Source organism: Terriglobales bacterium (assembly GCA_035651655.1).
Taxonomy (GTDB): domain Bacteria; phylum Acidobacteriota; class Terriglobia; order Terriglobales; family Acidobacteriaceae; genus DASRFG01.
In genome coordinates, this window is sequence record DASRFG010000011.1 from 1 (window position 1) to 57,671 (window position 57,671).

Sequence of the window (57,671 nt, forward strand, 5' to 3'; positions counted from 1 at the left end):
ATTCTGCTGTGAAGTCAACCAATAGACTCTTGGGTCTCACGAATGGAACGCCCCATCATCAAGTGCAAGTCCATTCCACGTCGGTTACAACGTTGTGAAGTGTGCGGATTTACACTCTCGCCGTGAGTTCTACCAGCAATCCGAGAGTATGATCGATACAGGTGATATTTATGCTTTCTGCAATGCAGCTAGGCCTTGCCCTCGTTGTCATGGAACCCGCACGGACGGGAAAGGACATCTTTGCAAGGTGTGTCACGGAGCAGGCGAACTCGCCATAAGCATCCAGATTCGAGATGAAACAGCCATGCGATGAAGCAGTGATCCGGGCCGGAGCTTTAGCCGCGCCTTGTGTGGAGAAATCGCGCCCGTGGGTGCTTGCGGCCACGATTCTTGGTTCGAGCATGGCGTTCATCGATGGCACGGTCGTCAATGTAGCTTTGCCTGCATTGCAATCGAACCTTCACGCTACTGTGGTGGATGTTCAATGGGTCATTGAATCTTATGGACTATTTCTTTCTGCACTGATCCTGGTCGGCGGCGCGCTGGGCGATTCTTTGGGCCGTCGATCCATGTTTTTGGTGGGTGTTGCTTCTTTCGCAGTTGCTTCCGCCGGCTGTGGTTTCTCCTCAAGCATCAAAAGCCTGTTGGTGTGGCGCTCCGTCCAGGGGATCGCTGCCGCATTCCTCGTACCCAGCAGTCTCGCGATCATCAGCGCATCCTTTGACGAAAAATCTCGCGGTAAAGCGATCGGGACGTGGGCCGGATTCACAACCATGACGACTGCCCTGGGCCCGGTTCTCGGGGGATGGCTGATCGAACAGGCTTCATGGCACTGGATATTCTTCATCAATGTTCCTCTGGCTGCTCTTGTTCTTGTTATCTCGATCTGGCATGTGCCGGAATCCCGCAGTTCCGATACAAGAAGTGTCGATTGGTGGGGTGCCGCGATCGCGACTCTTGGCTTGGCTGCCCTGGTGTATGGATTCCTGGAATTGTCAATCCTTGGGTGGACGCATCCTCGGGTAATCGGCAGTTTGATTGCTGGCTTTGGATCACTTGTTCTTTTTCTATTCGTCGAGAAGACCGTCAGGGCACCAATGGTCCCACTGCAGCTGTTTAGATCTGCAAGCTTCAGCGGCGCAAATCTACTAACGCTATTTCTTTACGCCGCCTTGGGCATTTTCTTTTTCCTGTTTCCCTTGAATTTGATTCAGATACAGAAGTACTCGGCCACTGCGACTGGGGCCGCCGTATTACCAACTATTTTGCTTATATTCTCTCTATCGCGCTGGTCCGGAGGGCTCATAACCCGCTACGGTCCGAGGATCCCGCTCATTGTGGGTCCGTTGATTGCTGCGGCGGGTTTTCTTCTTTTCGCTGTACCTAATGTGCAGGCGAATTACTGGACCACATTTTTCCCCGCCTTTATCGTTCTAGGGCTGGGCATGGCCATCAGCGTCGCGCCTTTAACCACCGTGGTCATGAACTCGGTCGAGCCGGAACGTGCAGGCACAGCATCGGGAATCAATAATGCTGTGGCTCGAGTCGCGGGTGTATTGGCAGTCGCGGTCCTGGGCGCTGTCATGGCGTCAGCCTTTGGACACTCACTGCGAGATTCGCTCGCCGGTCTGAACATCAATGCCGACATCGTTCACGAGCTTGAATCGAATGTAGCCAGACTCGGCAGCCTCGATGCACCCTCTAGTGTGGCTCCACAGACCGCCGCGATTATTCGTTCCGCCGTGGCCGAGGCGTTCATCTTTAGTTTTCGACTGATCATGCTGCTTTGCGCTTGCCTCGCGATAGCGAGCGCCGGAGTTGCGTGGCGGAGAATACCTTCTCAAAGTGCTGAGAGAGCACGGATTTCGGCCGAGCTGCAGTCGCCCGCTAACCGCGATGATAGACGTCTGCCATGCCCTCAAACAGAAAAAGACTGCTTATACTATGTTCTGCTGTAATGCCTCCCGTCGCATCCGATTCAGTTCGAAAGGATATCCTCATGAGCGCATCCACAAGCACGACCTCCTCCGCCAGCGTCTTAGCCGACCTCTCCATTCACCCCCTCTCACAATTCTCGACCGTGTGCGTAATGACTCCCAAGGTGCGAAACGAAGCCGCTTGGTACGGGCACAAGGGTAAATGCCTCATGGAGTTAGGGGATCCTAAATGCCAACTGACCTCGGCACCGGGTTAGTAGCTGTAGTGGGCGCACTGCACAGGAAGTAGGTGACGTAGGTCGTTCAGCGCGTTGATGTCGTCTTGCGATACGGTGATGCCCCCTCGTGGCTGGACTCGATAAGTTTCCTTTTCGCCAACATTTCGTACCCGTTTACGCGAACAGTCTTTCGACGGTGGTGTTGTGAAAGCGGGCCAGCTTTATAGCCGCGTCCACTTTCGGGACATGGTTGCCCTGCTCGATGTTCCACAGACGCGTCAGCGAGATGCCAGTCTTCTTTGAGATGTCGCGCAGTGACAGCTTACGGCTAGTACGAAGTGCTGCCAGCTTGCCGTTCTGTTTTCTTCTCATGTCAATGTCCCCTTTTGAGAATGGTTAATTCTACGCTTTTGCCCAGTGTTGGTGGTATGCCCTCCCCTCGTTATCGAGAGCCGATTGGTAAATCGGTCGGCAAAGCCTTCACTCATCGGGTACCCCCACAACGTTCCATTCCTTGACCGCCGACCACCGATTGTAGAGATTGCGACCGTATTCCTCCGCTTCTTCTTTGGAGTTAAACCGCAGTGCGTTGCCGCACCAGTTCCCACCCGGCGGGGTTGAGTATGAGAGCCGCAGTGATGTCAAATCATCCATTCCAGCCAAAACTGCAATCAAGCGTTTACGATGACAGCGGCTTCTCCACTGCACGGTCATCGGAACTAAAAAAAGGATTGAAGCTGTCTTTGGAGGAAGTCGCATTGCTAGGCTCGTAAACACCTTGAATCAGAACACCTTGTTTTGGCACAAGCCAAATCTGAATCGACGTGGCTGACGTTTAGTTTGGGTATGAAACCCAGAATTCTACGCATCTCCTGCGATCCGCATCTGCTGCGAACCGACAAATGATGCTAACGCAAGTGGGCATGGATGATAACGTCGACGGCTTTGCCGTACGGAAAATGAGTGGTAATGTAACCGTCTCTGACAGCCTGCAAGCGAGTCAAAACGTCAATGCCGCAGAGAACATGAACGTCGGACAGAACATAAACGTTCTCGGATGCTTATTGCATCAGGGAACGTCATTGGGGGCACCTGCTCATCGGATGCGCGCCTGAAAAAGACATCCAACCATTCGCGCCTGTGCTCGACAAACTGACACAGTTGCAACCGCCGAAGCAGTTAGCTCTGCGTTCGGCGATTGGCAGCGTCGCGTGGACACCGCCGCAGCCGGTGGGCCGCCGGTGTCCTACGCAGAGCTGATCGACGACTATCTGAGCGACGCACACCGTAAGAGTCCAGGAACAGGCTGTGCCTTCAGCGCGCTGGCACCGGAAATCGCGCGCAGCGATAAGCGGACCCGCGCCCTCACCTCTGAACAGGTCCAGAAAGACCTTGGGTCGATTACCGGGTTGCTGCCAGGCAAGGACAAACGTGCGGCAAGATCGAGGGCGATCTTGACTTTCAGTGCGCTTATCGGAGCCATGTCGCTAGCCCGCGCCGTATCGGATGAGTCGCTTTCGCGCGAGATATTGAAGACCGTGGCAGAGCTACTCAAGAATTCTGCCTCAAAGCACCAGGATTGAGGTGGTCAAACCGTCAATACTTCGATTGCTTAGATTGCTTAGTTTGAGCAGGTCGTCCTAAGAAACTTAGCTGGGCCGAAAAAAGAAGGGCTGAGTGACGTTCTGCTCGTCTTTACTTCGGGAATGAGCGGCCGAACATCGGATTCCCGCTCTTGGACTGTTGCTCGGTAGCTTCGTCCTGAATGACATCCCAATGTTCGACGAGGATCCCATCTCTCAAGCGAACCACGTCCGCCGCGATCCAGTTCACTGGTAGGCCGAGGTTGGAGAACCGTCCATGAACGATGACGTAGTCGCCTTCTGCAAGAATTAGGCCGGGCTCATACTTGAGCGACTGTGGAGCGGCCTTGATGAGGTTGAAGAGCCCATCGCGTCCCGGCTCGATATGAGCGCTGTGCTGAATGTAATTAAGAGACCAGAACCGCTCCGCCGCCGAGTAGTCGCGTTTATTGAACAGGGTATCGAATGCTTCCAGTACGATCGCCTTATTCTTCTTTGCATTTGAATCGCTCATTCGTTTCCTCGCTTGCAAATCGACGTTCGATGTTCTTGTTTTTTCCAGTGCGATCCTCACAGTGCTCATTAAAGCTTCGAACCACCATCAACCGGAATACTGGCACCTGTAATCCAGCGCGCACCATCTGATGCCAAAAAAGCGACCACGTCAGCGATGTCTTTGGGTGTGCCGATTCGCTTCAATGCCTGCATGCCCAGCGTGACCTCGCGACCCTCTTCGGTCTTCGCAAAATTGGACATATCCGTGTCGATTACCCCTGGTGCAACAGCATTTACTCGTATGCCGCGTGGTCCGAGAATAGCGGCCCAGTTCTTGACAAGAGTCTCTAGCGCCCCCTTGGTTGAGGTGTAGGCCAACAACGAAGGGTGCTCCAAGCCGGGCTTCCCAACTACGGCGCGGGCCCCGATCGAAGAGATCACGATGATGTTCGAACCTTCACCAAAAATAGGCAGGAGTTGCTGCACCAGGAAGAAGGGGCTTCGGACGTTTGTCGCAAAGAGGTTGTCAAAATCCTCTATCGTGTAATCTGCGATGCGTGCCGCCTTGCTGATTCCGGCGTTGAGCACAAGCACATCCAATCGATCGCCGGCGATTGAGCGCACCCGTTTCGCCAGCAGCGGAGCGCCATTCGGAATTCCTAGATTCACCGAGATTGCATTTGCACGTCCGCCCTTCGTTTGGATCTCGGATACGAGAGATTCTGCTTCCTGTGTGGAGCGGCCATAGTGAACCAGGACGTGAGCCCCTTCGCCAGCAAGCGCCGACGCAATGGCGCGCCCGATTCCCCGCGACGCGCCGGTGACAAGTGCTGTTTTGTTCTGAAGTGCAGGCATTCGTATACCGTCACAATTCTGAAACGATCATTGTCGCTCGACTCGTTCCCTGACTCTTAAGCCACCGCATCCGATACGAGCGCTAGCGCAGCTCTCGCGCAATCGACGTCGTTCTGCACCATGGGCGCGCCGCTCACCCCAATCGCCCCGATAATTTCTCCGTCCACCTTGATGGGAAAGCCCCCACCCCACGCCGCCACACGCGCGAGCGTAGGAAGGCCGGCCAAGAGCGATGGGTCGCCCTGGATAAAGTTGAAAAAGTCCTGCGTCGAGACGCCGAACAGGGCTGTGTATGCCTTATTCTGCGCAATCTCAATGGTTGGGATCGAGGCCCCATCCATCCGGCTGAATGCCTTGAGATTGCCGCCATCATCAAGAATCGCTACGTTCTCGCTGACCCCAAGTTCTCCGGCTTTCGCTACCGCTCGATCCACCATTTTCTGCGCTAGCTGAGAAGAGATGCTGTGTTTCTTCATCACGTTAGCCATTGGATACCTTCTTCCGTTGGATATGTATTTGCATGCTGATCCTGTCCGCACTTCGCGCATTCGAGAGGCCCTTAGCCCGCAATCATTCCTCCGTCCACCGCCAGGGAGGCGCCAACAATGTAGGAGGCCTTGTCAGACCCAATGAACACGATCGCGTTTGCGATCTCTTCGGGCAAGCCCATGCGCTTGGTAGGAATTTTTGCCGCGAGGAAATTCGATTTGTTCTCCTGCGTTTCCGCAAAGTGGTTGAACATCCTCGTCTCCGTCGGACCGGGACCAACGATGTTGACGCGAATTCCGGTGCCCGCCAGTTCAATAGCCGCGGACTTCGTGATCCCTTCCACGGCGTGTTTGCTGCCGACATATACTGCGGCGGTCGGGCCGCCGACTTTGCCGTAGGAAGACGAGATATTAACGATGCTGCCTTTGCCTTGCGAAAGCATCGCCCGAATTTCGTACTTCATGCACAGAAGCACCCCGAGCACATTCGTGTCGAAAATGGCTTGATAGCTCTCGGGGGTTACGTCGGCAGCCGAACCGGGATTGCCCACTGTGCCGGCGTTATTGACGGCAATGTCGAGGCGACCAAAACGGGCGATGGTTCTCTCGACAAGACTTTTGACTTCCTCTTCATGCCGTACATCGGTGAGCACAAATTCGGCCTCCGTGCCGAGACTGCGCAGTTCTGTGGCAAGCTTCTGGCCCTCATCTTCGTGTCGGCCGGAAATAACGACACGCGCTCCATCTTTTGCGAAGGCCTGCGCCGTCGCACGACCAATGCCTGTCAGTGCGCCCGTAATCAAAACAACTGGTGAACTCATAGCTGCTCCTCCCTGACCTGGAACCCATGCAGGTTGAGCATGGGCTGATTGCCAAGCCGCCTTCGGGTTAGCTCAAATCCACCTGCTTAGATTCTTAAGTTAGGCGGTTGAACCATACTTTGTTAAGCTGGGAGCGATGCCTAGCAAGCATGGGATAAGGGATGGAATTACGACATCTTCGTTATTTTGTCGCGGTTGCTGACGCTGGAAGTCTGACGGTGGCCGCGCGAAAACTGCACACCTCGCAACCTTCGCTGAGCCGGCAGATTCGAGCTCTGGAGGACGAAGTGGGTACTCAATTGTTTGGGCGCAGTGCTCGCGGCATTGAACTGACACCGGGTGGTCGAGCCTTTTTCGATCACGCCCGCACAGTGCTCTCGCAGGTTGAGGCGGCAATAGAAGCTGCACGCCGGGTTGCTCATCCCATCAAGCCGCGCTTCACGATAGGTTTTCTGACTGGACACGAATTGACGTGGATGCCCGAAGTCTTGCATATCTTGCACCACGAACTGCCTAACGTCGACGTGGTAATTTCGAGCCAGTACTCGCCGCTGCTTGCCGACGGCCTTTCGAAAGGGAAAATCGATGCAGCCTTTCTTCGACGGGAACAAGGGGCGCCAGGTCTGGCATTTCACGTTCTCGCCAAGGAACCCTTGGTTGTGGTCCTGCCTCGCAACCACCGTCTCGCTGCGCTTAACGCGATCAGTCCGGGAGATCTAGCGGGTGAGACATTCGTGACCGTCTCGGACACGGCTCCAGTGCTGCGTCGAGTGATCGACAATTACCTGAAGCGATCCGGAACCGAAATAACGCCAGCTCACGAGGCCGATCACCTCGCCATGGGAATGTCCTTAATAGCTTCGACGGGCGGCGTAGGGCTGTTACCTGCTTACGCACAGAATTTTCTCCCTTCGTCGGTGACGAGTCGCCCTGTGAAGGGAGCAACGCCAACTGTTGATCTAGTCCTTGGCTACAAAACGTCAAATCAGTCTCCCGTTCTCAAGCTTCTGCTTTCGAGATTAGACGAGTTGGTCGCTCGTGTCTTGAAGACGAATCGGTAAAGACTTCGATGATACTGTTTCTAATATTCGGAGTGGCTCGATGTGTCCCTGCGAATATCAATCTAGCGCCCCAGCCGTCTTTTCCAGCATCCGCCAGAGTCGTCTTGAGCGCTCCCGCGAACCATATCAGATTGAGGACAGCCAAGCAGTAAAACACGGCCGCAGTGATCGGCTGTTTGATCTCATGCGCCAAAGAGGCGGTGAGTTCTCCCATCGTAGTCACTCGATTGATGTGTGCGAGGTCCGCCTGGGCTTGATGTATAGGAAAAACAAAAATCAATTTCAGGGTGTTACGAGCGGTTCGAGTGAGAACTTAGGTTTTGTTTGGTGACAGATCAGGCACAAGCCTTATTAGGTGGCGAGAAGTGACGGTCGTTAGAGTTGCGATACTGGCCGGGCGAGTGACGTGCGTGAGCTGCCAGAATTGAAGTGCCCCTTTCGTTATAGGTCTTGCTCGAATGCTACGGTGTGACTGGACTGAGCCGCCGGATCCAACGCATCGGTTTACCGGTGCTATCGATCAGGGGATCTACAGCGAAATACTTCCGAAGCGAGTTCCTCCAACTCAGTCGCCGCGGACGGGGACGTTTCTGCTGGCCTAGGAAAGTAAACAGAGCGGCAGATGTCCGGCGTTTGGCGCCGGGTGCGAGCAGCCCGAAATAGCGAATGGAGTGCTGGTAACGGTTCGGCACTTGCTCAGCCAAAGCTGCAACGAAGCCCTCAATAGAATAACGAGTTATCACCCTTCGCTTCAACCTTCGGTCCTTGGTCCAAAACTCGACTTCTCCACCGGTAATTTTCAAAAACCGGCGCTGGGCAATTGGCAGGCGACGAACGTATCTCCCGGCATACTGCAAAAAATGCAACTTTGAGTGGAACCTGTCGATCTTGATGCTCCACCAACGTTCGTATTGGGTCTGTAGAATCTTGCTGAGATCTTCCACCGGCAAATTCGTCCTGAGGACCCCGGCTTTTTGTGCCCCCCTGAGATAGGTGATTACCGCGAAACGCCACATCTGCATCAGAGCATTTCTGTCAAAGTGGAGTCCGGCAAGCCAGCGGCCCTCCGCCTCCTTTAGGCCGCCGGCAGAGACCAGGATGTGAAGATGTGAATTGAAGTTCAAATGGCTGCCGAAAGTGTGCGGCACCACCATGAGAAGAACGCGGACGCCATTTGTCGCTTTGACCCACTGCTGTATCACCGCCGCCCCAAGCGCGGGTAGATCGTGAAGAAGATGACGGTTTTGCTGGAAAATGGGCCAGAGAACGTTGGGCATCGTTAAGACGACGCCGGCGTACGGAATATCTGGGAGCGCGGCCCACTGATCCCGCTGCCAAAATTTCGTGGCACGGTGCCCGCAACTCGGACAAGCTTTCGACTTGCAAGTATGCGGAACGATCTTCTCATTGTCTTCTAAAGCGTAGACTTCCGCGCCCAAGATAAGGGTCCCGCACTCGATGATTTTGCGAAAATTCTCGCGGACCGCGGGACGGGTCTCATCGCGGTCCCAGTATCCTCTTGTGGCTACTAAGATTTGTTTGATGGGTTTGTCGTACATGACGGCATCAACTCCTGGTAGGGCGGGAGGGACTGAAGCAATTCTTCAGTGAGATAGATCGCCTTGCCATTTCCCTTTATGATTTCCACACTGAAGGATCGGGGTTCGGTGGATTCAAGTGCAGAAAGGCGCTCAAGAACACTGGCAGAATCAAGTAGGGTGGGCGTACCTTTCGCCTGATGCCGGGAAAGAAGATGTCGTACCGTTTTTTTAATCCCTCTGCCCCTTTCATATAGCCTCAAGCTTTTTAGCTGTTGTTCTCGTGATAGCTTGCTCCACACCCACGCCCGATGGATCCGAATCTCTCCATTGCGAAGTGCTTGCATGAGTTCCGGATGCGCGGCTAGCATAAGTTGCTTGACCTTAGTCACGTTTCCTGCACAAACACCTGCAGCAGAGGCAATCTCTGACCGGACATCCAGTTTTTCAGCTTCTGTCAAATTTGACCTACCATCTCCCTTACTTGCAATTCGCTGGTTCTCCCGTGCTTTCTCTTTCAAAGAAGGTTCAAGGTCGAGGGCCAGGAGTATTCGACCAAAGTCGTTTATACCGCTCGACCGGCGATGACGCTGCAGTATCCAGTGAAGAGCTTCAACGTCCGTCAGCTCATACTTCATACATTGTAGGGTTGGCCGACACAGCAGCTTTGCCAGTTCCCACCGGGCATAGCCGTCAACAATTAGGTGGTCTTGTGTGATCACGATTGGTTCTTTGAACGCAACATCAGGTTGCTCAGCGAGGGCGGAGAGTTTGGAAGCTGGAACCGCGAGATGATGTCGAAGATAGCTTGGATGCGGCTGAAGCTCGTTTATACGGCAGATTACAACCTGGCTATCAAGCTCACCGGTAATTGTCAATGTTTGCGACATGGTTCTGCTAACGTCTATATGTTTTACTTCCACCGCTGGTTCTAACTGCCCGTTTCGCCAGCAGGTTTTTTCTAAGAATTAGCTTCTCAGACGTGGGCTTACGTCGCTGTTTTGCATCTTGCGCACTTTGCGCGATTCCAGGAATGCCAGCAGGTCGGCTACGTCATACATGATCTTGTGCCCCACCTTGATGTAGGGCAGGTCATACCGCTTAGTGCAGCGCCACACCGCCAGCGTCCCGGCGGAATCAAGGCCGAGAAACTCTGCGGCTGCGAGAGGATCCAATAGTTGAGGCTTAAGTGAGGTGTCCATCGTTTGCTCCGGTGAAGCTGTGTTTGTCTGGAGCAAAGATAAGACGCTTGGGCGGGGTAGGTAAGTGGTAACGCGGCGGTATTTTGGTGGTATTCGGGTGTGAATTAGCCCTCTAGGTCAGCAATGAACACCACGCGCTGAAGGTTATTATTCCGAAAGCAATGCCTCCATCTTCAACTTTGTTCTGGGATACGCACGAGAGAAATCCTGAGTTGCTTCGAGGCACGACCAGCAGAAAGCGCAAAGCTCGTGCACCCAGCTAACATTTTCCCGAAAAAATGACATTCCCAAAACGCTGTGCTCTATCTACACTTTTTTACCTTCAGTAACGAGTCCGACCACGTCACCGCCGGCGAGAAGCATCGCATCGGTCGCACGTCCAATTGATGCGCGCACTGGATCGAGATTTAATCGAGCGTAAATCTGGGTTGCTGCTAGGGATTTGTGGCCAAGGCTCTTGCCGATGATCGGGAGACTCGACCCCATAGTGGCCTGCCAGCTGCCGAGGGTACGCCGCAGATCGTGAAGCCGGAGATCGGTGATAGCCGCGCGCTTGAGAATCCGCTTCCATGCTCCCTTCGGCGATACCAAGTGACCGGTGCGGCCGGTGCCGGGGAAAACCCACTGGCTATTGTTCGCTTTGCGAGCATCGAGGATACGCATGGCTGCGGGCATGAGCGGCACCACGAGCGGCTCATTGTTTTTTGTTTCCGCAATTTTCCACAATGCTCGCTGCCAGTCGATCTCTGCCCAGCGCATCTGCTGCACGTTCGACCGGCGAGCGCCGGTAAGCAGTGAGAGAAAGATGTAATCTCGAATCGTTTCATTCGGCTCATCGGCCACTGCCCGGAAAAATGCAGGTAGCTCGTCGCCGTCGAGAAATCGCGCACGGCTGCGCTCAGGATTCCGCTCGACAGCTTCCGCTGGATTCTCACCCTTCCAGCCCCATTGCAGGCCTTTGTTGAACACCCTTCGCAGCATCTCAACCGCTCGGTTGGCTGCGATCGGGCCACTCGCCCGACTGATGTGCGTGTGAAGCCGCACAACCTCGAGTTGTTTGATCGAAGAGATTTTGCGGAGGCGCCAGCTGTGAAAATGCAGGTTGAAGCGCCGTACATCTTCGCGCCAAGTCTTCCTAGCTAGTCGCCTAGCGTGATCTTGAAGGTAAGTTTCAAACAATTCGCCCAGCGTCATCTCTTCGCGGACATTCCGCCGCTCGTGGCCAGGATTCTTCCCCAAAGCGATTTGAGCATTGAGCTCCTCGGCGCGGTGACGCGCTTGCTCAATGCTCAGATCGGCATAAGGGCCGATTTGAATGCGCTCCGGTCGTCTCGCGATCTTGCGATAGAGAACGAAGCTCTTTTTGCCTGCCGGGGTAATGGCGATAGCCAAGCCGCGGACTTTGGTGTCATAGAAGTAGCTGCGCTGTCCGTTGGTCGGGAGGGGAAGGGTATTGATGCGGTCACGGGTAAAGTTAAACTTGCGTGCTACCGATGTGCTACCGACCGCGTCAAATCTCAGCAATTTCGATGCATCTAGATTAACCATGCCGAGGTAGAGAATAGCGGGGAAAACGTTGAGGGTAAAGAATTATTTATCGCGGTTAACAACCGTACAAGCCGCGCATGTCTGCCTTACAAGCACGAGGTCGCAGGTTCGAGTCCTGCACTGCCCACCATTCAAATCTTATCCTCGCACGAGTTTCCAGCCAATCGCCGCTCATGACTTGCAATCTCACTTTCTCCACACTGTGCCCAGAATTGTGCCCACTCAGCATTGCCATAGCCTCCAACACTCTGTCTGAGGAGGGATGGACGTAACGTGAAGATATTTGTTCCAGCACGATTCAGACCGCTCCTACGGATTCGACTGCCGCCTGGACAATCCCAATCACTGGGTGATGGAGATTACCGAAGCTTCCTACCGTAAGCTGAGTTACAGTGTTCCTCCCAGTCGCGAGATGATTTCGAGGCAGGCTCGCGTCACGTGATAAGGAGCCTTCCACGGATCGACTTTGGTGTCATCAATTCTTCCGTCATGGTACAAGGCGGTGTAGACCTCTCCATACTGGTGGTCGACCCAGCGGTCCATGAAAAAACGCACCTGCAGGTCGAAGGCCTGCCAGTATTTAGGATCGCCGGTAAGCTGATAAGCATTGAGGAAAGCAACCATGGCCTCGCACTGTTGCCACCATTCCATGTCTCGGTTTGTGGCAGGTTCAGTAGCAGGACCGGTGCGGTAAACACCTCCATGCTCTTTGTCGAAACCGTAGCGGAGGGCATGGTCGACGAGAGCGAGGCTGGCACGGCGAATCTTGGCATCCTCCTGCCGACCAACACGCCGCGCTGCCTCTGTTATCAGCCAACTGGCTTCCAGATCGAGACCATATTCGCATTGCTTGGAATCACCGTCGTGATCGGCGACATTCCAATCGTCATGAAAGTAGTAGCGGCCGTAGCCGACTTCTGAGTCGATGATTCTGTTGACGAAGATGTCCAGCAGTTCGTTGAGCCGCATCTTCACCTTTTGATCGCCGGTAACGTCATAAAGCGTGGCCAACGCTTCTACCAGACCCAAATGCCAGTCGTAGGATTTTCGTCCGAAAGAACCGGCGCCGTTCGGGCCATCTTTGTAGTCTTTGATGAACTGCCAATCTGCGGTGAAAGCAATGCGGTACCCGCCATGGTCGTTGTCATGCGCGTACAGATCAATGACTCGAAAAAGGTCGAGCGCTTCGGTCGCCACCTGATTGTCGTGAAAAGCCAGTGCATACTCGGCTAGTCCCTCCATTACATACGACATGGGATTGAGCTCTTTATTCGAATTAACAATCTTGCCTTCACGAGTGACCATGAAATAGTAGCCGCCGTGCTCTCGATCCCACATTTTGTCGCGAAGGAATTTCAGACACTCCGCCGCCATCTTCTGATAGTCGGGATCGGGATACCGACGGTATGCCTCCGAGAACGACCACAGCGAGCGCGAAATCAACACAACAGATTTGTTGCCGTAATCAGTGGGTTTACCCTGACGATTCAGGCGCCCGTAGATGCCCCCATATTCTTTGTCGAGGGCCTGATCAATCCAGAACTGGAGCACCGTATGCTGCAGCGTATCGCGGATCACGACCGGCCAGTTGCGGGCGGCCTCGCCATTCATCTGCGCGGCCAGACAGATGTGAGTCGAGCAGAACAGCAGGAGTACGAAGCGGGGGATGAGCTTCCTGATGTTGAGGTTCATGATCGCTCCAATTCCTTGGGGACTGCTGTTCCCAACGAGAGTGCCGTTACGCCCACCATTCGTTTTGCCCATATCGCACGCGCGGAGTTGGTGGCGGTCCCTTTGGCACTGCCGAGCGTAGGTCCTCTCCGGAATCAACTCGCCTTGAATAGAATGAGTATGCTGATTGCTTCGCCTAACAAACTTTGAGCCTTCTCTGGGTCGTCGGTCTCAAGTGCGTGGTACGCTGCACTCACCAGCATCGAAAGTTCACGAATAGCCTTCTTTTGATCTTCGCGGAGATTTGAGTTGTCCACTTTATCAAGTGTAAAACATTCCCGGATCTCGACATTTGATTTTGATCCCGCTTTTGCTTCGCCCAGATGTGTCTGCGGCAAACACGCTGCTTCCGCAACCCCAGTTACGACCCGATCTTCAGCTCGTTTACCGCCCGGTAGGCTTGGTCAATGGCGCAGTTGGTGTAGGCAAAGGCGTCGGCATCTGCGTTGGCAATCGCAACCCGGCCAAAGGGCTGCCGGGCTTGCACGCACGGCAATGGTCCGCCTTCCAGCCAGAAGGGATCCCACAGCGAGTTGTACTGGTAAGCGTAGCCGTGCGGCCAGCGGTTCACGGTGATGGCCGCAATGTCGCGCGCCGCGTCAAATCCGCCCGCCCCTAGAGTCCGCAGCAATTGTTCCCGGATATTACGTTCAAAAACCTCGAAGCTCGTAACGTATAGCTCCGCCCGGCCTCTGCGGTGTTGCGTACGTCCCGGCAGGCCGGGACGGCAGGGCGTGCGCATCATGTGCACAACGATAGGCTCCTGCGGCTTTGTAGTGCACTTGTACTCGCCGATGCTGACTCGCTGGTCTAGATTGAAGTCGCTGAAATACCCTCCCGGAGCGTGCACCGCGCTCACTCCAAGCTTCACGAACGGCTGCCAATTCCTGAGCGCCACATTCGTATAGACGATGGGAACCTTCTCTGCCTGGGAAAGCGCCTGTACTTGCTGGTCGGGCAATTCCTCGCAGAGAAACGGAATCATCGTATGCCAGCAGGCCAGGACACAATGTGCCGCGCGCACTGTGTATATCTTGTCTTTCTGCACGTAGGCGATCTCCACTTCTTTCGCTGACGCCACGTTTCCCACATGCCTGACCCGCGCCACGGTGCTGTTCAAGCGAATTCGGACCGGAGACTTTGCTTCATCTAATCTGCCGTAGTTAACTTGCGCCGTGACCACGTCGTCGGCTGTGCTGCCCGGGACCGCCTCCGGAATCAGTCCCCGCACCAGTAATCGCGCTATCGAGGCATTGCCGTCCGGGAAATGGAAGAAGTACTTTTCCGCAGCATCATCTCGAATCGCGTCCCGTCCCATGCCGGGCCCTGGTTCTGGAGGCAGCTTGAGGCCATCGAACCCAGGGAGTCCGAGTCCCCAGGCATCTTGTGCTGAGACTGCATCAATTCCCAAGCCATACAAACCATGGGGCACGTTCTGCAGGAACGCTACTACCTGCGGATCAACTTTCACCAGCTTGCTGAGGAACTCGGCATAACTGATCTTGGCCAGACGAAGTTTTTTGTCGGCCGAGCTCAGGCCCGGCAACAAGTCTTCGTTCAGCGAAAACAGGCGTTTCAAATCGGCCTTTGTCGCAGCGTTGAGTGGGGCTGTCTCAAAGAATTGCTGCATTGACTTCTGCACGTCATCCGGAGCGGCCTCCGACTCTCCCCATCGCGCAAAAGGGCTTCGTACCAAGCGGTCGGTGCCGAACATTTCCTTGTGGAAGAAAATCGCGCGATGCAGGCCCAGGGAAGAAAACAGGTTCGCGTTATTTAATTGCGGGAAGCGGCTTACAACAATTCCCAAATCCTCAATCAGCTTCTGTGAGACCGCGCTGTACGGAGAGGGGGTCTCAATGGAAAACGTTCCGCCAAAGCCCAGCAACTTCCTGCCGCCTACTTCGAATTCATTCCGCTTGGCGTGACCGCCGAAGTCGTCGTGGTTCTCAATGATCAGCACGCGTGCGTGTTTCCCAGCGGCCTCCCGAAAATATCGCGCTGCAGCCAGTCCGCTGATTCCTCCGCCCACAACCACCAGGTCATAGCGCTCGCCGGTGTCCGTGGGAGTGCCGGCATTGCTCCAGAAGGTTCCATCCCGCAAGCTGTGGGCGACGTCGAATGCGCCCGCGTGGCTCCCACGCATCCCGCTTGCCGCTGGCGGATAATAGCCTGCCTTGTTCTGCGCTTCCGTGCTGCTCGCGTCCCCGAACGAAATCCCCGGAAGCATTGCCGCCCCAATCACCACGGCTGCACCGTTCATAAAATCGCGGCGCGTGATGCTTCGGTCCATCCCCAATTCTTTGTCGCTGAACATGCCCATGTTTGTTCTCGAATTCAAAAAACGCCCGAAAATTCCCGATCGCGTGCTCTTGCCCAATAAACATTGTTTCAGGTTCTCCCAAGCTACTAGAACTCCCAAGCCCCCCGCAAGCTAGCGGGCATTCTTACGCACAACCCACGCCCCTGTGATGTCACAGGGTATAAACTCTTGAGTTCATTTCCGCGGAGGGTAAATGGTGCGGCTTGCTCTGCTGCTGGTATTCACGCTGGCGATTTCCTACGGCGTTTTCGCACAGGACCGGTCGTATGGTCGCTCGATGGTCATTACCGACCGCGGCATTACCGCCACCAGTCATTTCCTTGCATCACAGGCGGGAGCGCAGATTCTCGCCCGGGGAGGATCTGCCATTGACGCTGCCATTGCCGCCAATGCAGTCCTCGGTGTCACCGAGCCTATGATGAATGGCATCGGTGGCGATCTCTTCCTTATTTATTGGGAGTCCAAGAGCGGCAAGCTCTACGGGTTGAATTCCAGCGGCTGGGCGCCCCGTGGTTTGACCATCGATTTTCTCAAGAAGCAGGGCATCACCTCCGTCCCCGAGGAAGGCATCCATAGCGTGACCGTCCCCGGCGCTGTAGACGGGTGGAGCGCAGCGCACCTGCGTTTCGGCCGCGTTCCATGGAAGGACCTGTTCTCTCCCGCGATTTTCTACGCGCAGCACGGCTATCCAGTTCCCGAGTTGATCCATGGCTTCTGGGCAGAGGACGAACAGAAACTCGTGAAGAGCGAAGAGGCCCGCCGGATATTCCTTCCCGGCGGTAAGCCACCGGATATCGGCCAGACGTTCTCCAATCCCGACCTTGCGAAGGCCTTGCAATTGATCGCCGAACAAGGCCGTGACGCCTTCTATAAAGGAGAGATCGCGCAAGCTATTCTGCAGACTTCCGCCGCGCTTGGCGGGACCATGCAGGCCGACGATTTAGCGCAATTTTCCGCAGAGTGGGTGGATCCCATTTCCATCGATTACCGCGGTTGGAAGGTCTACGAGCTGCCTCCCAACGGGCAGGGGATGGCGGCTTTGGAAATGCTGAACATCATGGCCGCGTTTCAGCCGGACAAAGATGGCCCACAAGGAACCGCCGAGCTTCACAAAAAGATTGAAGCCATGAAGCTCGCGTACGCCGACCTTTATCGTTACAACGCCGACCCGCGCTTGGCCAAAGTGCCTGTCCACGGCCTGCTTTCGAAAGAGTACGCCCAACAGCGCGCGGCGCTTATTAACCCAGCCCACGCCAACTGTAGCCCGCCCAGCGGCACTCCTCCGCTTAGCGATACCACCTATCTCGCAGCAGTGGACAAAGAAGGAAACATCGCTTCTCTCATCCAAAGCAACTACGCTTCTTTTGGCTCGGGCGTGGTAGTCAAGGGCATGGGATTTTTTCTACAAAATCGTGGCGCGCTCTTTTCGCTTGACGCCACCCATCCCAATGCGCTCGCGCCTCGTAAGCGCCCCTTTCATACCATCATTCCCGCGTTCATGGAACGCGGAGACATGCACATCGGCTTTGGAATTATGGGTGGTCCCAATCAGCCATTGGCCCACGCACAATTTGTTTCCAATCTCGTGGATTACGGTATGAACATTCAAGCAGCACTTGAAGCTCCCAGATTTACCGTTGCCGGTGGCCACGTCAGCTGCGACATCTTGATCGAATCGAGAGTGAAGCCGCAGGTGATACAACAACTCAGTTCCAAGGGACACAAGTTGCAAGTTCGCAAGGAATATTCCACCGCCATGGGGCGGGGCCAGGCCGTGCTCTACAACTCCGCAACCAAAATAAACTTCGGTGCTTCCGATCCGCGCGCCGACGGGTCCGCCGAACCCGAACCACTTCCTCAACCTTAGCGGGATGATTTCCTCTTACCGAGACTTTCGGTTACTATGCTCTGAAATTTACTGACCGCTTATGGCTGAAATAACTCTTCGCGTAAACGGAGTAGACCGCAAGGCCAATGTTCTGGAGAACACGCCCCTTCTCTGGGTAATCCGCGACACGCTCAGCCTCACGGGCACCAAGTACGGCTGCGGCGCAGGTCTATGCGGCGCCTGCACAGTTCATGTGGATGGGGCTCCCGTCCGCTCGTGCTCTACTCCCGCCAAGCAGGTGGCCGGGAAGGCGATCACCACCATCGAGGGTCTGTCGGAGAATAGTACGCACCCATTGCAGCAGGCGTGGATCGCAGAAGATGTTCCGCAGTGTGGCTATTGTCAGTCCGGTCAGATCATGGCCGCCGCAGCCCTTCTCGCCAAGCACCCGAATCCTTCTGACGATGAAATCACCCAAGCCATGACTGGAAACCTCTGCCGCTGTGGCACCTACGATCGCATTCGTCGCGCCATCCATCGCGCTGCGAATTCCGGAGGCGCGCGATGAGCCCCGTATCCCGTCGCGAGTTCGTGGTCGGCACGGTTGCAGCCGGCGCCGGTCTAGTCGTGGGTTTTTATCTGCCCCATGGAACATTCGGCAGCAGCAGCAAGAGCTTTGCCCCCAACGCCTATCTCCGAATTGCTCCTGACGACAAAGTCACTGTGGTCGTCACTCGCTCTGAGATGGGACAGGGCGTACGCACCGCCCTCCCCATGATCCTTGCCGAAGAACTCGAAGCCGATTGGTCGAAGATCAACTTTGAGCAAGCTGGCGCAAGCACGTTATACGGCGATCAGAGCACAGGGGGCAGCGCCAGCGTGCGCACCACTTGGGATCCCTTGCGCAAGGCCGGGGCTGCCGCCCGCGAGATGCTGATCTCTGCCGCTGCACTTGAGTGGGGAGTTCCGCGCTCCGGCTGCAAGGCGGAGAACGGGAGCGTGGTCCACGCTGCGTCCGGTCGCCGCGCCAGCTACGGTCGGCTTACCCATCGCGCTGCAACCCTTCCGGTACCTACCGATCCTCCGCTGAAAAACGCCAAAGATTACAAGATTATCGGCACGCGCAGACTGCGCCTGGACACTGCGCCCAAGATAAACGGCACCGCCGGTTACGGTATTGATTTCCGCCTGCCCAATATGAAATACGCCGTGCTCGCGCGTTGTCCCGTAATTGGCGGTAAAGTTTCTAAGTTCGACGATGGCGAGACGCGGAAAATTTCCGGCGTGACCCACGTGACCAAAATCGGCGACTCCTCGATCGTCATCGTCGCCGACAATGTGTGGTCCGCGATGGAAGGCCGCAGGGTCCTCAATGTCACCTGGGACGAAGGCCCGAACAAAGACCTGAACTCCGCCGCCATCACTCAATCGCTTCACCAAGCCGCTAGTAAGAAAGGAGCGACCCTCTACTCTGCGGGCGATGTTTCCAAAGCCCACGGACGTCGCATCGAAGCGGTATACGAACTGCCTATGATGGCGCACGCGCCCATGGAGCCAGGCAACTGCGTGGCAAATTATCAGGCCTCGCGCTGCGAGATTTGGGCGCCAACGCAGGTTCCGCAAGATGTCCGCGATTCCGTCGCTCAGGCTGTCGGCCTTGAATCCGATCAGGTAAAGGTGAACATCACCTTGTTAGGTGGCGGTTTCGGTCGTCGGCTTGAGCACGATTACGCCGTGGAAGCTGCCTTAGTGTCGAAAGCCATCAACGCTCCGGTGCAGGTGCAATGGACGCGCGAAGATGACATGCGCAACTCCACTTATCGTCCTGCCAGCTACCACATGCTCAGCGCCGTGCTCGACGGCTCTGGCTGGCCGACAGCATTTACGCATCGCCTGATTGCACCATCCATCAATGGCCAGAAGGGAACACCGCTGGATGGTGGCATTGATCCCGACCTGAAAGACGAAGCCGCATTCCTGTACCCGATCCCAAACGTCAACCTTGAATACGTACAGCTTGATACGCCGGTGCCGCTGGGCTGGATGCGCGCAGTCTACGCCTTGCAGGCTGCCTTTGCTACGGAAAGTTTCATTGACGAGCTCGCCCATGCAGCCAACAAAGATCCGCTTGATTATCGTCTCCACTTGCTTGCGCAAGATCACGACATTCAATTCTGGGACACGCACTGGCGTACCGATCGTTTACGCGGTGTTCTCAAGCTTGCGGCGGAAAAGGCTAATTGGAGCAAACCGCTGCAGGCAGGCCGCTATCGCGGGATTGCCGCCTTCGGCTGCTTCAGCAGCTATGTGGCTGAGGTAGTTGAGATCACAATGGACAACGATCAACCGCGCGTGCAGCGAGTGGTAGCGGCGATTGATTGCGGCCAGGTCATGAATCCCAATACGTTAGAGCAGCAGATTAATGGTGCGATCATTTACGGACTCGCCAACGCGCTGCGCGCGAAGATCACAATCGAAAAAGGCCGTGTGGTTCAGGGCAACTTCGACGATTACGCTCCCATTCGCATGAACGAGGCGCCCGCCCTGGAAGCCTATTTCGTGCAGAGCTCTGAAAGTCCTACCGGAGCAGGTGAGCCGCCTCTTCCGCCGCTGGCCCCCGCTATCTGCGGCGCAATGTTCGCAGCAACTAAAAAACGCGTGCGCTCGTTACCCATAACTGCCTAGCTTCAATTCCCGCTACAGCAGCCCATAAACCACTAATTGAGTTTTCGTTCCCACATAAACGCGGCCATTGGCGACCGTAGGTGGAGCGAAGCGCACCGCCGTGCCAAGTGTGTCGCGCGTACCAGCTTGGTTGCTGTTGTAAAGCTCGGTGGCAAGGTTCGTAGCATCATATGCGTGCAATATGCCCGCCCGCTCAATGATCCACACAATGCCATTGGTGTCGCCGCTGGATGAAATGGTCGGAGTCGCGCCCGGAATTCCATAAGTGGTCGCCGATTGTGATTCAGGCGAAGTTGACAGCATCCCTCCGGTTAAGGTGTAGGCCTTGGCAAAGTCCGCCACTCCCACGTAATAAACTCGGTTTTGCCAATAAGATGGTACGCAGAAGCTGTTGTCCGAATCGGAACTGCCGAGCGCGTGGGCGATCTCTTGCACCACATTGTCGCCCGAGGTGCTGTAATGACCCATATTGTCACGGTCGATAAGGTAGATTTTTCCTTCCTTGCCCGCGCTGGTAAGAAGGTGCGGATGTGCTCCGGGCTGGTCGGGCAGCAACAAAGGACCTCCCGATCCAAGGTCAACATCATGGCTCGAGAGCAGTTGTTGGTTGAACGGCGTAAAGAAGTCGGCCACTGCGAGCCCACCCCCGCCCAGCGTCAATTTGAAGAAACTGTCGCCATAATCCGGACCACCCTCCGCCGTACCATTGCCACTCAGGCCATAGATGGCGCCGGCGTTGTCCGCCGCCAGTCCGCCCCCACCTTGCCAGATGCCGCCATCTTGACCGTTTGGGGTGTCGTTCCAAATTCCTACTTGATTCAAGCTGGCCGCGTCGTACGCAAATACCCAACCGTGGTAAGGTCCGTTGTCGCCGTGAGAGGCAAAGGCAATATAGATGGTGCCATTCACCAGCAGCAGCGCCGACCGCTGTAGCTCGATCTTGGCCTGGAATGGCACATTGCCGGCGCCATCATTTCCCACTCCCGTGCCCGGAACGGATCCGGAGATAGTTACCGGACCCCCGAATTTCTCCGTCCCAGAGGTGATGTCTAATGCGTGTAACCGTTGGAAGTAGGCGCCATTTTCTTTGGTGAATGCCTCCACGTAGATGGTCCCAGTGTTGGGATCAATAACCGGTGTGGAAGTAATTCCGATCTCCGGGAAAATCGTGCTTCCCACGTCTCCTGTCGGTACCGTCGTGATTCCCGCCGCGGGATTTGTGAAGTTTACCTGCCAAAGTGGGGCCGTGGTATGGCCGTCTGCATCGAATGCGTACACACTGGCATGTTCCGTTGCCACGTACACGACGTTATGTGTACCTTGTCCAGCAATGGTCACTCCTGGGACGTAAAGCGGCTGCCCATAAATGTATCCATCCACGCTGAAACTGAATTTCTTCCCAAACTGCGTCTTATTAACATTCGCGGGGGTCAATACTCCCTCGTTCACATTTTGTCCCGTACGCGCGTTGTCATACTTGTAAGTGAACATTCCGCCCAGCTGTGGCACCGGGGCATTTACATTTACCGTGGCCCAGGCGTTGGCTGTATGCGAGCCATCTGTTGCTGTAATGGTGTAAATCGTTGTTGAACTGGGGGAAACCGTCACCGAGCCCGATGGCACTGCAACTCGGCCAACTCCTTGATCAATGGTCAACGACACTGCGTTCGCAGATGTCCAGCTTAGGGTCGAGCTTTGTCCCTGGTCGATACTGCTTGGGTTTGCGCTCAAAGCTACGGTCGGTGGGGGCGCTGGTGGGGAGACCTTAACCGTTGCCGAAGCGGTCATTGTAGCGCCGTTGAAATTGGCAGTGCCTGTATACGTTGTGGTTGCCGCTGGTGTGACTCTTACGGAACCCGCTGCGCCAAATGATCCCAGGCCGTTGTCGATGCTTACTGAATTTGCTCCCGGCGCGGAAAAGGTCAACGTAGAGGACTGACCCTGCGTGATTGCGGTTGGATTGGCGCTGAGCTGAAACCCCTGCAGTCCACCCACGCTCACCGTCACCGCTGCTTGCACCGTTCCGCCCGGGCCCTTTGCGGTGCCGTGATAGGTAGTTGTCACCGGAGGCGTTTCGTCCTTGGAACCGGAAACTGCAACCTTCCCAATACCATTGTCGAAGGTCACGGAGGTCGCGTTCGTCGAGGTCCATGTCAGCGTGGTACCCGTGCCCAGAATGACGGCTGTGGGCTGCGCTGTCAGGGTCAAAGTTGGGGCTGGTTGCGGGCCTGGCCCGGGTAGCGGGCTGTTCGACTTCGCTCCAGAACACGCCATTAAGGCAACAATGAGCAGCAGGGCGGGGGCAGATTTGAACATGACTCTCGGATTAAACTCCACTGGTGATTGGCGGCTCTCGATGGGTACCTGGTCGGCTCTTGCGAGCTGCTGCTGCTGAGAGAAGGGATGTGTCAGGTGCTCGCCTGGGTTGCTTTCGACGCGAGCATCTGTTCTACAAAGATTACTTAATTAAAGGGAGTTGGGCGTTGGAACTAGGGCAAATTGCTTGCCTGTCGTGCTATACGGGGATCTAGTGTTCGGCGGGTCTTTTATTATCCGTTATGTGAGACGGGGATGGCACAGCAGGTGCGGCTGGTTCATCGGGTGCAGCATCGCTGCTCACTACATATTGGACGATAACAGAAATGCGGCGGTTCGATGGATCGAGCGGATCTTTCGGACTGCGTAATCTCTGGTCAGCGTAACCTCTTACCTGCGTGACCTGGTCCTGCCTGAGTCCCACTTGCTGCATCAATCGTCGGGCTGCGTTCGCACGGTCAGTCGAAAGCTCCCAATTACCGTATCCTCCCGGCCGGGCGAAGGGCTTGGAATCTGTGTGTCCCTCGATGGACACCTTGTTTGGCAGTTTTCCCAGCTCTTGAGCGAGCATGTTCAGCAATTCCTTGCCGCTTTCATTGGGCAGACTATTCCCCGTCTCGAAAAATGTTCCGCTGGCGGATTCCAGTAGCTCTATGCGCAATCCTTCGGCGGTTATCGTCATTTCTATGTGGTCCTTTAATTTGTCCAGATTTGCCGCGCGACGGACCGCGGTCTGCAATTCGTCCTTAAGCTGGACATGTCCTCCTTGGTCAAGATGACGTTCTCACCAGAGCCGGTCTGGTCTGTTCCAACTTTATTGGAGGTTCCGGTTGGATCTTTGAAGTACCCGCCGACTGCTTCGCGAATTTGTTTGCTGCTATTCATCAGCCAGAGCACGATGAATAAGGCCATCATGGCGGTGACGAAATCTGCGTAGGCGACCTTCCACGCTCCCCCGTGATGTCCGCCGTGGCCGGCTTTCTTCTTGATGACGATAATCGGACGTGCTCGATCCATTATTACTCCGCCTTGCCCGCCGCTGCGGCCGCGGCTGCCGGTGGTTCTGACCCCTCCGTCGCGGCTGCACCTGCCGCGGGGGTTTTGCACGCCGACTCAAGTTCCTGAAATGTAGGTCGCACATGTCCGGGGACAGCTCGGCGCGCCATCTCCACCGCCATGATGGGGGGCGTTCCCTTCATGAACGAGATCATTACCACACGCAGGACGTGATAGTAGGCGTGCTCATCATCCGCAGTTTTTGACATGTTGCTGGCCAGCGGTCCGACTAATCCGTAGCACAAAAGAATCCCGAGAAATGTTCCCACCAGGGCCGCGGCGACCTTATGTCCTATCTCCTCCGGTGGCCCCCCAAGCGCTCCCATAGTGATGACTACTCCCAACACTGCAGCCACAATACCGAGTCCTGGCAACGAATCGGCCGTAGTGCTCAAGGCCGCGATCGGTTGCGTGGCCCCATGATGATGAACTTCCATGTCTGCCTCTACCATCTGATCTACGTCGAAAGGTTCTACTCCTCCGCTAACGGCCATGCGCATGGTGTCGCATACAAAATCTCGTGCGTGATGCTCTTTAAGAAAAGCCGGATACTTAGTAAAAACCAAGCTCTTGGCTGGATCCTCAACATCAGCTTCTAGCGCTACCAGGCCTTCTTTTCGCGCCTTATTCAGGAGTTCATACATCATCTTCAAACTTTCCACGTAGCGTGACTTAGTGAACTGCGGAGCCCCAAATACACCAGTTATTCCGCCAACGATTTTCTTCAGGATGTATAGCGGATTCGCGATCAGCACGGTTCCCGCCGCCGCGCCTCCAATGATGAGCAGCTCGGCGGGCTGTACGAGGACCTGCATGTGGCCGTGCTCCATCAAATAGCCGCCGACCACGGCGCCAAACACCACGACGATGCCAATAATTACAAACATAGAATGTCAGCGCTAAGTTGATTTCAGGGCTTCTCAGCCATCGGTTAATCGGGATTGGTAACGACTGCTTCTAAACATTCTTCTGCTCTCGCCATCAGTGTGCTGATCGAGTCTCCTTTCTGGGCGGTCGCTCCCGCCACCGATACCGTTGGCGAAAGTTGGTCTCCCCACCATTCGATAGAAACGGAACCGGCAATTCTCTGTACGCGCTTACTCAGTTCCTCCACTGGCGACGGCATGCACTCCGGGAGGATGGCCAAGAGAGTTTCTTTGTCCCAGCGTCCTACAATGTCGGTTCCTCGAAGTGAATTCTTGAGGGTTTGAGCCACGGCCCGCAGCATAGTGTCCGCAGCATCCGGCCCGTGGGCGAGCTTAAACTCATTCAATTGATCTACCCGCACTAGCAACAAACCGAACGGCTGTTGTTGTTCGGTAAGTGATGCAAGCATCTCCTCGAGCGTGGACTGAAGAGACTCATGATTCGGAACATCAGTAGTTTCGTCTATACAGGCTTCGATCATACGATCGCCCTGCCTGCGATTCTGGGTCCGCATTCGCAGCTCATCGAAGCTTTCCGCGGCGCCAATAATCACTCCCCGGCCATCCCGAATGGGAACTGTCCTGACTTGCACCAGGATTCTGTGCCCGGCTCGGTGGCGTATGTAAACCATTGTGTTTCTCGGCTGCCCGTCGTGGATGGTGTCGGCCACCGGGCATGTGGGAGCACAAACAACGCTTCCGTTCTCAGTGCCTTGCACCAGAATGTCGTCTCGGCAGGCCCGCCCCACTACATCTTGCCGCAAATACCCCGTGATTCTTTCGGCGCCGTCATTCCAAAACGCGATCTTCTTGTTGCGATCTACGAAATACACTCCGGTGGGCAACGCTTCCAGAACTGCCCTGAAGATTTCAGCCTGCTCTAACCCGGACATTTAGACACAACTTCCTGGGTCTCCGGAGGGAGAACCCTAATGTCTTTTCGACTGAAAGGAAGTAAGACTTTAGAAGGGACACTTGGCCTCTGTACTAACGAGCGTGCTAGTCTTATTCATAGCGCCACTTATCCTCTGATACAATCGTTTGTCTTTTGCTGCTGAGAATATCTGCGCCGCAGAACGGAGAAAGAACATGGCGAACTTCGTACGAGTAGTAACCCAATTACAAGCGGAACGAGGGCGTTTGGAGCAGGACCTCCGCAAGTTGGTACAGGCAATTACTGCACTTACCGGAAGCACGGTGAATAGCACTGTGCGGGGACGGAGCAGCAGAGTGAGCGGCACGCGTTCAAGATTGTCTGCCGCAGCTCGCGAAAGAATCGCCGCCGCTCAACGTGCCCGCTGGGCAAAGGTTCGCGCCACCACCAAAGCACAGAAGCCGAAGCGTACTCTTTCTTCAGCGGCGCGCAATAGAATCGCAGCCGCCCAGCGTGCCCGTTGGGCTAAAGTTCGGCAACAGAAACTGCGCAAAGAGCCGGCATCTCAGCAAAAGAAAGCGGCCTAGAAAAGCGCATGGTCCTGCTTTACAAATCGCCGCCATAAATTGGAATCGCGGCGCCATTAACGTCCTTGCCCGCTTCGACCGCCAACCACACGATCAGGCTTGCCACGTTTGCGGGCTGCACCCATTTTGAAAAATCTGCCTTTGACATGGCTTGGCGGTTCGCCGGAGTGTCCATGGTGCCCGGCAGGATTACGTTGGCCGTAATGCCAGTATCCCTGTTCTCCAGCGCCACGGTGCGAATCAGCGCTACCAGTGCTGCCTTGGATGCGCTGTATGCGCCAACTCCCGCCCCCGGCTCCAGCGCTGCGCGGCTCCCTATGGCGATGATCCTCCCACCTTTGCTCTTGCGCATTTGCGGAATCACCGCGCGTAAGAGGTAAAACGCGCTGTTCAGGTTCATGTCCAGCATGCGTTGGAAAGTGACGTCATCGGTATCGCCGACTGTTTTCCCTCCCGCGAAGCCACCTACCAAATGGACAAATATATCGAGCTTGCCGGAGCGAGAAACCGCGGCATCTACCGTGTTTTTGGCCGCCTCGGCATCCGTGATATTCGCTGCTAACGCCACAAACGATGGGTGCTTAAAGTCCGACTGTTTAACGCTGGGTGACACGCCGAGTACCAACGCCCCCGCCTGCAGCAGCGCCGGTGTGACTGCATTTCCCAGCCCTCCGTTCGCGCCGGTCACGAGCGCAACCTTACCCTTCAAGCTCTGTTCCATGGCGTGAGGTGCTCCTGAAGATTGATTCTAAGCGGCGGAAAAAAAGGTGGTCCACTGGGACCACCACCGGTGCAAGAGTGCTATCTAGAAAGCCACGCGCAATCCCAGCTGCAATTGCCGCGCCGGAGAAATGATGTCTGTGGGCTTGCCGAAAGCTGACCCGGGATTCTGCAGGGTGCCGCAATTTATGGCGGTGGCAGAACATCCGGCATTCAACGCTCCAATGTACGACTCAGCGTCAAAATTCGCATGATTCACCACATTGAACATGTCCACCGTGGGACTCAAGGTCACCCGCTCACCAATCTTGAAAGGCCGTGACAACCTGGTGTCCCAGATGTAGGTGGAGGCTGAACGACCGGCATTGCGCCCCACTCCCGCTGGACGGTCCTTCACGTGGCCATCTCCATTGTTGTCCAGACCGGTTGTGATGTTGAACGGTCGCCCACTCTGCATGGAGATAATGTTTGAAGTCTCGAACCCGAGCGGCAGCCTGATGATTCCGCTGAGCACGAAGCGGTGACGCGCATCGCGCAAGGTGGGGCCTTTATCAGCGAAAAGATTGTTGCTGTCCTGCGGCACTCCCGGCTCGAAAATATCGTCCGATAAGCTAACCGCTTTTGAAAGCGTGTAGGAAAGTTGGAATTGAAAGTTCTGCGTCAGGTTCTTGCGCGCGCTTACTTGCATAGCATTGTAGTGACTTATATTTGTGGTTTCGAAGCTGCTGAAGAGTCCTAGTCCGGGGAATTTTGCCGCCCCCGGGTTCAGCTCTCGGGTAATCCAACCATGCAGGCCAAGAACGTGAACGTAAGTCGCATCCAGCACTATTCCTGCCGGCAGCTGCTGTCCCACTCCGATCGAGTATTGCTCGGTATAAGGTTGGTGTACGGCGCCAGAAATCGCGAACCCACCTGGGGTCTGGGCCGCGGAAAACGCCGGATCCGATAAGCTCGGCTGCGCCGGCGTGAAAAAGCCAAACAGATACTTCACTCCATCGAAGGTCCTGTCGATGTAAGAGATTTCCCAGGGAGTCGAGTCGTAGTAGATTCCGAATCCCCCCCGCAAGACGGTGTGGCCATTACCCAGCACGTCATAAGCGAATCCAGCTCGCGGACCGAAATCCAACTTGGGTGTCTCCCTCGTGCGGCTATTAAAGAATGGTGCCAGGCCCTCCAGCGGGTGGTGGAATCCGGCATCGATAAATCCGCTCTCGTGCTCATAGCGAAGGCCCAGATTCAGCGTCAGGCGGCGGTTGACCTTCCAGTCATCCTGAACGTAGTAAGCCATCTGCCAGGTGGTCGTGCCTTTTTCTACGGTTGAGCCCAACCCTTTCAGAGCGAACGAGAGATGGCCTGGAATCGAACTGGTGCAGCTCACCGGATTTACAAAATCCGGGAGGCATTTGATCCCTGGATCATCCTGGTCAAAGATAAATACGCCATTCTTGAACAGGTCAAACAGCGCGTTGTACTTGATCCGCGGATTCAGGTCGGTACCGAATTTCAGGTTATGTACCCCGTGCCAGTTCCCCATAGTGGAGACATCGTCGCGGAACTGCAGCCGGTCTTGCTGCACATTTTGCGGTGTAGAAGCATTCTGTCCGATTACGACCGATGGGAAACGCAGGTTGATCCCGTGGCTTGTCGGAACCAGGTTGTTAATGAATCGGTTGAAGTGCACCACAAACTGGTTCAGTGTCCGTGCAGAGGCCACCCAGGTATGGGTACCTTGCCACGAGATGTTTTCATTGGTTGCCTTCTGGAATGCGCTTGCTGCAGGGGGGCCACCAACGGAGATGTTGGGATCAATGCGCAAGCCTTCGGTCGAAGAGTTCCGCTGGAAGGTACCACGGAAACTAAAAGTCTGCGCCGCATTCAAGTGATGGTCGAATTTGGCGACCATCAGCAGGTCGCGAAATGGGGCAGGAAACGCCCCCTCAAATTGCGGAAACACACCCCCTGTGTTCACCGTCTGACTCTTCTGCTGGCGGTTTCTCTCAAAGGCAAAAAATCCAAACGTCTTGTCGTGAATGATCGGACCGCCCGCCGCGGCCCCGAACTGTTCGCGATCGAAATCCGGCTTGGTCTGCTCAAAAAATCCTCGTGCCTGCAGGTCCTTATGGCGAAACAGCAGAAATCCGCTGCCGTGCACGTCATTGGTTCCGGACTTGGTTATCACGTTGACGAACGGTCCAGAGGAATGGCCGTACTCCGCCGAAAACTGGTTGCTGATGACTTGGAATTCCTGAATGGCATCTTCCGGCACCAGCCCCACCGGCCCGCCCACGATATTGTCATTGAAGTTCCCGCCATCAATGCTGATTCCCGAACTGCGCGCCGTTGCTCCCCCTGCAACGACGCCGCCGTATAGCCTTTTCGTCGGGTCATACGAAGGAGAAGGAGCCACGCCGGGAATCAGGTTGGCGAGTTGCTGAAAGTTTCGGTCATTCACCGGCAGATCTGCAATTTGGGCCTGGCTTACGCCCTCTGCCACCTGGAACGACGAAGTATCAACCTGCGTAATTTCACTGCTGACGTTCACCTGCTCGCTCTGGCCCGCGACTTTGAGCACCAGGTTGGCAGTTAGCGTGTCCCCAACCGTCAGCACTACCTTAAGCGCCTCGTTGCTGAAGCCGCTTTTCGCGGCCCGCACTTCATATTGGCCACGCGGCAACAAGTTGAAGCGATAAAAACCTTCGCTATTCGTAGTCATCGTTCGCGACAACCCGGTTTCCAGATTGGCGGCGGTCACGTTGGCATTGGCCACCACAGCGCCCGAGGGATCGGTAACCGTACCTTGAAGATTGGACGTCACCACTTGGGCGTGAACTGCTAGGGCAAACACGATGCAAAGGGTAGACGCGAACAGGCCTTTGGTTTTCACGGGGGGAACCTCTCTCTTTCTATTAGTAGGCCGGGAGAATGCTCTTGCTATGAAATTGGGCTAAGGCTAGATAAGAACGCAATCGCTGTCAACAGAAATCCGCCCGACATAAACACTTACAAGACGTTAGGAGAGAGATCTCATCCGTCACTTTAAACAATCGCAACAGGCAATTGTCCTAGATTGATCCCTGGGTATTCCTTCGCAGAAATTGTCCATGCCCTACTCGCCCTTTAAATGAATTGTCTTCGATTACCACATCGCCGCGACACAGCACCGTCGTCGGGGTGCCGGTCACTTTAATTCCTTCAAACATCGAGTAATCCACTCGCATGTGGTGCGTCTTTGCACTGATGGTGTGCTCGCGTTTTGGGTCGAAGATAACCAGATCGGCGTCGCTGCCCACGGCGATGGTTCCTTTTCGCGGATAAAGCCCAAAGAGTTTCGCCGGCATAGTTGAAACCAACTCTACAAAACGATTCACGCTGAACCGCCCGGCAGCTACGCCGCCGCTGTAGACCAGGCTGAGCCGGTGTTCGATTCCCGGGCCGCCGTTAGGAATCTTCGTAAAATCACCTTTCCCCAGTTCCTTCTGTTCTTTGAAGCAGAACGGGCAGTGGTCTGTCGAGACCACCTGCAAATGGTCGCGCTGAAGGCCCGCCCACAGCTTCTCCTGGTGCCATTTTTCGCGCAGCGGCGGGGTGAACACATACTTGGCGCCTTCGAAGCCAGGAACGTCGAAGTTTTCGATCGAAAGATAAAGATATTGCGGGCAGGTCTCTGCATAGACGGGCAATCCGCGATCGCGCGCCTCGCGAACTTTTTCCAGAGCTTCATTGCAGCTCAGATGGACGATATACACCGGCGCGCCCGCCATTTCTGCCAAAGCAATCGCCCGCGCCGTAGCTTCTGCCTCGGCGGTGGTCGGCCGGGTGAGCGCATGATATTTAGGCGCGGTCTTGCCCTCTGCCAGAGCCTGCTTAACGATTACATCAATCGCGCCGCCATTCTCCGCGTGCATGCAAACCATCGCCCCCTGCTTCGCGGCAGCCTGAAAAGCTTTGAAGATGCTGGCGTCATCTAGCATGAAAACGCCGGGATACGCCATGAACAGCTTGAAGCTGGTCACGCCTTCGCGCACCAAAGCCTTCATCTCTTCGAGACGCGCGTCCGGCAGATCGGTGATGATGCAGTGGAAGGCATAATCGCAGACTGCTTTGGATGAGGCCTTCGCCATCCACGTATCGAATGCAGTTCGCAGCGACTGCCCCTTGTACTGGATCGCAAAATCAATCAGCGTCGTGGTGCCCCCGAAGGCTGCCGCCCGCGTTCCCGTCTCGAAATCGTCAGCGCTGGTTGTTCCTCCGAACGGCATGTCCAGGTGGGTGTGGACATCAATTCCGCCCGGCATCACGTATTTACCCGGCGCATCTATCACCCGGCGAGCATTGTTGGCCGGCAGCTCCTTCGCAATCGCCGAGACTTTGCCATCCGCGATCCCAACATCTGCAAGATAGCTGTCTGACGCGTTAACCACGGTTCCGCCTCGAATGAGGCTATCGAAAGCCATGATCCTCCTCAGATGAAAAGTCGCGCATGCATTTTATGCTAACCTGCTTTCCTTAAGCGCAACCTCCGGAACAAGCCATGAAATTCGGCTTCACTTTAAAACCCGATCTTTCCGTGGAGCGCATCATCGGCCTTACCCGGCAGGCCGAGAAGGCAGGCTTTGAATACGGCTGGATATTCGACTCGCATGTTCTGTGGAAGGAACCGTATCCGCTGCTGACGCTGATGGCCAGCAACAGCCGCTCTCTGCGATTGGGCACGTGCGTGACCAATCCTGCGGTGCGCGACATCACTGTCACCGCCAGTCTCTTTGCCACCCTGAACTTGATTTCGGGCGGCCGCATGGAACTGGGCATTGGACGCGGCGACAGCTCGCGCCGAGTACTGGGAAAACCGCCGGTGACATCCGCGCACCTCGAAGAAGCTGTGCGCACATTTCGCGACTTGACCGGCGGTCGTGAGATCAACTACGAGGGTCAACCTACGCGCATTACCTGGGCCGAGGGCTCGCCTCCAGTGTGGATCGCGGGCTACGGCCCGAAGGTCTTGAATCTTGCAGGCCGCATTGCCGACGGCGTAATCCTGCAGTTCGCCGATCCCGACCTTATTTCCTGGTGCGTCGGCTTTGTCCGCCAGGGAGCTCGCGAAGCTGGTCGCGATCCGGCAAAGATCGAAATCATGGCCGCGGCGCCGGCGTGGCTTTCTAGCGATCTCCCGGCAGCGCGTGATCGCGTGCGCTGGTTTCCGGCGCTGGTCTCCAATCACGTGGTTGATCTCATCTCCCGCTACAAACCCGAAGAGTTGCCAAGTTCGCTCACCGCCTACGTGCGCAACCGTGAAGGCTACGATTATCGTCACCACTGCGAAGTGGACAGCGACAACAAGAGCTTTGTTTCCGATGATGTGGTTGACCGGTTTTGCCTGGTTGGTCCCGCGAAAGATCAAATTGCCAAGCTGCGGCAACTTGAAAAGGTAGGAGTCACACAGTTCAACCTTTACTTGATGTCAGGAGAGGAAGAGAAAGCGCTGGACCAGTTCAGCCGTGAGGTTGTTAGTACCTTTCAGAAACAGCCCGCAGCCAAGACGGCCTCGCGCAAGCCGGCATAGTCAGACGCGTTTAGAGAGTCCCAAACACCTCCGCCTCAGAAACTCGGGCCCATCTCTGTAAGCTCTCGTGTGTTCGAAACTCCCGTGGCGCTCGACATTCCAAACGTGCTTATATTACGGTTCAACAACTGTCCACACCAGCCCTCGACCAGAGTTCAGGAGGCGGCCCCATGATTAAGGTCACCGTGATGTATCCCAACAGTGAAGGCGGTACCTTTAACATGGATTACTACTGCAAGAAACACATCGCCATGGTTCAACGGCTCCTCGGCAAGGCGTTGAAAGGTGTAGCGGTGGAGCAAGGCATCGGCGGCATGGAGCCAGGATCGTGCCCCGCGTTTCTAGCAATCGGTCAACTGCTTTTCGATTCTGTCGACGCTTTTCGGTCGAGCTTCGCCCCACACGCACAGGAGATTGTTGGCGATATTCCAAATTACACGAACTCCCGTCCGACTATTCAGATCAGCGATGTGAAGCTGTAGGGACGTGGCCGACCGCCTCCCCGCGCATCACCGCCCAATAGACCACAAACGCTATTCCGAATCCCACGAACCAGGAATAATCGTAGAGCACTCTGATTGACGGGACCACTAATCCCACCAGGGCCAGCCCCGATCCCAAAGCCAGCGCGACCACGGCTCGCCAGTTAATTCCGCCGGAATATTCGTATGCTCCCCCGCGCAAATAAAGATCATCAACCGCCAACTCTCGGCGGCGAATAATGAAGTAATCGCAAATCATGATTCCCGCCACTGGGCCGAGAAACGCGGCGTAACCTCCCAGCCAGCCCAGAATGAAGGTCTTGTAGTTGGCCAGCAGCTTCCACGGCATCATGGCAATCCCGGCGAAGCATGTGATCACGCCACCGGTGCGAAAGCTGATCAGCCGCGGCCGCAGATTGGAGAAATCATTCGCCGGCGAAACCACATTGGCGCCGATGTTGACGTTGAGCGTGGCCAGCAAAATCGCCAGCAGCGCAATCACCACTGCGATCGGCGAATGAAAGCGGCTCAAAAGTTGTACCGGGTCCCATATCGCGGTCCCATAGATCACAACGGTAGCCGAGGTCACGGCAATGCCGATAAATGAATACAGCGTCATGGTTGCGGGCAGCGCGATTGCCTGACCGATCGCCTGCTGTCGCAATGAACGCGAAAAGCGCGTGAAATCCGGGATATTTAGCGACACCGTTGCCCAGAAACCAACCGTCCCATTCAGCGCCGGGATGAGAAATTTCAGAAACTCCGAAGTGGTCTGGAAGCGGGAAGGCGCGCCTAGCATTGGCCCAAATCCGCCTGCTGCTCGATAAGCCCACAACAAAAGTGCTATGCCTACGGCCAGCAACACCGGAGCGCTCACGCCTTGCAGAAAGCGGATGTACTCGATGCCTTTCAAGATCACAGCCAGATTGATGATCCAGAACGCGAAAAAGCAGATTCCTGTGGCGTGCGGCACGTTTCTCCACGACGGCCAGAGCGTCGCAATTAGAGTATTGATGGCCTCGCCGCCGATCCAGGTCTGAATCCCGAACCAGCCGCACGCCACTAATGCCCGCAGCAGGGCAGCGATGTTCGCTCCCAGCACGCCGAATGGTGCACGAGCCAGCACCGGAAATGGAATTCCATACTTCGCGCCGGGATGCGAATTCAGCAGCATCGGCGCCAGCACGATGCAGTTGCCGACGAACACCGTGAGCACCGCCTGCTTCCAGTCCATCCCGCCCTGAATCATGCTGGCTGCCAGCATGTACGTCAGGATGTTCACCGACATCGAAATCCACAGTGCGGCGTAGTTGTATGTGCCCCAGGTGCGACGCTCAGGCGGTACCGGCGCCAGATCAGGGTTGTAGAGCGGACTGCTCTCGATGCTCCTCTTAGCGGGGTTCGACGCAGCCGCAGAACTTTGGGTGCCGGACATGGTCTCGAATGTGACCGACATGGTAAATCCAGTGGCCACTCACCCAACGAAGATTTTTATGACGAGTATTTCAGATCCCTATGGCAGCGGCATCTGCTCGAGATCCGAGAACACGTCGAGTAGCGGAGGGGGTGAGATTCAGTACAGCCCTAAGCGGAGGGCATTTTAGACAAGTCTCTTCCAACCAAGAAGACGAAGAAATACTTAATCCGCCGCGGCCGCTTTTCCGCTTGTCTTGCCGGTTTGCGCGGTGATCGCATCGTACGTCTCCGGCCGCCGATCGCGGAAGAACTGCCAGACTTTGCGCACCTCGGTAATCATATCGAGATCGAGATCGGCGACCAGAACTTCATCTTTGTTGCGGCTCGCTTGGGCAACAATTTTCCCGCGCGGATTACAGAAATAACTCTTGCCGTAGAATTCGCCGATGCTCCACGGCTTCTCTTCGCCCACGCGATTGATCGCGCCCACGAAATAGCCGTTGGCGACGGCGTGAGCCGGCTGCTCCAGCTCCCATAAATATTCGGACAGCCCGGCCACCGTGGCCGACGGATTGAAAACAATCTCCGCCCCATTTAATCCTAAGATGCGCGCGCCTTCGGGGAAGTGACGGTCATAGCAAATGTAAACTCCTACGCGCGCATATTTAGTGTCGAAAACCTCATATCCCATGTCCCCCGGCGTGAAATAAAACTTTTCCCAGAAACCAGGATGGCAGTGCGGGATGTGATGCTTACGATATTTCCCTAGGTATTTTCCATCGGCATCAATCACTGCGGCGGTATTGAAGTACAAGCCGGGCATCTGCTCCTCATACACCGGCACAACCATCACCATCTGGTGGCGTTTGGCCAACTGCTGCATCGCCTTCAGGGTGGGGCCACCGGGCACCGGCTCGGCCATCTCGTACCAGCGCTCGTTTTGCTCCGCGCAAAAATACGGACCATAGAACAGCTCCTGCAGACAGAGGACCTTCACCTTCTTCCGCGCGGCCTGCTCAATCAGCGAGAAGTGCTTCTTCATCATCGCTTTCTTAATGTCTTCCAGCGAATGGTCGGCCCCCAGGGCGTTGCTCGCCTGGATCAGCCCACAGCGCACGATTCGTGGCATCGGGTACCTCCGGAAGGGAACTATCGAGGCAGAAACTATAGCAGAGGAGCGAGCGCGCTAGCGCCGGCGTGGCATCCAGCAACTAAAACTTGAACTCCAGGTTCACCTGCATGCGTCTACCCGGATGTGCCGCCACCGCCCGCCCGAAAAATGGTGAACTCAGCGTACCAATATAGGTGTCGTCGTTTTCGTGGTTCAGTACGTTGAAGGACTGTAACGAGAGCGTCGCCATCGGCCCTTCCTTCTTCTTGCTGATTTGAAAATCGTGCGCCAGACTTAAATCCAGATTAACCAGACCGGGACCGTGCATCACATTACGCGGCAGTCCGAAAGGCCGGTCGTTAGCGATGCCATCGTGGTTATCATCCGCACCGGTTGTGATATTTACCGGCGTGCCCGAATATAAAGAAAGGGCTACTCCCAGGCTAACCAGTTTGGTCGCCTCCACCGAACCCATCAGATCGAACTTGTGCCGCCGGTCAGAATCGGATCGCGCCCAGTCAGCGTTCGGAAAATAGCTGTTGCCAGGAAAGTATGTAATACCGCTGGTGTTGTTGTAGGTCTTGCTCAGGGTGTATTGTGCCTGCCCGGCAAAAAACTTGCTCGGTTTTCCGCGAAATGTTACTTCCAGTGAATTGCCCTTCTGGTAGCCTTCCGACTCCATCTGCCGCACCTGGCCCAGCTGTGGATTGGGGAGCACGGTGAAATTGGGCGGTAGCGGTGCGTTGATATCGCGCGAGCGAAACGCATCTATGCGCCGCGAGCCCACGTAAGTTGCGCTGAGGGAACTTTTTTGCGTGAGCTGCCGCTCAACCCCGACGCTGTACTGCACGGTGTAGGGAATCCGCGCCCGCGGATCGAGCACCACTACACTGGTTGGCTCCGCCGCCAATGAACCCGGCGAGACCGGGAACGTAGGATTCTCCACAATGAAGCGCAGCAGACTTGTGCCGTTGAAGTGCAGCAGGTCTGAAATGGGCCGCGGCCCGCTGCGGTCGTAGAAAACTCCCGCGCCCCCCCGGACAACGGTCTTGCTCTTCTCCGTCGGCGCCCAGGCGAATCCAAAGCGCGGCGCAAAGTTATTGGGATCGTTGTGAAAATAGTTCTGCCAGTAGTAGCGCATCCCCACCGACAACGACAAATTCGGCCGCAAGCGGACCTTGTCTTCAATAACTCCGGCAAAATTCTCTTCCAGAAAAACCAGGTGTCCCTGGCCCCTCTGCTGCACGAAGAAAGACGGCCGCCGGGCTATGTAGTCCGCGATGCTGGCGAAGGAGTAGGTCCCGCCAAAATTGGTAAAGTTGTCTTCCCCGCGTCGGCTGATGTCCGGAATATCTACGCCAAACTTCAGTTCATGCTTGCCGCTGACATAAGTGAGTATGTCAGTGCCATCAAAGTGGTACTCGGTTCGCCTGCCATCCGCCTGGGCGCCCCCGACGGTGAATGCGCCTGCCACTACGATGGCCGGCGCCGCACTCAGGCTGATCACCGGTCGATCGTAATGGCCGACCAGGAACCGCAACTGGTTAAGCATTTTGGGAGAAAACACGTGCCGGTAGCTGACGTTGATTTCGTGTTCCTGAAACACCTGCCTGGTTCCAGCCTCCGGCAAAACGGTTCCTCCTACGTTCTGATTTCGCTCGCTTTGCTTTTCGTATGAGTACCCAATCCAGAACTGGTCGGCGCTGCCAAAATCGTGAAACACACGCCCCGAGCCAAAAAAGTGGTGCGTGGGCATGGGCACGTTTTGCGTGATGGGCCCGCTCGGTCCCTGCGCGACCACGATCGCTTGATCATCGTCCACGTCGCGGTCCAGCGAAAGCAGAAAGCTGGTTTTCTTGCTGTGGCCGAGCGGGCCACTCAGCGACCCTTCGTAATACTGCCGATGTTCCGAGGGCTTTACTACAGAGAACGGATTGCGGGCGTCAAATAGAGAGTCGCGGAACAGCAAGTTGACCGTACCGTGAAAATTCGGGGTTCCTGGTTTCGTAATTATTTCGAGTCGCGCGCGCCCCGGACGCGAAAATAGGGCGGAGTAAGGATCCTGGTTGATCTTCACTTCTTGTACCGCGGAAGGGGTCATGCCCGGGCCGTTTGCCTCTACGCCATTCACCACCAGCGTAACGCCATTGGTGCCCAGCGCGCTGTCGTCCAGGAATCGGGAGAGCATAGTGACATAATCGTGATCGAATACCGGTACGCGATCGAGCGCGGCACGGTCAATCGAGTTCGCATTCTGGTTTTCGGAAATCTCCGTGCTCACTTGGGGGGCCGAGCCACCAGTTGCCGTCACCGTAAACTCCTGGCTCACTACCGCAAGGGGCATGACCACATTAATGGAGTTGCGGGCCTTCAATCCAACCGTAACTTTCACCTTTGTCTCGCGAAAGCCCTCCTGCTGCACGTCAACCTGGTAAGCGCCGGGGGCCACGCTGATGAACCGGAATGTGCCGGCATCTTTGCTCGAGGTTTGGCCCACTTGTTTGCCATCGGCCCGGTTCAGTGTCACCTGTGCTCCAACAATCGCGGCGCCCGAGGGATCCCGGACGTTTCCCGTGATCTCGTACGATGCCGCCCCGGGGTCGTTTTGAGCACGCGCGATTCCGCTGGCAAGCAGGGCAGTCAACAGGAGAGAGTTCACAAGGTATTTCATCGCGGGACGATCTAAAACACCCATTGTAATTTCTTGCGGCACACCCATGGTTACAGTCTTTTTAAGATTTACGTCATTAAGCAAAGCTTAAGCCTCACCCAAGTAGCCTTTGTCTGCTTGAATGAACGTTTTCACAGCCGGATAATGCAAGTAAGGTCACAGAAACCATGCGTGTCCTGGTCATAGAGGATGAACACCGACTAGCCGAGAACATCGCTCGCAGCTTGAAAGACAACGCCTCCTGGGCGGTTGACATTGCTTTAGACGGCGAGAACGGTCTCTTCATGGCGGAATCCGGCTCTTATGACCTGATCGTGCTCGATCTGATGCTTCCCAAGCTCGACGGTCTCCAACTCTTGCAACGTTTTCGCAAACAGGGCTACAAGACCCCGGTTCTGGTGCTGACTGCCAGGGACGAAAAGGAATCTATTGTCCGATTGCTAAATGCCGGCGCCGATGACTATCTTTCCAAGCCCTTCGACCTCGGCGAATTCATGGCCCGCGCTAAAGCGCTGGTGCGTCGCGGCAAAGACCAGCATTCGCCACTGCTCGCAGTAGCCGACCTGGAGGTAAACACCGTAGAACGCTCGGTGCGGCGCACCGGAAAGAACATCACGCTTACACCTATGGAATATCGGGTCTTGGAGTACTTGGCGCATCGCCCGCGCGCCGTGGTTTCCAAGACCGAATTGCTGGAGCACTTATACGACTACAATTGGGAGAAGTTCAGCAATGTCATCGAAGTCTATATCTCCGGGCTGCGCCGTAAAATAGATGATGGCGCGACCGTGAAGTTGATCCACACCTTGCGCGGACAGGGCTATTCGCTACGCGCCTAAGTGCATCAGCGACATAACGCAACAGGATCGTTACCTTGAAGAAACTTTCACTGACCGGACGCTTGACCGCAGTTGTCGTCGGCTCTCAATTTCTGCTGGCGATCGGCCTCGTTCTGGTCGGGATGCTGTATCTTCGCGAGGAATTGCTTTCCGGTCTCGACCTGAACTTGCAAGGCCGCGCTCATAGAGTGGCGGCCCTGGCCTACTACGCCCCCAAAAGCCAGACAAAATTGTTATTTGATGCGGACGAGTCGCCGGCCCCCTCCGACCCTGCTCATCCTGACATGTATCAGATCACCAGCGAAAGGCTAGGTTTTGAAAACCACACGCAGAATTTCAACTCCGCCCTTCCCCAGAAGCTTGCTTCGCGTCGGACCAAGAACTTCAAGTGGAACGGTGTCCCCTATCGCGCGGTAGTTCTGCGCAATCTTGCTATCCGCGATCCCCAGCCGGAGATTGTCGGAATGCCGGATGCCACGCTAACCGTGATCTATGCTGCTCCGACCCTTGCGATTGATCGCGAAGTGGCGGAGGTGGGCTTCGGTGTGGCCAGTGCGAGTATCTTCATTCTGGCGCTTACCGGGTTTCTTGCTTCCTGGGCCTTGCGGCGCGGGCTATCCCCCCTGCGCGACCTGGCCAGCCGAGCGGGCTCAATTTCCGTGAGCAACTGGGAATTCCGCCCTTCTCCGGAGGCACTTGACGCTCCCGAATTGGCCCCACTCACCCAGGCGATCCAGACTGTGCTTGCCCGACTGGAAAAGTCTTTTACTCAGCAACGTGGATTTCTGGCCGACGCAGCCCATGAACTCAAGACCTCCGTCGCGATTGTGAAATCCACCTTCCAGTCCTTGCTGCAATCCCCGCGCTCGCCTCAGGAGTATCGGGAGGGGCTGCAGCAGCTCCTCGAAGACGTGGAACGCCTCGAAGATCTGCTCAACCGCATGCTTCGCCTCGCCCGCGCCGAGCAGTGGGCCGCCGAAGGACTCCAAGGTCAGTTCGACAATACCGACATTACTTCCACCTGTGAGATGGCGATCGCGCGCATCAAGTCCCTGGCTGCTTCGCGAGACGTTAAGGTCGAGCTGGTGGCTAACGGCACCGCCGAGCTACCCGCCGATCCCGCCGACCTGGAGCTGGTTTGGGTGAATCTGCTGGAGAATGCAATTCAACACAGCCCCGCAGGATCTGCTGTGCGCTTGCGCCTTGAAGTCGAAACCGTATCGGCATGCGTCAGTGTGGAAGATTCCGGAGTGGGCATAGCGCCCGACCAACTGCCGTATATTTTTGAGCGCTTTCGACGCGGCGATCCTTCGCGCGCTCGAGCAACCGGTGGTTTCGGCCTGGGCCTCGCTATTGCTAAGGCGATCGTGGACGCCTACCGCGGAAACATCACCGCCTCCAGCGTTCTCGGTCAAGGGACCCGGATCTCGGTACAATTGCCGCTGGTTCGCGATGCAAAGCCGAATGCCAATCGTGAGCCCGTTTCCGTCACCGAAGATTCCCTCGCATAACCTAATCTCTTGTGCAAGAAATTGCACCATCGGTTGTCTGGATGACACCGTCTCAGTCGCCCGTTTCTGCATCTCTCTGTTCTTTTGGGCTTCTAAATCACTGGCATAGCTTAACGAAGTTTCACTTTCGCTTAAGCTTTCCTTAATCCGTGGCACTGTACAGTGTTGCTGTATTTCGGCGACTGCAGCCAACCGAGGCCTCGCGAGGAGACAGGCAAGTGCAGAAATGCTTACCAAAAGTCCTGACTGGAACAGTCGCGCTCATTTTGAGCGCCGTTGCGGTTTCGGCGCAAACCGCGCAACCCACTGTGTTGTCCGCTGCCACCGGCCAAACTGCTTCCTCATCGCCGCAGAATCCCGATCAACCGCTGGTCTTGACTTTGCAGGACGCCCTCCAGCGGGCCAAGGCCAACAGTCCGCAATTTCAATCCGCGCTCACTGATCAGGGGCTGGCCCACGAGGACAAAGTTCAAGCCCGCGCCCTGCTGCTGCCCAGCGTCAACTACAACATGCAATATCTCTACACCCAGGGAAACGGTATTCCCGGCGGCCCTGGACGCTTCATCGCTAACAATGGCGTGCACGAATACCTCGCCCAAGGCAACGCGCACCAAGTGCTTTCGGTAGTGGATTTTGCCGACTTCCGCCGCACCCAGGCCCTCGAGGCAGTTGCCAAAGCCCGGGCACAAATCGCAGCTCGCGGTTTGGTGGTCACAGTGGTTCAAACCTACTATGCCATGGTGGTGGCGCAACGAAAATACGGGACCGCTCAACAGGCCGCCAGTGAGGGTCAGCGCTTCTTTACCATCAGCCGGCAATTGGAGCAGGGCGGGGAAGTGGCGCATTCCGACGTTGTGAAAGCGGAAATTCAGTATCAGCAAGTACAGCGCGACCTTCAGGAAGCACAGCTGGCAATGCAGAGGACCCGGCTGGAATTGTCCGTCTTGTTGTTCCCCAACTTTACGGAAAACTTCAGTGTGGTTGACGACCTGCGATTGCCAGATCCGCTGCTGCCGTTCGCTGAAGTTGAAGCCCTGGCTGGTCGTAAGAATCCGGATTTGCAGGCGGCTATTTATAGCCTGCGCGCGGCAAATAGCGAGGTCACTGCCGCCCGCGCCGGGTATTTACCAGCGCTCACCTTCGATTATTTTTACGGAATTGACGCTCCCCAGTTTGCGGTTCGCGATTTTGAGGGCAGAAGAAATCTCGGCTATGCAGCGACTGCCTCCCTGACTCTACCGATTTGGAATTGGGGATCAACCCAAAGCAAGGTCAAGCAAGCCGACTTGCGCCGTCGTCTCGCGCGCGTCGAGTTGAGCGCCGCCCAGCGGACTTTGCTCGCCAACTTGCGTACCTTCTATAGCGAGGCACAGATTGCACGCGCCGAACTAGAGTCATTGGCGCGTTCTGCAGAGCTGGCCGCCGAGAGCTTGCGGCTGACCACTTTGCGGTATCAGGGCGGGGAAGCCACCGTGCTTGAAGTGGTGGACGCGCAGAATACGTTGACCGTGGCGCGCAACGCGTATGACGATGGTCAGGCCCGCTTCCGGCTGGCGCTCGCCAACTTGCAAACGCTAACCGGAACCTTCTGAAAACCACATGAATAAAACTCAAAATCGCGCAGTGCTAACCATCGGCCACGAAAGACGATTGTTCCCCTGCATCTCGGCAATCGGAATTATGTTGGCGGTTCTTGCCTGGTCGGGCTGTTCGGGCGAGGAAAAGCCGCCAGAACCTGTTGTCAACGTGCAAGCCGCCGCGGCGCAGCAGAAGACCATTCAGCGCACCGTAACCTCGGAGGCCGTCTTGTTCCCCCTGCACCAGGCAGCCATAGTGCCCAAGATCACCGCTCCCGTCCGAAAGTTTTACGTCAATCGGGGGAATCACGTTCGTGCTGGCCAGTTGCTCGCCGTCCTTGAAAACCGTGATCTCTCCGCCGGCGCCGTTCAGAGCAAGGGAGAGTACGAGCAAGCCGAGGCTTCTTACACCACTTCTACCGGCGCCAGCATTCCCGAAGAAATGCGCAAGGCCGAGTTGGACGAGAGCACAGCCAAACAGAACCTCGATGCCGAGGAAAAACTTTTCGAGAGCCGGCAGAAGCTCTTCGAACAAGGTGCGCTGCCGCGGAAGGATTTAGACCAGGCTCGGGTCGCGCTGGCCCAGGCAAAAAGCCAATACGACATAGCCCATCAGCACTTGGAAGCACTGTTAAAAGTCAGCCACGCGCAAGCCTTGAAGGCTGCCACGGGGCAGCTTACTGCTGCAAAAGGAAAATATCAGGGCGCAGCAGCCCTCTTGAGTTACTCCGAAATACGCAGTCCCATCAACGGCCTTATCACTGATCGTCCGATTTACCCGGGCGAAACGCCTGCGGCAGGCATGCCCCTGCTCATGGTGATGGATACTTCGTCGGTCATTGCCAAGGCGCATATCCCCCAGGAAGAAGCGGCGCTCCTCAAAGTCGGTGACCCGGGAACCATTACCGCCGCCGGCGTGGAGGACGAATTGAAAGGCAAAGTCACTGTAGTCAGCCCGGCACTCGATCCCAATAGCACGACGGTTGAGGTCTGGGTGCAAGCGCGAAACCCGAAGGGACAGCTCAAACCCGGCTCCAGCGTGCAGGTTTCAATGTTGGCGGAAGTTCTTCCCAATGCAGTGACCATTCCGGCCACCGCGCTTCTCACCGAATCCGACGGGACTACCTCCGTCATGGTGGTGGGCGATGACGGCCGGGCGCACCAGCGCGATGTAAAGCCCGGCGTAAAGCAGGGGGATGAATTGCAGATCGCAGAAGGTCTGAAACCTGGCGAGCGGGTAGTTACGGTTGGTGCTTATGGCTTGCCCGATAACACTAAGGTGCGCATCGAGGCAGCAAGCGCTCAAAATGCTGAACCAGACAAGCCCAAAAAAGGGGACGCTGGCAAAGACGAAAAGGACGCCAAGGACGAGAAATAACGCCAACCCATGCGCCTCACCTCCATAACTGAAAGCGGCAATCACGAGAACAGGGAATCCAACTATTGGTTCTCCTACCATTCCAAGTCCATCATCTTTCTGATCATCACTCTGGCGCTAGTCGGTGGTTACCTGGCGCTCACCATTCCTATCGCAGTTTTCCCGGAAACAAATTTTCCTCGCATCGTTATCGGCATTGATAACGGGGTGATGCCTATTGACCAGATGATGGTCACTATCACCCGTCCTGTGGAAGAGGCTGTAAACAGCGTCCCTGGGCTGCAGCGTGTGCAATCCATCACCGGCCGCGGTTCTGCTGAGATTGATTTGTTCTTCGACTGGAAGGTGGACATGTTCCAGACCCTTCAGCTGGTAGATGCGGCCGTGGGACGGATACGCTCCTCTTTGCCATCTACTGCTGAGGTCCGCAGCAATCGCCTGACCTTTGCCGCTTTTCCCATCATGGGATATGCCTTAAGGGCCCAGAAGGTACCGCAAACCCAACTGTGGGAATTGGCAAATTACGAGCTCAAGCCGCGCTTAAACCGTTTGGATGGGGTCGCTACCGTCGTGGTCCAGGGTGGCCAACAACCGGAGTTTCACATTGTTCCTGATCCCGCCAAGTTGCTAGAGGCACAAGTCACCGTCACAGATCTGCTCGAAGCTGTGCGCCGCACCAATCTCATAGATTCACCCGGTTTGATGGAGAGTAATCATCAACTCTACTTGGGATTGATCAGCGGACAGGTTCGCAGTGCTGACCAGATCGCGAGCATCGTGGTCAAAACTACGCAGGCGGGAATTCCAGTTCACGTCGGCGACGTCTCCAACGTAGAAGCCAATGTAAAACCGCTTTACACGATTGTCACCGCCAATGGCAAGCCGGCCGTATTGCTGAATATCAATCGCCAGCCCGCCAGTAATACGGTGCAGGTTGCTACAGAAGTACATGCCGAGGTGGATCGCATACGCCGCGAGCTGCCGCCCGGCATCACCATCGAGCCGTTTTATGACCAGTCCATCATCGTGAGCGAATCCATCAAGAGTGTTCGCGATGCCATCCTGCTCGGACTGATTCTGGCTTCCGTTATTCTCGTTGTTTTCCTGCGCGATTGGGGGACATCGGTTGTTGCGGGCATGGTAATTCCGGTCACCGTTGCAGTTACGTTCATCGCCCTGAAGCTGCTCGGCCAGAGCTTCAATCTTATGACTTTGGGTGGACTTGCCGCCGCCGTGGGACTAGTGATTGATGACGCCATCGTGGTGGTGGAGAACATCGTCCTGCATCGTGATGCCGGGCAGCCGCGTCTGGAGGCAATCCACAGCGCCCTCCGCGAAATTACTACTCCTTTGGTGGGCTCAACCATCACACCGATCGTCGTCTTTTTGCCCCTGATAACCATCACCGGTGTAACGGGTTCGTTTTTCCGCGCGTTGGCCGTGACGGTTGCTGTCTCGCTGTTGACCTCCCTCATACTCGCACTGACCTGGACCCCTAATCTCAGTCAATATTTCATCCACGCAAAGCGCCGGTCCGGAGACGGTGGCGAAGAGCTTCCCGACGCCGGGAACGGTGACGGCAGTACGCTCTCGGCCCAGCGGCTATTTGCCGCGGAAGAAGCTTCACTCAAGGGCCGTTTTCTTCGTGTAGTCCAGTTCTATGAGCGCTGGTTGCGCTTTTCTCTCGAGCGTCCTCGATGGTTGCTCGGCCTTAGCGCCCTCCTGATTGTCGCTTCCTTCGGCTGCTACAAGCTGCTCGGCACCGATCTTCTCCCAGCCATGGACGAGGGCGGCTTCATCCTCGACTACATCATGCCCGCTGGTAGTTCTTTGGCGGAGACCAATCGCGTAATCACTCACGTGGAGGAGATCCTGCGCTCCATGCCCGAGGTAGAGAACACTTCCCGGCGTACTGGTCTGCAACTTGGTCTTGCCGCCGTTACCGAGGCAAATACCGGCGATATTTCCGTAAAGCTAAAACAGAAGCGCAGCCGCGGGGTTGATGAAATCATTGCTGAAGCACGCGCGCAGATTGCCCAGCAGGAGCCCGCGCTCGATACTGAATTCATCCAACTGCTTCAGGACATGATCGGAGACCTGACCAGCGCTCCTGAGCCCATTCAGATCAAGCTCTTTGCCCAGGATCCGGCTTTGCTGCGTGAGTGGGCGCCCAAGATCGGGGATTCGATTCAGAAGATTTCCGGGGTTGTAGACGTGCTCAACGGGATTGACAACACCATTAGTGGCCCGGCCGTGCTCTTCCAGATTGATCCCGCCGTCGCCGCTCGTGCTGGTTTCACGCCCGAAGAAGTGGCCCTCGACGCTGCCGCGGTTCTAGAGGGCGAACCAGCACAGACTCCATTGATCGCTAACGACCGCGCATACACCATTCGCGTGCGCTTTCCCGGCAAGAGCCGCCAATCCCTGGACGCGATGAAGAATACCCTGCTTGTCAGTTCCAGTGGCAAGACCGGCACTTTGGGTTCGCTTGCCACTCTGACGGAGATGCCCGGTCAGACCGAAATCCGGCGCGAGAACCTGCAGCGCAACGTGGCTGTCACCGCTCGACTTGAAGGTCGCGACCTGGGCAGTGGCATTGCTGCCGTGCAGAAGGCCATTGCCAATCTGCATCTTCCAGCGGCCATACGGGTCGAGTACGGCGGCACCTATCAAGAGCAGCAGCGCTCATTCAAGGACCTGGTGATGGTGCTGGTGCTGGCCGTCGTGCTGGTCTTTATTGTGTTGTTATTTGAATTCCGCAGCTTTGCTGCTCCGATTGCTATTTTGTCCTCGGCCTTGCTCTCAACTTCTGGTGTCTTCATTGCACTGCTGATCACTCGAACCAGCTTCAACATCTCTTCTTTTATGGGGCTGATCATGGTGGTGGGTATCGTGGCCAAGAACGGCATCCTGCTACTCGATGCTGACCAGCGCTTCCGCGCGGCCGGACTCCCGGTCGAAGATGCCATGATTCAGGCTGGCCGGCGCCGCTTGCGCCCCATCCTGATGACCGCTCTGGCCACCATGGCAGGCATGTTCCCCCTGGCCTTTGCCTTGGGAGCGGGATCGCAGATGCTTCAACCCCTCGCCATTTCCGTCATCGGCGGCATTGTTGTTTCTATGGTCTTGTCTTTAATCATTACCCCCGCGGTGCACTTCTACCTCAGCCCCCACGAGAGCGGCCGGCACGAATTGGAGACCGTAGCTGCACCCCTGCCACACGCCTCCGACTAAAGTTGTCTCTGTTTATTGTGCTGTAGCCAGGGAATCAGGTTTGATTCTGGCAATATCGCGGCGATAAAGGGGAGCAGGATCTATGCAGGGAGGCAATTGGTCCCACTCCCCTTCGCTTTGCCAGATTGACTCGCAAGGAGTCGCTATAGAAGATGTATGGAAGGTCGGAGTCGATGCGCTTTGCTACGTAAAGTTTTGTAACCCAAAGACAATTTCCAACCACCCTCAATCAACAATCGCCTGATACGCCAATTCATTCACCTGCTTGTCAAGGGTCAAGTCTCCCGTGGGATGCAACTGCCCCATAAAAATCACGATCATCTGTTCTTTCGGGTCAATTGTGAACGCCGTGTAGAAGAAGCCGCCCCAGTTGTATTCTCCCGGCGATCCCAGTTCGGCGAGCGGCGCTTTGATGCCATCCACTCCGAAACCAAGTCCAAAGCCTTGATCAGGACTGATCTTTCCGAGTTGATCGTGGGTCATCAGTTCAACCGATTTGCGGCTCAAAACGTGTGCGGTTCCAACTTTTCCGCCATCCAGCATCATCTGGCAAAAGCGCGCGTAGTCCGCAGCCGTGGATACCAGCCCGGCTCCGCCGGAGAACAGTTTCTTGGGCCCGCTGTACGGATAATCGGCGGAATAGGTGAACGATCCTTCGGTGATTGGTGTCTCAGGAAAGCGATTGAGGCCCTTGTCCTCATAGTAGGTGTAGGCCGTTGCCATTCTCTCCCTCTTGTTGTCAGGCGGATAGAAATACGTGTCCTTCATACCCAGTGGTTCGAAGATGCGAGTGCGCAAGAATTCGTCGAGCGGCTTTCCGGAAACAACCTCCACCAACCGCCCCAGTACATCTACCCCCAGGCTATATTCCCAACGATCACCCGGACTAAAAAGCAGGGGAATCGCCGCCAGGTGTTTAACACTGTCCTCGATAGTGCCGTCATATGGCAGAAGCCCGTGCGCGACATTCGCGCTCTTGTACATGGGTCCCAAATCAGGATTCCAATGATAAGTCAGCCCTGAGGTGTGCCTTAAGAGATCGCGGATCGTAATCTCTTTGCTCGCTGGGATTGAATAGGACTCGCCCGACGCCGGTTTCACTAGCACCTTCGGGTTTTTGAATTCGGGCAGGTATTTCGATACCGGATCGTCGAGCAGGAAGCGGCCCTCTTCGTAAAGCATCATCACCGCCGCACTGGTGATGGGCTTGGTCATGGAGCAGATCCGGAACATCGTATCCGGCCTCATCGCCTTGCCGGTCTCTCGGTCCGCCATTCCTTGCGGTTTGAACCACACCACATGGCCGCGCCGTGCCACCAATGTGACTGCACCTGCGATTCGTTTCTCGTGGATGCTGCGCTGGACCGCCGTTCCTATTCGCTCCAGCCGTTCTGACGACAGTCCCACCGTCTCGGGCTTGGCAACGGGCAGATCCTGCGCGACGGCAACGCCGGTCATCACCAGCATGCAGCTCAGCAACAGAAGGTCTAGTTTGCGTCTCATCGCGGGTTGTAGCCTTTATTTCAGTCTGAATTTCGAGTATGGATTGTACAAACGAGGAAGCTTTTCATCAATCTTCGGCGCTACGCGAACAAGACAGACCGCCGAACGACTGGTGTCTCGACACTGGCGCCCCATCCATTTCGCGTTCTCCGCGAAACGGGTGGGCGTCGCGTTGGATTTACCTGCGCAATTCATTGCCGGTATGCAAAGGTTTGCATATCCGGAACATAAACAATAAACAATAACTTGTGGAACAATAAACAATAACTTGTGTTTTAACCAGGTAACTCGCATATAATCCTGCTCGTAAGTTGCTGAATTTGGCCATCTGTAGATGCAAGCACGGCAACGGGATCTATGGCGCGCTTCGTTCCCCATCTCCCGCGACTAATCAGAGCAGCGATCCGAGTGTAATCCGAATCAGTGAAAAGCGTTGCTGTACGTCATTGTCCGGAGTCAGTCATGCTACTAGAAAGTCTGGCCGCTCCCACTCGTCCGAGTGAAAGAACGTCCGTTCACCACCCGCTCTCAATTGGAGTGGATCTTCTACTAAGGCGCGCATGGCTGGGTATGGTCTTTTGTGTCATGCTCGTTACCGCGATTCCGCGCGCCTGGGGGCAGGGTCCATCAACCGTCGGGCAATGGACTCCGGTATTGTCGTGGCCTTATATCGCAACTCATATTTCTCTGCTTCCCAACGGAAAGGTGCTGTGGTGGCCATCATGGGCGGCAGGAGACAATCCCACGCTGTGGGACCCAGTCTCGGGCACGCAGACTGCTGTCTCTCACGTCGGCTACAACATTTTTTGTACCGGCCATTCTTTTCTCGGCGACGGCCGGTTACTCGTTACTGGTGGGCACGTTGCGAGCGGGTTCGGACTTCCTTATGCATCACTCTACGATCCCAGCAATGATAGCTGGAGTTCGCTGCCGGCCATGAGTGATGCCCGCTGGTATCCCACTAACATCACTCTTGCGAATGGCGATGAGCTAGTTGTTTCCGGCGAAGTCAACAGCACCATCGGTCACAACCCGCTGTCGCAAGTCTGGCAAGTATCGAGCAATTCGTGGCGCAACCTCACCACGGCGCAACTGCTCCTGCCTCTTTATCCCGAAATGTTTGTCGCGCCCGATGGACGCGTGTTCTATGCCGGGCCCACTCGCCAGACGAGGTATCTCGATACAAACGGAACAGGCGCGTGGAGCACCGGCCCGGTGAGCAACTACGGGACCCGTGATTACGGCCCTGCCGTGATGTATGACAGTGGCAAAATCCTGCTAGCCGGGGGAGGCGACCCGCCCACCGCAACCGCCGAAGTAATCAATCTCTACGATTCCTTTCCCGCTTGGCGCTATACCGCGCCCATGACGCATGCGCGCCGGCAGAGCAATGCCACGCTGCTTCCGGATGGCACGGTGCTGGTGACCGGGGGCAGCGGCGGCCCGGGGTTCGATAATTCGTCCGCTCCCGTCTATCCCACCGAATTGTGGAATCCAACAACCGAGAGTTGGCAGACTCTGGCCAGTCTGAGTGTCTATCGCGGATACCACTCCATTGCCTTACTCCTGCCGGACGGACGTGTTCTCTCCGCGGGTGGTAATGTTGCCAGTGCGGAGATCTTTTCACCGCCTTATCTTTTCAAAGGAACAAGACCGAATATCTCCTCTGCGCCGGCCAGAATACGCAGAGGTCAGACCTTTTTTGTTGGGACTGCAAACCCAGGCAGCATCGCAAAGGTAAGCTTGGTCCGGATCGGCTCCGTCACCCATAGCTTCAACGCGAATCAACGCATTAGTTTTCTCAAATTCAGTCAGGCTTCGGGGGGACTGTACGTCACCGTAACCCAAAATGCCAATCTCGCGCCGGTCGGTCACTACATGCTGTTCCTCTTAGACGGTAACGGAGTGCCATCAGTCGCCAAGATCCTGCACTTAAGGTGAATGGGGTGATATGAAACCTGACTTAGATCGCAAGTCCCGGCTGATCTTGATCACATTCCTCTTGCTCGCATGTTGCAGGATCTCCTTTGCAGCTGACACCTACACCGTTATTGAAATCAAAGGAGCAGCCAACAACAGCAGCCTCGGACGTCATGCCGACAACCTAGCCAACATAGTGGTCGGCAGCTCGGGTCTCACGCACGGAAGCGACACTCACGCTTTCGTGTGGACGGCAGAGCAAGGCATGCTCAATTTAGGCACGCTTCCCGGAGGAGAATACAGCGAGGGTTTCGCCGTCAACGATTCAGGGGTGGTTGTTGGCGATTCGAACGGCGGTAAATCGGTGCATGCCTTCGTTTGGACCCACAAAGGCGGCATACAAGATCTCGGTACCTTGGCCGGTGACAATGCCAGTCGGGCGTTCTCCATTAATAATTCTCGGGAGATCGTCGGCTACTCCAGTGGGTCGCGGGGCGTACGCGCTGTCATCTGGTCGAAGCATGCACGGATACACAGTCTGGGGACACTACCCGGTGGCGATATGAGTCAGGCTTACGCCATCAATAATGCTGGTGACGTGGTCGGTGTTTCCTCCAGTTCGTCCGGAAAACACGCCTTTCTATGGAACCGGAGGTCGGGGATGGTGGACCTCGGCACTTTGCCCGGCGACGTCTCCAGCGAAGCGCTGCGCATCAATCAAGCGGGTCATGTAGTGGGTACTTCTATGGGGTTGGGTGCGATTCATGCCTTTCTGTGGAGCAAAGAGGCGGGCATGGAGGACATCGGTTCGTTGGCGGGGAGTAGTTTCAGCCAGGCCCTCGACGTAAACAGCTCGCAGGAGGTGGTGGGCGCCTCCCAAACTTCACTCGGTTCCCGCGCCTTCATTTGGACCAGGAAATCTGGAATGCGGGACCTCAACAGCCTGATTTCCCCAACTCTAGACGTCGTCTTGACCTCTGCACTCCGAATCAACGATCGTGGCCAGATAGTTGCCATCGGCGGCTTCCACCATGACCTCGCCCGCGACCGCCAGACTGACATGGATGACGAAATGCACGCCGGGCCGACGCATGTCTTTCTGCTGACGCCAAGTGGCGGACTTCGATAATTACCCACTGTTAGTCCCCCGGACTCGTGTTCGGAACGGGACTTAGCTGCTGCACTCCCGACCGCCGGCTGCTCATCCGCAAACGCAGCCGATCCAGGTACAAGTAAATGACCGGGGTGGTGAACAGCGTCAACGCCTGGCTAACGATCAGACCGCCTACGATGGTGATGCCCAACGGCCTTCGCATCTCCGACCCCGTGCCCATCCCCAACGCCAACGGCAGCCCGCCAAGCATGGCTGCCATGGTCGTCATCATGATGGGGCGAAAGCGCATCAGGCAGGCTTCATAGATCGCTTCCACCGGCGATTTGCCCTCGTGCCGTTCCGCCTCAAGCGCGAAATCAATCATCATGATCGCGTTCTTTTTCACGATTCCAATCAGCAAAATAATGCCAATCAGCCCGATCACATTCAGCTCATTGCGCGTCAGCAACAATGCCAGGATTGCGCCCACTCCTGCAGAGGGAAGCGTCGAAAGAATCGTGATGGGATGGATGTAGCTTTCGTACAGCACCCCGAGCACGATGTAAACCGTCACTAAGGCCGCCAGAATCAGCAACGGTTCGGAGGCAAGTGAAGACTGAAATGCCGCCGCCGTTCCCTGAAAACTGGGGTGAATAGTTCCTGGAAATCCGATGGCACGCTGCGCGTTTTCAATCGCGCGTGTCGCCTGGCTAAGAGAAACGCCCAGCCCAAGATTAAAAGAGATCGTTACCGCGGGATACTGTCCCTGGTGGGCCACCGCTAGCGCTGTATTCGAATTCTCAAAATGGGCGAAGGCCGAAAGTGGAACCGCAACGCCGCTCGAAGAGGGCACATAGATTTCTCGCAACGCCTCCGGATCCTGCGCGAAGCGCTGGTCCACTTCCATGACTACGTGATACTGGTTCAACTGCCGGTACATAGTGGAGACTTGTCGCTGTCCGAAGGCATCGTAGAGGGTGCTGTCAATCACCGCCGAACTAACTCCCAACCTCGACGCGGTATCACGATCCACCACGACTCTGGCCTGAAGCCCCTTGTCCTGCTGGTCGCTGTTCACATCGCGCAGTTCAGGCAGCTTGCGCATCTTGTCCAGCAGGCGCGGCGCCCATACAAGAAGGTCGCTCAAGTGCTCCCCCTGCAGGGTGTACTGGAACTGTGCGCTACTCTGCCGTCCCCCTATGGTCAGGTCTTGGGCGGCCTGCAGAAATAGTGTCGCGCCTGGCACTACGGTTAGCTTCCTTCGCAAACGGCTAATCACCTGGTCAGCGCTTACCTTACGGACTGAAAGCGGCTTTAGGGTGACGAACATGCGTCCACTGTTTGCCGCGGTGTTTCCTCCCGCAAAGCCAACCGCGGTTTCCACCGCTGGGTCCTTCACCACGATGGAAGCGAACTGAATCATCTTCTGTTTCATGGCGGCAAATGAGATGTCCTGTGAAGCGATGATGGAACCGCCGATCCGGCCGGCATCCTGCTGCGGGAAAAATCCCTTCGGGACAATGATGTACAGGTACACACTTAAACAAGCGGTTGCAACCGTAATAAACAACGTTAGCGGTTGATGCCGCAACACCCAGCGCAAGCTTCCCCGATAAATTCCAAGAATTCCCGCAAAGATTCGCTCGCTGAAATCGTAGATCCTGCCGTGCTGTTCCTCGCTCATCGGACGCAAGAACTTGGCGCACATGGTCGGAGTCGTCGTTAATGAGACCAGCAGAGAAACCCCAATCGCCAGGCTCAGGGTTACCGCGAACTCACGGAAGAGCCTGCCCACCAGGCCACCCATTAAAAGAATGGGGATGAACACCGCCACCAGCGACGTGCTCATCGAGAGCACGGTAAAACCGATCTCCTTCGCCCCGCGAAATGCCGCTTGCACCGGCGGAATTCCAACCTCGATGTATCGAGTAATGTTCTCCAGCACCACGATGGCGTCATCCACCACGAAGCCGGTAGAGATCGCCAATGCCATCAGCGACAGGTTGTCCAGGCTGTAGCCCAGCAGGTACATCCCCCCAAACGTTCCGACCAATGAAAGTGGTACAGCAACGCTGGGAATCACCGTGGCCCGCCAACTGCGGAGAAACACAAAGACCACCAAAATCACCAGAACTACAGAAATGATTATGGTGCGCTCGATGTCCGAGACCGATGCGCGAATCGTGATGGTTCGGTCCAACACCACGTCAAGGTGAATCGCGGCCGGAATAGACAACCTGAGCAGCGGCAGCATGCTCCGCACTCGGTCCACCGTACTGATGATGTTTGCCCCCGGTTGGCGAAAAACAATGATGAGCACCGCTGGTTTTCCATTTGCCAGCCCCACATTGCGAATGTCTTCCACGGAATCTTGAACATCGGCAACATCGCTCAGGCGCACCGCTGTGCCGTTTCGATTCACAACGATTAACGATCGGTACTGCTCGGCCAAGAACAGCTGATCGTTCGCTCCGATGCTCCAGGCCTGGTTTCGGTCAGACAGTTGTCCTTTCGGCCGGTTTGCGTTCGCCGCCGTCAGAGCCGCGGCAATCTGGTCCAGCGAAACGTTGAGCTTGTTCACCAGGGTCGGATTTATCTCTGCTCGTACCGCCGGGCGAGCGCCGCCACCCACAAATACCTGCCCCACGCCCTCAACCTGGGCCAGTTTTTGCGCCAGAATAGAATCGGCCGCGTCGTACATCCGCGGCTGCGTCACGGCGTCAGACGTCATTGCCAAAATCATGATTGGCGCATCGGCGGGATTTGCTTTTCGATACGAGGGATTGTTCGGCAGGTTAGCGGGTAGCTGGCTCCGCGCGGCATTGATCGCCGCTTGCACATCGCGCGCCGCAGCGTCTATGTTGCGGTTCAAGTCGAATTGCAACACGATGCTTGTCGAGCCTAGTTGGCTCGTCGAAGTCATCTGATTAACACCCGCAATTCGGCCGAACTGCCGTTCCAGCGGCGTGGCCACCGCTGAGGCCATGGTCTCCGGACTCGCCCCCGGCAATCCCGCAGACACCTGGATTACCGGGAACTCCACCTGCGGCAGCGGGGCAACCGGAAGAAACTTGAAAGCCAGCGCCCCCGCCAGCAGTACTGCCGCGGCCAGCAGCGATGTCCCGACCGGCCGTTTGATAAATGGGGCGGAGATGTTCATCGCCTAGTCGCCTCGGACCAATTCCTCTGCCGGCTCTTCGATGGGATTGCCAATCCGGAATCGCGAAAAGCGCCTCGCTATGCGGTCAAATGCCAGATAAACCACTGGGGTGGTGTACAACGTGAGCAACTGGCTCAACAAAAGTCCTCCTACTATGGTGATTCCGAGGGGCCGGCGCAACTCCGATCCAGTTCCACTCCCCAATGCCAGCGGCAGCCCGCCCAGCAGCGCCGCCATGGTCGTCATCATGATGGGCCGGAAGCGCAACAGGCTGGCCTGGAAGATTGCCTCTTCCGGGGCCTTGTGCTCCACGCGCTCCGCCTCTAGCGCAAAGTCAATCATCATGATGGCGTTTTTCTTTACGATACCGATCAGCAAAATAATGCCGATCAGCGCCACCACTCCCAGGTCATTTCCTGTTATCAATAGCGCGAGGATTGCGCCCACGCCGGCGGAAGGAAGCGTAGAGAGAATGGTGATGGGATGAATGTAGCTCTCATACAGCACACCCAAAACGATGTAGACAGTGATAATCGCCGCCAGAATAAGGAAAGGCTCCGTCGAAAGTGAATTCCTAAACGCCGCCGCCGTTCCCTGGAAGCTCGAATGAATGCTTTCTGGCAGCCCAATCTCACGCTCCGCCTGATCGATCACCTTCGTGGCCTCGCCCAGCGAAACTCCGGGGGCAAGATTAAACGACAGCGTGACCACCGGAAATTGTCCTTGGTGGTTGATCGAAAGCGGCGCGTTGGTTGACTCGAAATGCGAGAAAGCCGAGAGCGGCACCTGCACGCCCGTGTTCGAGCGAACATAAATCTGTTTGAGCGAGTCCGGGCTTTGCTGGAAATTCGAGGCCGCCTCGAGCACCACGTGATACTGATTCAATTGCGTAAAGATGGTCGAGATCTGTCGCTGGCCGAAGGCATCGTAAAGTGTGTCGTCAATTTGTTGCGGCAGAATTCCCAACCGCGACGCGGTGTCGCGATCGATCACCAGTTCCACCCTCAGCCCTCCGTTTTGCTGGTCGCTGGCCACGTCGTGCAGCTGAGGCTTGCTACGCAACTGTTGTAAGAGCTTGGGCGCCCACACTCCCAATTCCTGCGCGTCAGCATCTTCGATTGAGTATTGATATTGCGTGCGGCTTACCCGGTCTTCGATCGTCAGGTCCTGCACCGGTTGCATGTAAAGCGTGATCCCCTCCTCCTTGGCCAACTGAGGCTGTATTCGGCGGATAATCTCCGAGGCTGAAGGCTTGCGCTGGTTTCGCGGTTTTAGGTTGATCTGGATGCGTCCGCTGTTGGGCGTGGTGTTAACCCCATCCACCCCTATAAAAGAAGATAGGCTGACCACATCGGGGTCCTTCAGGATCACGCTTGCGAGCTTCTGTTGCCTTTCCGCCATGGCTCGAAACGACACGGTCTGTGGCGCTTCCGAGATGCCGAGGATCACGCCTGTGTCCTGCACCGGGAAAAAGCCTTTCGGCACCACAATGTAAAGGAGCAAGGTGAACACCAGAGTCGCAAAGGTGACCACCAAAGTCGCGGTCTGATGACCTAGCACCCACTTAAGCGTGCGTCCATAAAATTCGACCACGCGGTTGTAAAAATTCTCGGAAACTCGATAAAAGAGCGATTGATGGGTTCCCTTCGGCTTGAGCAGCTTGGCAGACATCATCGGGGTCAAGCTGAGCGAGATCGCCGCTGACACCAAAATCGTGACCGCCAGCGTCACCGCAAATTCACGGAACAACCGCCCAACAATGTCGCCCATAAACAGCAGCGGGATGAGCACCGCGATCAGCGACACCGTCAACGAAATAATCGTGAACCCGATCTGCCCCGATCCCTTTAACGCCGCCTCCAGCGGGGAATCGCCCTGCTCCAGAAAGCGGTCGATGTTCTCAATCATCACGATGGCGTCATCCACCACAAAGCCGGTGGATATGGTCAAGGCCATCAATGTGAGATTGTTCAGGCTGTAACCCAACAGGTACATCACTCCAAAGGTGCCTACAAGCGACAGCGGTACTGCCACGCTCGGAATTACAGTCGCCGAAAGATTCCTCAAAAACAGGAAAATCACCATCACCACCAGCGCGATGGTGAGAATTAAAGAGAACTGAACGTCCTGCACTGAGGCCCGAATGGTTTGCGTGCGGTCAGTAAGAATCTGCACTTTGACGGATGCTGGAAGGGAAGACTGCAACTGAGGCAACAGCTTCTTGATCCGGTCCACTACCGTGATGATGTTCGCGCCCGGCTGGCGCTGGATGTTCATGATCACCGCCGGTGTTTCGTTCATCCACGCAGCCAGATTCGCATTCTCGGCGCCATCAATCACGTTGGCTACGTCAGCGAGCCTCACCGGCGCGCCATTCCGGTAGGCGATGATCACCGATTGATATTGATTACTCGAGGTCAGCTGATCGTTGGCGCCGATAGTGAAAGACTGGCGAGGGCCGTCCAGCACGCCTTTCGCCTGATCAACATTCGCCTGCGCCAGAGAGGTGCGCACGTCCTCAAGGCTGAGGCCATTCGAAGCCAGCGCTGTCGGATTTGCCTGGATCCTTACCGCCGGTTTCTGTCCGCCGCTGATGGTGACTAGTCCCACCCCTAGAAGCTGCGAAATTTTCTGCGCCAGGGCAGTGTCGGCGAGGTCCTCAACTTTGGTGAGTGGCAATGTGTCAGAGGTGAGCGCCAGCGTAAGAATCGGTGCATCCGCCGGATTCACCTTGCTGTAAATGGGTGGATTGGGCAGGTCCCGCGGCAAATACGTTCCCGACGAGTTGATCGCTGCCTGGACCTGTTGCTCGGCCACATCAATGTTTTGATCGAGGCTGAATTGCAGTGTGATCAACGAACTTCCGAATGAGCTTGTCGAGGTCATCTGGCTCAGGCCTGGCACTTGCCCGAACTGCCGCTCCAAGGGCGCGGTCACAGACGACGCCATTACATCGGGATCGGCTCCCGGATAAAACGTCATCACCTGAATAGTTGGGTAATCAACTTCTGGTAATGCTGATACTGGAAGCTGCCGGTAAGCTACAAACCCCACCAGCAACAAGCCAATCGTGAGCAGCGAGGTCGCAACCGGTCGGAGAATAAACAGCCGAGACGGACTCATGGCGCGGAGATGCGAGTAGGCGGGGCGGAGGACGCGTTAAGGTGACCGGTATTGCCAGTTCGGGGTTCCACCTTGCTTCCAGCTTGCAGTTTGTCTTGGCCATCCGTGACCACCATTTCCCCCGGCCTCAATCCTTGCGCTACTGCTGCCAGGCCGCCTTCTGTAAGCGCCACCGAGACCGGCCTCACCTCAACCGTCTTGTCTGGTTTCACCACGTAGGTAAACATCCCGTCCGGGCCGCGTTGAACGCCCGCCGAGGGAATGACAATGCTGTTCTTCCGGACTTCTAATAGCAAGTGGACAT

Annotated in this window: 44 protein-coding genes (1 of these 44 running past the window's edge); 16 read left to right on the forward strand and 28 right to left on the reverse strand. The window is 56.0% G+C overall.

Annotated features, from left to right (window positions below):
* Positions 1-371: 371 nt before the first annotated feature.
* Complete coding sequence (locus tag VFA76_04975) at positions 372-1,958, forward strand: MFS transporter (GenBank protein ID HZR31188.1); 1,587 nt, start codon at positions 372-374, stop codon at positions 1,956-1,958.
* Between the two features lie 371 nt (positions 1,959-2,329).
* On the opposite strand, the gene VFA76_04980 is transcribed toward VFA76_04975, so the two are convergent.
* Both VFA76_04980 and VFA76_04985 read right to left on the reverse strand, forming a co-directional pair.
* A complete protein-coding gene (locus VFA76_04980) occupies positions 2,330-2,527 on the reverse strand; it encodes a helix-turn-helix transcriptional regulator (GenBank protein HZR31189.1) in 198 nt (65 codons plus the stop codon).
* Positions 2,528-2,635: 108 nt separating this feature from the next.
* The gene (locus VFA76_04985) at positions 2,636-2,809 is read right to left on the reverse strand and encodes a hypothetical protein (GenBank protein HZR31190.1); all 174 of its coding nucleotides are present in this window, start codon (positions 2,807-2,809) and stop codon (positions 2,636-2,638) included.
* A 557-nt stretch (positions 2,810-3,366) separates the two neighbouring features.
* Between VFA76_04985 and VFA76_04990 the strand changes: the two genes are divergently transcribed.
* Positions 3,367-3,738, forward strand: a complete 372-nt coding sequence (locus VFA76_04990) for a hypothetical protein (GenBank protein HZR31191.1) — start codon at positions 3,367-3,369, stop codon at positions 3,736-3,738.
* Between the two features lie 112 nt (positions 3,739-3,850).
* On the opposite strand, the gene VFA76_04995 is transcribed toward VFA76_04990, so the two are convergent.
* From VFA76_04995 to VFA76_05010, 4 genes are all read right to left on the reverse strand, one after another.
* A complete protein-coding gene (locus VFA76_04995) occupies positions 3,851-4,252 on the reverse strand; it encodes an ester cyclase (GenBank protein HZR31192.1) in 402 nt (133 codons plus the stop codon).
* 68 nt (positions 4,253-4,320) lie between these two features.
* Positions 4,321-5,088 (reverse strand): SDR family oxidoreductase, encoded by a 768-nt coding sequence (locus VFA76_05000; GenBank protein HZR31193.1) that lies wholly within the window; start codon positions 5,086-5,088, stop codon positions 4,321-4,323.
* 56 nt (positions 5,089-5,144) lie between these two features.
* Entirely contained in the window at positions 5,145-5,576 is a 432-nt protein-coding gene (locus VFA76_05005) for a heme-binding protein (protein ID HZR31194.1), read from the reverse strand.
* 71 nt (positions 5,577-5,647) lie between these two features.
* Entirely contained in the window at positions 5,648-6,397 is a 750-nt protein-coding gene (locus tag VFA76_05010; protein ID HZR31195.1) for a glucose 1-dehydrogenase, read from the reverse strand.
* 161 nt (positions 6,398-6,558) lie between these two features.
* On the opposite strand from VFA76_05010, the gene VFA76_05015 reads away from it, so the two are divergent.
* Positions 6,559-7,458, forward strand: coding sequence for a LysR substrate-binding domain-containing protein (locus VFA76_05015; GenBank protein HZR31196.1), 900 nt, complete (start codon positions 6,559-6,561; stop codon positions 7,456-7,458).
* Positions 7,459-7,919: 461 nt separating this feature from the next.
* Here VFA76_05015 and VFA76_05020 read toward each other — a convergent pair whose 3' ends face one another.
* The 7 genes from VFA76_05020 to VFA76_05050 form a co-directional block, all read right to left on the reverse strand.
* Positions 7,920-9,017, reverse strand: coding sequence for a transposase (locus tag VFA76_05020; protein ID HZR31197.1), 1,098 nt, complete (start codon positions 9,015-9,017; stop codon positions 7,920-7,922).
* Positions 8,987-9,886 carry a hypothetical protein gene (locus VFA76_05025; protein HZR31198.1) on the reverse strand — a complete coding sequence of 300 codons (900 nt, stop codon included), beginning with the start codon at positions 9,884-9,886 and terminating at the stop codon, positions 8,987-8,989. The genes VFA76_05020 and VFA76_05025 overlap by 31 nt, the downstream gene beginning before the upstream one ends.
* 78 nt (positions 9,887-9,964) lie before the next feature.
* Positions 9,965-10,198 carry a helix-turn-helix domain-containing protein gene (locus VFA76_05030; GenBank protein ID HZR31199.1) on the reverse strand — a complete coding sequence of 78 codons (234 nt, stop codon included), beginning with the start codon at positions 10,196-10,198 and terminating at the stop codon, positions 9,965-9,967.
* Between the two features lie 306 nt (positions 10,199-10,504).
* On the reverse strand, positions 10,505-11,722 hold the full coding sequence (locus VFA76_05035; protein ID HZR31200.1) for a tyrosine-type recombinase/integrase: 1,218 nt from the start codon (positions 11,720-11,722) through the stop codon (positions 10,505-10,507).
* 411 nt (positions 11,723-12,133) lie between these two features.
* A complete protein-coding gene (locus VFA76_05040; protein ID HZR31201.1) occupies positions 12,134-13,438 on the reverse strand; it encodes an AGE family epimerase/isomerase in 1,305 nt (434 codons plus the stop codon).
* Positions 13,439-13,572: 134 nt separating this feature from the next.
* Positions 13,573-13,815, reverse strand: coding sequence for a hypothetical protein (locus VFA76_05045; GenBank protein ID HZR31202.1), 243 nt, complete (start codon positions 13,813-13,815; stop codon positions 13,573-13,575).
* 23 nt (positions 13,816-13,838) lie between these two features.
* Entirely contained in the window at positions 13,839-15,797 is a 1,959-nt protein-coding gene (locus VFA76_05050; protein HZR31203.1) for an FAD/NAD(P)-binding protein, read from the reverse strand.
* A 193-nt stretch (positions 15,798-15,990) separates the two neighbouring features.
* Here VFA76_05050 and ggt point away from each other — a divergent pair, with 193 nt between their 5' ends.
* The 3 genes from ggt to VFA76_05065 all read left to right on the forward strand — a co-directional run bounded on the left by ggt (position 15,991) and on the right by VFA76_05065 (position 20,310).
* Positions 15,991-17,664, forward strand: a complete 1,674-nt coding sequence (ggt, locus tag VFA76_05055) for a gamma-glutamyltransferase (GenBank protein HZR31204.1) — start codon at positions 15,991-15,993, stop codon at positions 17,662-17,664.
* A gap of 61 nt (positions 17,665-17,725) precedes the next feature.
* Positions 17,726-18,193, forward strand: coding sequence for a (2Fe-2S)-binding protein (locus VFA76_05060; protein HZR31205.1), 468 nt, complete (start codon positions 17,726-17,728; stop codon positions 18,191-18,193).
* On the forward strand, positions 18,190-20,310 hold the full coding sequence (locus VFA76_05065; protein ID HZR31206.1) for a xanthine dehydrogenase family protein molybdopterin-binding subunit: 2,121 nt from the start codon (positions 18,190-18,192) through the stop codon (positions 20,308-20,310). The genes VFA76_05060 and VFA76_05065 overlap by 4 nt, the downstream gene beginning before the upstream one ends.
* Before the next feature lie 12 nt (positions 20,311-20,322).
* Here the strand turns inward: VFA76_05065 and VFA76_05070 are convergent, their stop codons facing one another.
* From VFA76_05070 to VFA76_05090, 5 genes are all read right to left on the reverse strand, one after another.
* Complete coding sequence (locus VFA76_05070) at positions 20,323-22,626, reverse strand: hypothetical protein (protein ID HZR31207.1); 2,304 nt, start codon at positions 22,624-22,626, stop codon at positions 20,323-20,325.
* A 211-nt stretch (positions 22,627-22,837) separates the two neighbouring features.
* Entirely contained in the window at positions 22,838-23,365 is a 528-nt protein-coding gene (locus VFA76_05075; GenBank protein HZR31208.1) for an OmpA family protein, read from the reverse strand.
* A complete protein-coding gene (locus VFA76_05080) occupies positions 23,323-23,643 on the reverse strand; it encodes a flagellar motor protein MotB (GenBank protein ID HZR31209.1) in 321 nt (106 codons plus the stop codon). The genes VFA76_05075 and VFA76_05080 overlap by 43 nt, the downstream gene beginning before the upstream one ends.
* A gap of 2 nt (positions 23,644-23,645) precedes the next feature.
* Positions 23,646-24,569, reverse strand: a complete 924-nt coding sequence (motA, locus tag VFA76_05085; protein HZR31210.1) for a flagellar motor stator protein MotA — start codon at positions 24,567-24,569, stop codon at positions 23,646-23,648.
* Between the two features lie 44 nt (positions 24,570-24,613).
* Positions 24,614-25,501, reverse strand: a complete 888-nt coding sequence (locus tag VFA76_05090; protein HZR31211.1) for a diguanylate cyclase — start codon at positions 25,499-25,501, stop codon at positions 24,614-24,616.
* A 196-nt stretch (positions 25,502-25,697) separates the two neighbouring features.
* On the opposite strand from VFA76_05090, the gene VFA76_05095 reads away from it, so the two are divergent.
* Positions 25,698-26,069, forward strand: coding sequence for a hypothetical protein (locus VFA76_05095; GenBank protein HZR31212.1), 372 nt, complete (start codon positions 25,698-25,700; stop codon positions 26,067-26,069).
* 19 nt (positions 26,070-26,088) lie between these two features.
* On the opposite strand, the gene VFA76_05100 is transcribed toward VFA76_05095, so the two are convergent.
* From VFA76_05100 to hydA, 3 genes are all read right to left on the reverse strand, one after another.
* Entirely contained in the window at positions 26,089-26,790 is a 702-nt protein-coding gene (locus VFA76_05100; GenBank protein HZR31213.1) for an SDR family NAD(P)-dependent oxidoreductase, read from the reverse strand.
* A gap of 84 nt (positions 26,791-26,874) precedes the next feature.
* The gene (locus VFA76_05105) at positions 26,875-29,673 is read right to left on the reverse strand and encodes a TonB-dependent receptor (GenBank protein HZR31214.1); all 2,799 of its coding nucleotides are present in this window, start codon (positions 29,671-29,673) and stop codon (positions 26,875-26,877) included.
* Between the two features lie 178 nt (positions 29,674-29,851).
* Positions 29,852-31,243, reverse strand: a complete 1,392-nt coding sequence (hydA, locus tag VFA76_05110) for a dihydropyrimidinase (protein HZR31215.1) — start codon at positions 31,241-31,243, stop codon at positions 29,852-29,854.
* Between the two features lie 77 nt (positions 31,244-31,320).
* Between hydA and VFA76_05115 the strand changes: the two genes are divergently transcribed.
* The gene (locus VFA76_05115; GenBank protein ID HZR31216.1) at positions 31,321-32,349 is read left to right on the forward strand and encodes a TIGR03842 family LLM class F420-dependent oxidoreductase; all 1,029 of its coding nucleotides are present in this window, start codon (positions 31,321-31,323) and stop codon (positions 32,347-32,349) included.
* Between the two features lie 170 nt (positions 32,350-32,519).
* Entirely contained in the window at positions 32,520-32,831 is a 312-nt protein-coding gene (locus VFA76_05120; protein ID HZR31217.1) for an EthD family reductase, read from the forward strand.
* Here the strand turns inward: VFA76_05120 and VFA76_05125 are convergent.
* The 3 genes from VFA76_05125 to VFA76_05135 form a co-directional block, all read right to left on the reverse strand.
* Positions 32,812-34,287 (reverse strand): NCS1 family nucleobase:cation symporter-1, encoded by a 1,476-nt coding sequence (locus VFA76_05125; protein HZR31218.1) that lies wholly within the window; start codon positions 34,285-34,287, stop codon positions 32,812-32,814. The two genes, VFA76_05120 and VFA76_05125, sit on opposite strands and share 20 nt — an antisense overlap.
* A 183-nt stretch (positions 34,288-34,470) precedes the next feature.
* Positions 34,471-35,376, reverse strand: coding sequence for a nitrilase-related carbon-nitrogen hydrolase (locus tag VFA76_05130; GenBank protein ID HZR31219.1), 906 nt, complete (start codon positions 35,374-35,376; stop codon positions 34,471-34,473).
* 82 nt (positions 35,377-35,458) lie between these two features.
* Entirely contained in the window at positions 35,459-38,053 is a 2,595-nt protein-coding gene (locus VFA76_05135; protein HZR31220.1) for a carboxypeptidase regulatory-like domain-containing protein, read from the reverse strand.
* Between the two features lie 143 nt (positions 38,054-38,196).
* Between VFA76_05135 and VFA76_05140 the strand changes: the two genes are divergently transcribed.
* The 5 genes from VFA76_05140 (at position 38,197) to VFA76_05160 (ending at position 46,568) form a co-directional block, all read left to right on the forward strand.
* Entirely contained in the window at positions 38,197-38,868 is a 672-nt protein-coding gene (locus VFA76_05140) for a response regulator transcription factor (protein HZR31221.1), read from the forward strand.
* Between the two features lie 35 nt (positions 38,869-38,903).
* Positions 38,904-40,379 carry an ATP-binding protein gene (locus tag VFA76_05145; GenBank protein HZR31222.1) on the forward strand — a complete coding sequence of 492 codons (1,476 nt, stop codon included), beginning with the start codon at positions 38,904-38,906 and terminating at the stop codon, positions 40,377-40,379.
* Between the two features lie 218 nt (positions 40,380-40,597).
* Positions 40,598-41,971: a TolC family protein gene (locus VFA76_05150; GenBank protein HZR31223.1), complete on the forward strand. Its 1,374-nt coding sequence runs from the start codon at positions 40,598-40,600 to the stop codon at positions 41,969-41,971.
* 7 nt (positions 41,972-41,978) lie between these two features.
* Positions 41,979-43,334, forward strand: coding sequence for an efflux RND transporter periplasmic adaptor subunit (locus VFA76_05155; GenBank protein HZR31224.1), 1,356 nt, complete (start codon positions 41,979-41,981; stop codon positions 43,332-43,334).
* A gap of 9 nt (positions 43,335-43,343) precedes the next feature.
* Positions 43,344-46,568: an efflux RND transporter permease subunit gene (locus VFA76_05160; GenBank protein HZR31225.1), complete on the forward strand. Its 3,225-nt coding sequence runs from the start codon at positions 43,344-43,346 to the stop codon at positions 46,566-46,568.
* A gap of 225 nt (positions 46,569-46,793) precedes the next feature.
* On the opposite strand, the gene VFA76_05165 is transcribed toward VFA76_05160, so the two are convergent.
* Positions 46,794-48,071, reverse strand: a complete 1,278-nt coding sequence (locus tag VFA76_05165; GenBank protein ID HZR31226.1) for a serine hydrolase domain-containing protein — start codon at positions 48,069-48,071, stop codon at positions 46,794-46,796.
* A gap of 462 nt (positions 48,072-48,533) precedes the next feature.
* Here VFA76_05165 and VFA76_05170 point away from each other — a divergent pair, with 462 nt between their 5' ends.
* Positions 48,534-50,012: a galactose oxidase-like domain-containing protein gene (locus VFA76_05170; protein ID HZR31227.1), complete on the forward strand. Its 1,479-nt coding sequence runs from the start codon at positions 48,534-48,536 to the stop codon at positions 50,010-50,012.
* A gap of 10 nt (positions 50,013-50,022) precedes the next feature.
* The gene (locus VFA76_05175; protein ID HZR31228.1) at positions 50,023-51,120 is read left to right on the forward strand and encodes a hypothetical protein; all 1,098 of its coding nucleotides are present in this window, start codon (positions 50,023-50,025) and stop codon (positions 51,118-51,120) included.
* Positions 51,121-51,130: 10 nt separating this feature from the next.
* Here the strand turns inward: VFA76_05175 and VFA76_05180 are convergent, their stop codons facing one another.
* The 3 genes in view from VFA76_05180 to VFA76_05190 are tightly spaced (at most 3 nt apart) and all read right to left on the reverse strand, a layout consistent with a single transcriptional unit that may run on beyond the window.
* Positions 51,131-54,244: a multidrug efflux RND transporter permease subunit gene (locus VFA76_05180; protein ID HZR31229.1), complete on the reverse strand. Its 3,114-nt coding sequence runs from the start codon at positions 54,242-54,244 to the stop codon at positions 51,131-51,133.
* 3 nt (positions 54,245-54,247) lie between these two features.
* A complete protein-coding gene (locus VFA76_05185) occupies positions 54,248-57,367 on the reverse strand; it encodes a multidrug efflux RND transporter permease subunit (protein HZR31230.1) in 3,120 nt (1,039 codons plus the stop codon).
* A protein-coding gene (locus VFA76_05190; GenBank protein HZR31231.1) for an MdtA/MuxA family multidrug efflux RND transporter periplasmic adaptor subunit crosses the window boundary here: on the reverse strand, positions 57,364-57,671 show its 3' end. 874 nt of this gene lie beyond the right edge of the window; the window shows 308 of its 1,182 coding nt (coding positions 875-1,182); its start codon lies off the right edge, out of view — the gene reads right to left on this strand; it ends in the stop codon at positions 57,364-57,366. The genes VFA76_05185 and VFA76_05190 overlap by 4 nt, the downstream gene beginning before the upstream one ends.

Bases quoted from the DNA above. Each gene is read 5' to 3' on its own strand.
- VFA76_04980 (HZR31189.1), bottom strand. From the start codon at position 2,527: ATGAGAAGAAAACAGAACGGCAAGCTGGCAGCACTTCGTACTAGCCGT.
- VFA76_04985 (HZR31190.1), bottom strand. From the start codon at position 2,809: ATGGATGATTTGACATCACTGCGGCTCTCATACTCAACCCCGCCGGGT.
- VFA76_04995 (HZR31192.1), bottom strand. From the start codon at position 4,252: ATGAGCGATTCAAATGCAAAGAAGAATAAGGCGATCGTACTGGAAGCA.
- VFA76_05000 (HZR31193.1), bottom strand. From the start codon at position 5,088: ATGCCTGCACTTCAGAACAAAACAGCACTTGTCACCGGCGCGTCGCGG.
- VFA76_05005 (HZR31194.1), bottom strand. From the start codon at position 5,576: ATGGCTAACGTGATGAAGAAACACAGCATCTCTTCTCAGCTAGCGCAG.
- VFA76_05010 (HZR31195.1), bottom strand. From the start codon at position 6,397: ATGAGTTCACCAGTTGTTTTGATTACGGGCGCACTGACAGGCATTGGT.
- VFA76_05015 (HZR31196.1), top strand. From the start codon at position 6,559: ATGGAATTACGACATCTTCGTTATTTTGTCGCGGTTGCTGACGCTGGA.
- VFA76_05020 (HZR31197.1), bottom strand. From the start codon at position 9,017: ATGTACGACAAACCCATCAAACAAATCTTAGTAGCCACAAGAGGATAC.
- VFA76_05025 (HZR31198.1), bottom strand. From the start codon at position 9,886: ATGTCGCAAACATTGACAATTACCGGTGAGCTTGATAGCCAGGTTGTA.
- VFA76_05030 (HZR31199.1), bottom strand. From the start codon at position 10,198: ATGGACACCTCACTTAAGCCTCAACTATTGGATCCTCTCGCAGCCGCA.
- VFA76_05040 (HZR31201.1), bottom strand. From the start codon at position 13,438: ATGAACCTCAACATCAGGAAGCTCATCCCCCGCTTCGTACTCCTGCTG.
- VFA76_05050 (HZR31203.1), bottom strand. From the start codon at position 15,797: ATGGGCATGTTCAGCGACAAAGAATTGGGGATGGACCGAAGCATCACG.
- ggt (HZR31204.1), top strand. From the start codon at position 15,991: ATGGTGCGGCTTGCTCTGCTGCTGGTATTCACGCTGGCGATTTCCTAC.
- VFA76_05060 (HZR31205.1), top strand. From the start codon at position 17,726: ATGGCTGAAATAACTCTTCGCGTAAACGGAGTAGACCGCAAGGCCAAT.
- VFA76_05065 (HZR31206.1), top strand. From the start codon at position 18,190: ATGAGCCCCGTATCCCGTCGCGAGTTCGTGGTCGGCACGGTTGCAGCC.
- VFA76_05070 (HZR31207.1), bottom strand. From the start codon at position 22,626: ATGTTCAAATCTGCCCCCGCCCTGCTGCTCATTGTTGCCTTAATGGCG.
- VFA76_05080 (HZR31209.1), bottom strand. From the start codon at position 23,643: ATGGATCGAGCACGTCCGATTATCGTCATCAAGAAGAAAGCCGGCCAC.
- motA (HZR31210.1), bottom strand. From the start codon at position 24,569: ATGTTTGTAATTATTGGCATCGTCGTGGTGTTTGGCGCCGTGGTCGGC.
- VFA76_05090 (HZR31211.1), bottom strand. From the start codon at position 25,501: ATGTCCGGGTTAGAGCAGGCTGAAATCTTCAGGGCAGTTCTGGAAGCG.
- VFA76_05095 (HZR31212.1), top strand. From the start codon at position 25,698: ATGGCGAACTTCGTACGAGTAGTAACCCAATTACAAGCGGAACGAGGG.
- VFA76_05100 (HZR31213.1), bottom strand. From the start codon at position 26,790: ATGGAACAGAGCTTGAAGGGTAAGGTTGCGCTCGTGACCGGCGCGAAC.
- hydA (HZR31215.1), bottom strand. From the start codon at position 31,243: ATGGCTTTCGATAGCCTCATTCGAGGCGGAACCGTGGTTAACGCGTCA.
- VFA76_05115 (HZR31216.1), top strand. From the start codon at position 31,321: ATGAAATTCGGCTTCACTTTAAAACCCGATCTTTCCGTGGAGCGCATC.
- VFA76_05120 (HZR31217.1), top strand. From the start codon at position 32,520: ATGATTAAGGTCACCGTGATGTATCCCAACAGTGAAGGCGGTACCTTT.
- VFA76_05125 (HZR31218.1), bottom strand. From the start codon at position 34,287: ATGTCGGTCACATTCGAGACCATGTCCGGCACCCAAAGTTCTGCGGCT.
- VFA76_05130 (HZR31219.1), bottom strand. From the start codon at position 35,376: ATGCCACGAATCGTGCGCTGTGGGCTGATCCAGGCGAGCAACGCCCTG.
- VFA76_05135 (HZR31220.1), bottom strand. From the start codon at position 38,053: ATGGGTGTTTTAGATCGTCCCGCGATGAAATACCTTGTGAACTCTCTC.
- VFA76_05140 (HZR31221.1), top strand. From the start codon at position 38,197: ATGCGTGTCCTGGTCATAGAGGATGAACACCGACTAGCCGAGAACATC.
- VFA76_05155 (HZR31224.1), top strand. From the start codon at position 41,979: ATGAATAAAACTCAAAATCGCGCAGTGCTAACCATCGGCCACGAAAGA.
- VFA76_05160 (HZR31225.1), top strand. From the start codon at position 43,344: ATGCGCCTCACCTCCATAACTGAAAGCGGCAATCACGAGAACAGGGAA.
- VFA76_05165 (HZR31226.1), bottom strand. From the start codon at position 48,071: ATGAGACGCAAACTAGACCTTCTGTTGCTGAGCTGCATGCTGGTGATG.
- VFA76_05170 (HZR31227.1), top strand. From the start codon at position 48,534: ATGCTACTAGAAAGTCTGGCCGCTCCCACTCGTCCGAGTGAAAGAACG.
- VFA76_05175 (HZR31228.1), top strand. From the start codon at position 50,023: ATGAAACCTGACTTAGATCGCAAGTCCCGGCTGATCTTGATCACATTC.
- VFA76_05180 (HZR31229.1), bottom strand. From the start codon at position 54,244: ATGAACATCTCCGCCCCATTTATCAAACGGCCGGTCGGGACATCGCTG.
- VFA76_05185 (HZR31230.1), bottom strand. From the start codon at position 57,367: ATGAGTCCGTCTCGGCTGTTTATTCTCCGACCGGTTGCGACCTCGCTG.